The following is a 56424-nucleotide window of genomic DNA, read 5'->3' as shown; positions in this document are numbered from 1 at the left end:
TGGTTTTAGAAGTTTTACAATTAGACATTCTAACTAATTCTTCTCTACTTAAGTGTTTTAAAGAATTAAATTGACGAATTATACATTGCTCACATTTACTCATAATTAGGTTCGTTAATTCTAGTACAAATATAATTTACACTGAATTTTAAAAGCTGATAAATATCATATTTTTAAGTAGCTTCTTATTGCAAATTTGTAAAAGGCAAAAGAGTAAATATGAAATCTACACAATGTTATCACTGTGGTGATTTTTGTGATGATAAATTAATAGAATTTGATGATAAATATTTTTGTTGTAATGGTTGTAAAACTGTGTACGAAATTTTTTCTAAAAATGATTTAACTTGTTATTACGATTTTCAAGACAATCCTGGAGCAATTCCAACTGAAATTCAGGGAAAATACGATTTCTTGGATAATAATGAAATTACAGCAAAATTATTAGATTTTAATGATGGAAATACACAGGTTGTAACTTTGTTTATACCCCATATTCATTGTAGTTCATGTATATGGGTTTTAGAAAATTTGCATAAACTAAATTCTAAAGTATCATCATCTCAAGTAAATTTTCCTAAGAAAACAGTAAGAATAACTTTCAATTCTATTAAAACGTCTTTAAAAGAAATTGTGCTTTTAATGAGTTCTATAGGTTATGAACCTTATATAAGTTTAGAAGATTATGAAGGAGGAAAAAAAGTAGTTGATAGAAGCTTAATTTATAAATTAGGAATAGCAGGTTTTGCTTTTGGAAATGTAATGTTTCTTTCTTTTCCAGAATATTTTCAGGTAGATGGTTTTTGGATAGAAAACTATAAAGGTATATTTAGATGGTTAATGTTTTGTTTCTCGTTGCCAGTAGTTTTTTATGCAGGAAGCGATTATTTTATTTCTGCTTTTAAAGGTTTAAGGTCTAAAATATTAAATATTGATGTTCCAATAGCACTCGGTATTTCCGTTTTATTTATTAGAAGTTCTATAGAAATTATTTTTGATTTAGGAACCGGTTTTTTTGACAGTTTAACGGGTTTGGTTTTCTTTTTATTACTTGGAAAGTTTTTTCAACAAAAAACATATAATTTCTTATCATTTGAAAGAGATTATAAATCTTATTTCCCAATTGCTGTTACAAGAATAAGGCAAAATAAAGAAGAAAATGTACAGATTTATGATATAGAAAAAGGAGATAGATTATTAATTAGAAATCACGAATTAATTCCTGTAGATGGTATTTTAATAAATGGAAATGCAAATATTGATTACAGTTTTGTTACAGGAGAAGCAGCACCTGTTTCTAAAAAATCTGGAGACAAGATTTTTGCGGGAGGAAAACAACTTTCTGGCGTTGTTGAAATGGAGGTTTTAGCTTCAGTTTCTCAAAGTTATTTAACACAATTATGGAGTAATGATGTTTTTCAAAAAGATAAGAAATCATCTTTTAAAACCATCACAGATACTATTAGTAAAAACTTTACAATTGTTGTGTTGTTCATCGCTTTTGTATCTACTACATATTGGCTTTTTATTGATGTTGGTGTAGCCTTAAATGTTTTTACTTCTGTATTAATTATTGCTTGCCCTTGTGCCATTGCATTGGCAGCACCTTTTACTCTAGGTAACATGTTACGTATTTTTGGTAGAGAAAAATTCTATTTAAAAAATGCTACAGTTGTAGAGCAGTTAGCTGCAGTAGATTCTTTAATTTTTGATAAAACAGGTACCCTAACAACACATAAAGAAAATACAATAACTTATAATGGAATTGAGTTAAATGAACTAGAAAAAAGTATTTTAAAAAGTTCTTTAAGAGCTTCAAATCATCCTTTAAGTAGAATACTTTACAATTCTTTAGAACTAGTTAAAACAATAACCATTTCTAATTATAAAGAAGTTGTAGGAAAAGGAATAGAAGTAGAATATAATGGTATTAAGTTAAAATTAGGTTCTTCTTCTTATGTATTAAATGAGTATGATAAGTCTACTCTTAATACTGCTGTTTATGTAAGTATTGATAATGATTATAGAGGAAAATTTATATTTAAAAACTCTTATAGAAAAGGGGTGAAGCAAATGTTTAATTCATTAAAAAATGATTATGATTTATCTGTAGTTTCTGGAGATAATGAAGGTGAAAAAAAATATTTAGAAGAAAATTTACCAGAAGGAACTAATTTGTTGTTTAACCAAAAACCAGAAGATAAACTAGAAGTTATTGCTAGCCTTCAAAAAAACAATAAAATTGTTGCTATGATTGGTGATGGTTTAAATGATGCTGGTGCCTTAGCTCAAAGTGATGTAGGTATTGCGTTGTCAGAAAACATTAATGTGTTTTCTCCTGCTTGTGATGGTATTTTAGATGCATCAAAATTTAATAAAATAGAAACATATATAAGAGCTTCAAAAAAAGCATTACAAATTATAAGGTACTGCTTTATCTTATCTTTATGTTATAATCTAATAGGATTGTATTTTGCTGTTACAGGGCAATTAATGCCAGTAATTGCAGCAATTTTAATGCCCTTAAGTTCTATAAGCATAGTAATATTTACAACAATATCAACCAATTTATTGGGTAATAAAATAAAATAATTATGAGTGTTCACATTGAAGCAAAAAAAGGAGAAATAGCAGAAACAGTTTTACTACCAGGAGATCCAATGAGAGCAAAATGGATTGCAGATACATTTTTGCAAAACATTGTTCAATACAATGATGTTCGCGGAATGTTAGGTTTTACAGGAACTTATAAAGGAAAGAAAATTTCGGTTCAAGGAACAGGAATGGGAATTCCATCTACATTAATTTATGCTACAGAATTAATTACAGAATATGGAGTAAAAAACTTAATAAGAGTTGGTTCTGCAGGTTCTTATCAGAAAGAAGTTAAAATTAGAGATATTGTTTTAGCAATGGCTGCATCAACAAATTCTGGTTTAAACACCATTCGTTTTAATGGTGCAGATTATGCGCCAACAGCAAGTTTTAAATTATTACAAAAAGCTATAGAAGTTGCTAAAGACAAAAACATTCCTATTAAAGCTGGTGGAATTTTAAGTTCAGATGAATTTTATGCAGATGAGTTTGATAGTTATAAAAAATGGGCAGATTATGGTGTTTTATGCGTAGAAATGGAAACTTCTGGTTTGTATACAGTAGCAGCAAAACACAATGTAAATGCATTAGCTATTTTAACAATTTCAGATAGTTTAGTTACAAAAGAAAGAACAACTTCTGAAGAAAGAGAACAAACCTTTAAAGAAATGATTGAAATTGCTTTAGAGCTTTCTTAATAAAAAATAAATGACAAAATCATTAGTACAAAAATATAATATTCCAGGACCTAGATACACTAGTTATCCTACAGTTCCTTACTGGAATAAAGAAGGTATAGATAAACAAGTTTGGATTCAGTCTTTTCAAACATCCTTTAAAGAAAGTAATACTACAGAAGGAATTAGTATTTATATTCATTTGCCTTTTTGTGATAGCTTATGTACGTTTTGTGCGTGTCATAAGCATATTACAAAACGTCATGAAGTTGAAGAAGAATATATTGAAACTGTTTTAAAAGAATGGAAATTGTATGTTGCTTTGGTTGATGAAACTCCAATTATTAAAGAATTACATTTAGGAGGAGGAACTCCTACTTTTTTTTCAAAAGAAAACTTAGAGTATTTAATAGACGGTATTTTTGCGTTTTCAAATAAACATCCAGAAGCAGAATTTAGTTTTGAAGGGCATCCAAATAACACTACCAAAGAACAATTACAAACATTGTTTAATTGTGGTTTTACAAGAGTGAGTTTTGGTGTACAAGATTATAATGAAACTGTACAAAAAGCAATCCATAGAATTCAACCTTTTTCAGAAGTAGAAAAAGTAACAAAATGGGCTAGAGAAATAGGGTACAATTCTGTAAGTCACGATTTAATTTTTGGTTTACCATTTCAAACAAAAGAGAATGTAATTCATACAATTAATAAAACCAAAGAATTACAACCAGATAGAATTTCATTTTACAGTTACGCACATGTTCCTTGGGTAAAAGGAGTTGGTCAAAGAGGATTTAATGAAAATGATTTGCCAAAGAATGATGAAAAAAGAGAACTGTATGAAATAGGAAAAGAACTTTTTGCAGAATTAGGATATGTAGAAATTGGTATGGATCATTTTGCTATAAAAACAGATAGTTTGTATAAGGCAACTATCAACAAAACATTGCACAGAAATTTTATGGGTTATACAGCCAATAAAACGCAGTTAATGATAGGTTTAGGGATGTCTGCAATTTCAGATTCTTGGTATGCATTTGCACAAAATGTAAAAACTGTAAAAGAGTATCAAAAAAATGTGAATGCAGGAGAAATTCCAATATTTAGAGGGCATTTATTATCAAAAGAAGATAGAGTAATCAGAAAACATATTTTAAATATTATGTGTCATTTTTCCACTTCGTGGGAAGAAAAATCGATGAGAATAAATAATATCGAAATACATTTAGCTTTATTACAAGAAATGGAGCGAGATGGTTTAGTTCAAATCGATAGAAAATCAAAAAACTTAAAAATACCCCAAGAAGCAAGGCCTTACGTAAGAAATATTTGTATGGCTTTTGATATTCACCTTTTAGAGAATAAACCTAAAACACAATTGTTTTCAATGACAATTTAAGTAGAATCATTCTAGATTAGGTGAACATGACATTTATCATGTTTTAGAAAAGTGACCAATATTATTTTTGGATCAATTATCAGGCAAGATATGAGCGTAATATACCTACTACTAACTATTAGTATAATAGTAGCAATCTTATTTTTTATCGCATTTATTTATTCAGTTAAAACTGGGCAATTTGATGATTCATATACGCCATCAGTTCGTATGCTATTTGATGATGAATTAGTAAAAGATACAGAAGAAAAATCAACTAAAGACTAAATTTAATATTATGGAAATGCAACAATTTTATTACGATAATAAGATCGTAAAAAAATTCATCTATGCAACACTTCTTTGGGGAATTGTAGGATTCTCAGTAGGATTGTTACTAGCTTTTATGTTTTTATTCCCAAATCTTACAGATGGGATTTCATGGCTTAGTTTTGGGCGTTTAAGACCATTACATACCAATGCTGTGATTTTTGCCTTTGTTGGTAACGCAATTTATGCAGGGGTTTATTATTCGCTTCAGCGTTTGTTAAAAGCAAGAATGGCGAGTAACTTTTTAAGTAACTTCAATTTTTGGGGATGGCAATTAATTATTGTTGCAGCTGCCATAACATTACCTTTAGGTTACACATCTTCTAAAGAGTATGCAGAATTAGAATGGCCAATAGATATTGCAATTGCACTTGTTTGGGTTGCTTTTGGTGTAAATATGATTTGGACTATTTTACAAAGAAGACAACGTCACTTATATGTTGCTATTTGGTTCTATTTAGGAACTTTCGTTACTGTGGCTGTTCTTCATATTTTTAACAGTTTAGAATTACCAGTTACTTTCTTAAAATCTTATTCTGTTTATGCAGGTGTACAAGATGCACTTGTACAATGGTGGTATGGGCATAATGCAGTGGCATTTTTCTTAACAACACCATTTTTAGGGTTAATGTATTATTTTGTTCCAAAAGCAGCAAATAGACCTGTTTATTCATATAGATTGTCTATTGTTCACTTTTGGTCTTTAATATTTATTTATATCTGGGCAGGACCTCACCATTTACTTTATACAGCATTACCAGAATGGGCTCAAAACTTAGGTGTTGCATTTTCTGTAATGTTAATTGCTCCATCTTGGGGAGGTATGATTAATGGGTTATTAACTTTACGTGGAGCTTGGGATAAAGTAAGAACAGATCCTGTTTTAAAATTCATGGTAGTTGCAATTACTGGTTATGGTATGGCAACTTTTGAAGGCCCAATGTTATCATTAAAAAATGTAAATGCAATTGCTCATTTTTCTGATTGGATTATTGCACACGTTCACGTGGGTGCATTAGCGTGGAATGGTTTCTTAACATTTGGTATGTTGTACTGGTTAATTCCTAGAATGTTTAAAACAAAATTATACTCTACAGCATTAGCAAACTTTCATTTTTGGATTGGTACTTTAGGGATTATTATGTATACATTACCAATGTATGTAGCGGGTTTTGTTCAGGCTTCTATGTGGAAACAATTTAATCCTGATGGATCTTTAACTTATGGTAATTTCTTAGAAACTGTACATGAAATTATACCAATGTATTGGATGCGTGCAATTGGAGGGTCATTATTTATATTAGGTGCATTTGTAATGTTATATAATGTTGTTAGAACAGTTAGTTCAGGAACAGATGTTACAGATGAGCTAGCAGAAGCACCAGCTTTAGCAAAAGTACCAACTTATAGAACAAAAGGAGAAGGATACCACACTTGGTTAGAAAGAAAACCAATAAAATTAACTATTTATGCAACGATTGCAATTTTAATTGGTGGTGTTGTTCAAATTATACCAACATTATTAATAGACTCAAATATTCCAACAATTAGTAGTGTAAAACCTTATTCACCTTTAGAGTTAGAAGGACGTGATATTTATATTAGAGAAGGTTGTGTTGGATGTCATTCTCAAATGATTAGACCTTTTAGAAGTGAGGTTGAGCGTTATGGAGAATATTCTAAAGCAGGTGAGTATGTTTATGATCATCCATTTTTATGGGGATCAAAACGTACAGGACCAGACTTACATAGAATAGGTCAGAAATATAATGACAGCTGGCACTTAAACCATATGTACGATCCACAAAGTACATCACCAGGTTCTATTATGCCTTCTTACAAATGGTTAGTTAGAAATGAACTTGATAAATCTGATACAGAAGCTAAAATGGAAGCTATGGTTACTTTAGGAGTTCCTTATAGTGAAGAAGATATTGCAAATGCACAACTGCATATGTTAGAGCAAGGAACTTTAATTGAACAAAACTTATATTCTGACCCAGATTTTGCTAAAAATTATGAAGCAGATAAAAAGTATGCTCAAGAAAACGGAGAAACGTTTATAGAAATGAAAAATAGAGAAATTGTAGCGGTTATAGCATATATACAACGTTTAGGAACTGATATAAAAGTTAAAGACGAACAAAAAATTTCTAAAAAATAAAGACATGTTAAAATTTGTAAAAAACCATATGGAAAGTATTACTGGTATAGAAATATACCCAATGATATCATTAATTATATTCTTTACTTTTTTTGTAGCCTTATTTTGGTGGGTTCTTACAGCAAAAAAAGAATATATAAACAAGGTAAGTAATTTACCATTTGATCAATAAAAACGAAATAAAATGAAAAAATATTTTCAATCTACGATATATATAATCTTTGTAATTGTTACGTTTTTAGCGCTTGCAAAGTCGTTTATGGTGTACGAAAATCCATTTAATATTTATGAAAACCCATTAGTTTGGATAGCTCTTATTGGTTTTATTTTAGTTGTAGTTTTAAAAGAGATGGTAAACGTAATTGCTATTACTAAAGCTACAGAACTTCAAAATGAAAAACTAGGAATTGTTCCGCAAGAAAGTAATGCTTGGGTTAAAAAATTAATCCAATCTTGGACAAAAGCTAAAGATATAGATCATGAAGAAGAAATTGTTTTAGATCATAATTATGATGGAATTAAAGAATTAGACAATACTTTACCACCATGGTGGGTATATATGTTTTATGCAACAATTATTTTTGCAGTGGTTTATTTAGTAAGGTTTCATGTTTTAGATGGAGATAATCAGTTTATAGAGTATGATAAAGCTGTTGCAGAAGCAAAAGTTGCCTTAAAGAAATATAAATCTACAGCTCCAGATTTAATAACTGCAGAAAACGTTACGCTATTAACAGAGGCTAAAGATTTAAGTAGAGGTAAAGCTATATTTAAATTAAATTGTGCATCATGTCATTTAGCTGATGGAGGGGGTTCTATCGGTCCTAATTTAACAGATGAGTTTTGGATTTTAGGAGGAGGAATTAAAAATGTGTTTACTACTATTTCTAATGGAGGTAGAGATGGTAAAGGAATGATTGCTTGGAACAAAACCTTAAAAGCTGCAGATATGGCTAAAGTAGCGAGTTATGTAATTTCTTTACAAGGAACTACACCTGCAAATGGTAAAGCACCTCAAGGAGAAAAATGGGTGCAAGAAGTAGAAGGAGCTAAAGTAGAATAATAAGTTTAACAATGTAGTTTGTGATGGGAGCGCCTGAAAAAGAAACATTTAGAGATAGTATTGGTACAATTGATAAGTCTGGTAAGCGTTCTTGGGTTTTTCCCAAAAAACCAAGTGGTTTTTTTTATAAGTACAGAACTTATGTGAGTTATTTCTTATTATTAATTCTATTAGCTTCACCCTTTATAAAAATTAATGGAAATCAGTTTTTATTATTTAATGTATTAGAACGTAAGTTTAATATATTCGGATTTCCTTTTTGGCCTCAAGATTTTCACCTTTTAGTTATCTCAATGATTATTGGTGTGGTGTTTGTTATTCTTTTTACAGTTGTTTTTGGACGAATTTTCTGTGGATGGATTTGCCCTCAAACCATTTTTTTAGAAATGGTTTTTAGAAAAATAGAGTATTTGATTGATGGTGATAGAGGAAAGCAAATTAGGTTAAGTAAACAGCCTTGGAATGCAGAAAAGATTAGAAAAAGACTTCTAAAATGGTTTATTTTCTTTGTAATTTCTTTTATAATTGCCAATGTGTTTTTAGCTTATTTAATAGGTGGAGATACACTTATAAGTTATATTACAGGAAACCCTTTTGATAATATTAGTACATTAATTTCCCTATTAATTTTTACAGGTGTTTTCTATTTTATTTTTGCTTGGTTTAGAGAGCAAGTATGTATAATTGCTTGTCCTTATGGAAGACTACAAGGTGTTTTATTAGATAATAAAACTATTAATGTAGCTTATGATTATAAACGTGGAGAAGGAGAAAAAGGTAGAGCTAAATTCCGAAAAAATGAAGATAGAGCTTCTGTTGGTAAAGGAGATTGTATAGACTGTAAACAATGTATTGTTGTTTGTCCTACCAATATAGATATTAGAAATGGTACTCAATTAGAATGTGTTAACTGTACAGCTTGCATTGATGAATGTGATCATATGATGGAACAAGTAGGTTTGTCAACAGGATTAATTAGGTATGCAAGTGAAGATAATATAGCCAAAAAGAATCCATTTAAATTTACCGCAAGAATGAAAGGTTATTCTGCAGTACTATTTATATTAGTAGGTATTCTAATAGGGATGTTGTTTTTAAGAAATGATGTTGAAGCAACAATTTTAAGATTACCAGGTCAATTATATCAACATAAAGAAAACAATATTATTAGTAATGTTTATACTTTTAAAGTAATAAATAAAACAACTAAAGATATTAAAGATGTTAGTTATAAGATTTTATCTCATAAAGGAACTATTAAACTAGTTTCTAATCAGGATTTTGTGGTTCCAAAACAAGGCTTAGCAGAAGGAACATTATTTATAGAGATGAATGCTGCAGCTTTAAAACAAGATAAAATAAAATTAGAAATAGGAGTTTATAGTGGAGGTAAATTAATTGAAACTACAATAACTAATTTCTTAGGTCCTAGAAGTTATAAATAATTATTATTATTATTATTATTATGAAATTTAATTGGGGTACAGGTATTGTAATTGCTATTGTTAGCTTTATTGGGTTTATTATGTATTTCGTAGTTACTATGAGTACAGATAAGAGTTACAGTCATGATTTGGTTACAGATAAATATTATCAGAAAGAATTAGAGTATCAAAAACAAATAGATGCCACAAAAAATGCAGCTCAATTAAAAGAGAATCTTGTATTAATTAATACAAAAGAAGGTTTACAAATTAAATTTCCAGAAGAATTTGATACTAAAGAAATTAAAGGTAAAGTGTTCCTATACAGACCATCTAATAAACAATTAGATTTTGAAATGCCAATTTCAATTTCTAAAACATATTTGCTCGTGCCTGAGAAACGTTTGTTAGATGGTCGTTGGAACATTACAATTTCTTGGAACTATAAAAGTAAAGAATATTTATTTAAAAAAGAATTGAATCTTTAATGTTTCTTTCTGCAATTATATTTGGTTTATTAGGTAGTTTTCACTGTGTTGGTATGTGTGGGCCTATTGCATTTATGTTGCCTATTGATAGACAGAATACTACAAAAGGTTTTTTTCAAATTTTAAGTTACCATCTTGGAAGGTTATTTACCTATAGTCTGATAGGATTACTTTTTGGGTTGTTAGGAAAAGGTTTTTATTTCTTCGGATTTCAACAGCAATTATCTATAATAGTTGGTATTACTATGATTATGGTAATACTTTTCCCTAAATTTTTTTCGAAAATAAATTTTTCAAAAAATATAAGTAAACTTATTTATAAAGTTAAAAATGCATTAGGAAAAGAACTTAAAAAAAAACGTAATGATACTTTTTTTACAATAGGTTTTTTAAATGGCTTCTTACCTTGTGGACTAGTATATATGGCTATTTTTGGGGCCTTAGCTACAACAAATGCTTTTTCAGGTAGCTTTTATATGTTTTTATTTGGTTTAGGTACAATTCCTTTAATGACAGCAGTAGTTTTTCTGGGTAATTTTACAAAAGGTACTTTTAGAAAAAGAATTCAAAAAATCATTCCAATAGTAGTTATAATAATAGGTTTTTTATTTATCCTTAGAGGTTTAGGTTTGGGTATACCTTATATTTCACCAGCACCAGTTTTAGATATTGTAAGTAACAATACTACCTGTCATTAAGTATTTTTTATTTTTAAACTATTACTTTAAAGCTTGTTCAGTTAAAAGATTATAATAAAACTTAATTTTAACAGTTTTAGTACTGTGTTAAATGTTTAAGTAGAAAAGTATTTATTATAAGAAAATCGATATATTTGAAGACTTAAAAATAATCTTTATTTAATGAGTTCTAATTTTCTGCGATTCTGTTTTTTTTGTGTTTTGTTTTTTTCATTAAAAAATTACTCTCAAGAAACTTTACCTATTTATCAAGATTATTTATCTGATAATGTGTATTTAGTGCATTCTTCTGCAGCAGGTATTGGTAATTCTAGTAAATTAAGAATGACTGCTAGACAGCAATGGGCAGGCATACCAGATGCACCTGCATTGCAAACATTAAGTTTTCATACAAAATTTGGAGAAGAGTCTAAAGCAGGTTATGGTTTTGTTTTATTTAATGATAAAAACGGTTTTCATTCTCAAAAAGGACTTCAAGGTACTTATTCTTATCATTTGCCATTAAGTGCAGGTCGTTTTTTTGAGCAACTATCTTTTGGTTTATCATTTACTTTTGTACAAAACCAATCAGACCAAAGATCTTTTGGTAATACAGATGTTGCTGCCATTATAGCAAGTACAAGTTACTATAATGCTGATTTTAGTCTTGCATATCATAAACGTGGTTTTTCTTCATATTTTACAATTAAAAACTTATTACTTACAGCTAAAAATAATTTAAATGTTCAAGAATCATTAGATTTAAGAAACTATATTGTAAGTGCAGGTTACTATTTTGGAGAAGACAATATTATTCAATTAGAACCATCTATTATGGTTCAGTTTAGACAAAGTACTGGTCAAAAGATAGCAGATTTTAATTTAAAGGCGTACAAAAACATATCTAAAACTCAGCTTTGGGCTGCATTGTCTTATAGAAGAAGTTTTGATGCAAATGCAATAGATAATTCTCAATATTTTTCACCAATAGTAGGTTTAAATTTTAATAATTTAATGTTTTCTTACACCTATACTAAACAGACCAATGATATTGTTTTAACTAACACAGGGTTTCATCAAATCTCTGTAGGTATTAATTTGTGGACAAGAGAACAAAGGGCTGCTGCATGTCCTAATATCAATTCTAATATTGGAAGATTTTAGAAATCTCTTTCAAAAATTTTAATATTTTTATCATCTTTAGAAACTAACATTTCTAGTGTTTTTTTGCTTTTATTAATGTAAAAATGGTGAACACTATTTCTTTTTTCTATATTGATTATTTGATGTTTTACTAAAATATTTTTTGTTTGTTTTGCAACAGCTTCACCAGAATCTATAATTTTAATTTTATTACCTATAATTTTTCTAATTTGAGGTATTAAATATGGGTAATGTGTGCAGCCTAAAACTAAACTATCTACTTTTTTTTCAATTAATGGAAGAATATAAGAGGATAAAAGAGTTGTCATTTCATTAGAATATAGCTTTCCGTTTTCAATAAGCTCTACTAACCCTTTTCCAATAATTTCTACTCTTTCAATATTTTTGTTAATAGAATTAGATGTTTTTTCAAACAATTCGCTATTTAAAGTTCCTTTGGTGGCAAGAATACCAATAGTATTTGTTTTTGTTTGAAGCGCAGCAGGTTTTATTGCTGGCTCAATTCCTATAAAAGGAATGTTGTATTTTTCTCTTAACACTTTAATTGCATTCGTAGTTGCAGTATTACAAGCTACAACAATAATTTTACAATTTTGTTCTAACAAAAATTCTGTATTTTTTATAGATAAATCTATAATTGCATCTTTATTTTTATTTCCATAAGGAGCGTTTTTACTATCAGAGAGATAAATAATATTCTCAAAAGGTAAAAGTTGATGAATTTCCTTCCAAATTGATGTACCACCAACTCCAGAATCAAAAATGCCAATAGGGAATTTGCTGTTTTTTAACATGTTTTGTAAAAATAAAAAAACCTACTGAATTTCAGTAGGTTTTAGTTTTATTATTAATTAAGTGTTTTTTAGAAACCTAATTTAGCTTTTACAGCGTTAAATAAGTCTTCTCCTTTTTTAACTAGTAATCCTTTACCAACAGAAGAATCTAAAACATATAAAACCCCTTTGCTAGCAGCAACATCTTCAATTGCTTTTTGAGCTTTTTCAATAATAGGTTGTAATCCTTCATTTTGTCTCTTCTGCATATCTTGGTAAGCAAATCTTCTTGCTTGTTCTAATTTTGTTGCTTCACCTTGAAGTTCTTTTGCTCTAGTATCATTAGTTGTTTGAGTTTGAGTTTTAGACTCTGCAATATATTTTTTTTGTGTAGCTTCTATTTTCTTTTCCATACCTAGTATTTCATCTTGGTATGTTTTACTTAATTTCTCCATAGTAACTTTTAATGCTTTTGTTTGTGGCATTTCTGCAACTAACTTTTCAAAGTTTATATGACCTACTTTTTGTGCATTTGCAACACCAGCTACCCCTAAAGTAAATACAGCAATTAATAGTAACGTTTTAAAATTTTTCATTCTTGTTTTGATTTAATTATTATTCTTGTCTTGTTTTGCTTGTTCTTTTTTCAATCTCAAGGCTTCTTTTTTCTCACGTAAAAGTTTTCTTTTTTCTTCACGTTTTTTTAATAATGCTTCTCTCTTTTCTGCTATTAGTTTTTTTTTGGCTTCTGCTTCTGCAACTTTCTTTGCTTTTGCATCTTCTTTTTTACTGATAACGTTTTTTTGTTCTGTTGTTAATTCTTTTTTAGGAATTACTTTTTTCTCGTTTTTTAATTTAGTTTTTTTGTCTTTTAATCTTGTTCTATCAATGGTTGCTAAAACAAGGTCGCTAATATCGTATTTTTTATTTGAATAAAGCATGACTAATTCACTAGATTTATCAAAAACAAAATCATATTTTTTTCTTTTTGAAATACTTTGAATTGCATTATAGACCTGATCTTGAATTGGCTTTACTAATTGCTTTCTTACCAAAAACATATCTCCATTAGGACCAAAGTATAAAGATTCTAACCTTCTTAATTCAACTTGTTTTAAAGTAATTTCTTCTTCTTTTTCTTCGATTAAATCTTTAGTAAGAATTGCTTTTTCACCAGCTAAATCTGTTTTTAATACCTCTATATGTCTTGCTTGTTTATCTAATTTATTTCTCCATTTAGCAACTTTAGCATCAAGTGTGTTTTGCGCTTCTAAATATTCTGGAACATTTTCTAGAATATACTCCATATCTATATAGGCAATAATTTGATTTCTTTGAGACCAAGAAATAGTAACAGTAAATAAAAGAACGACTAATAAAAATATTTTTTTCATTTGTATAATGTATTTAGAAAAAACCGTGCCAAAAAAACTTTTTCCTTACAAAGTTACTGTTTTCTTAGAATTGTCTCCCAATAATAAAATGTGTTTGCCAACCAGATTTTACACTTTCTCCTGGTAAAGGATCGAAACCATGTGCAAAGTCTATTCCTAAAAGACCAAATGCAGGCATAAATATTCTTACGCCAAGTCCGGCTGAACGTTTTAAATCAAACGGATTATATTCGTTAAAATTGTCATAAGAATTACCAGCTTCTAAAAATCCTAATGTGTAAATAGAGGCGGAAGGTGCATCTGTAATAGAATACCTTAATTCTAATTGAAATTTATTATAAATAGAACCACCTTGTGAAGAAGAAAGTCTATTGTTTTCATATCCTCTAACACCAATAGTTTCTCTACCATCTAATTGAAATTGAGCTATTCCATCACCTCCAACATAATATCTTTCAAATGGAGATAAACCAACTTTAGAATTATAATATCCTAAGTAACCAAACTCTGCGTTGGTCATTAATACTAACTTATCAGTAAAAGAGGTGTACCATTTTCCTTTAGCGCTAAATTTATAATATTCTAGCCATTTGTATTTTTCTGCAAAAAAGTCGTTTTCTTCTGCATCTGTTAAACCACTTGGTTCAGTATAATCTTTACCATTTACTAAAGAATAAGGAAAAGTTGCTTTTATACCTAAAGAGAATTCAGATCCATAAGTTGGAAAAATTAAGCTTGGTCCTGCAGAATTTCTAGACAATGTTGCACTATAAGATAAGTTATTTAAACTTCCATTGTTTAAAACTGATTCACCAACTAAAAAACTATAATTATTTAAATTAAAGCTTTGATATGCAATTGATTGAGATAGTTGAAAATAATCATCTGGCCATTTTAAACGTTGTCCTAAACCAATAGAAGCACCTACAATTCCTAAACTTTGACTTTTATCTACATCATAAGTAGTGTAATTTAGTTGATATTGTGTAGAAGAATATATAGAAAATGATAATGATTTTGGTTTTTTACCACCTAACCATGGCTCTGTAAAAGAAAAACTATATGTACTATAAGTTCTACTTGTTTGAAGTCTTAATGCTAATGTTTGACCATCTCCCATTGGTAATGGCTTGTATGCTTCTTTATTAAAAATGTTTCTAATTGAAAAGTTGTTAAAAGATAAACCTAATGTACCTATAAAAGATCCTCCTCCATAACCACCTTGTAGTTCTATTTGACTACCACCTTTTTCTGCTACACTAAAGTCTATATCTGCAGTTTTGTTTTGATAATCTGGCACTACATCTGGTGTTACATTTGCATCAAAGAAACCTAACTGACCAATTTCTCTAATAGATCTAATAATTGCACTTCGGCTAAATAAATCTCCAGGTTTAACACGTAATTCTCTAAATAAAACATGGTCGTTAGTTTTGTCATTACCAGAAACCGTTACTTTTTTAATACGTGCTTTTTCATCTTCTCTTACTCTAATTTCTACAGTAATAGAATCATTTTTAACTCTTGTTTCAATAGCATCTACAGAAGAGAAAAGAAAACCATTATCTTGGTATAAGGTAGATATATCTTGAGATGTTGGGCTGCCATCACCTTTAACACGTTCTTTTAAAACTGCACCATTATAAACATCTCCTTTTTCAATTTTTAAATATTGATGTAGTTGTTCGTCTGTATATTCTCTATTTCCAACAAACAAAATTTCTGCAAATCTATATTGTCTTCCTTCTTCTAGTTCTATATTAATGTTAATAGTATTATTGTCATTCCAAGTAATTTTATCACTTAAAATACGAGCATCTCTATAACCTAATCTACTGTATTTATCTAAAATGCTTTCTAAATCTTCTTGAAATTCTTCTTCTATATACTTAGAACCTTTCCAAAAACGACCCATCAATTTTTCTTTGGTGTTTTTCATAGCTTTTCTAAGCTTATTAGCAGAAAGTGCTTTGTTACCAGTAAAGACAATATCTTTAATTTTTATCTTACTTCCCTTATCAATATGAATAGCCATATTAACAACATTTACATCAGCTGTGTCTTTTTTAACATCTAAGTTAACTTTTGTTTTTAAGAAACCTTTGTCTGTATATTTTTTTGTGAAGTAATTTTTTGTAGTTACAATTAGGTTATCTGTAACCATGGCACCGACTTTTAATTCGGCATCTTTTTTTAATTCTTTAGCTTTACTTTTTTTAATTCCAGAAATTTTTACTGAATTTAATTGAGGAAGTTCTTGCACATCAAATTGAAGATATACAGTATTTCCATCTAGTTTAGCAAGGTAAACATCTACATTGCTAAATTGTTTACTCTCATATAGTTTTTTAATTGCACTTGTAAGTTTGTCTCCAGGAAGTTTAATAGCTTGCCCGTTTCTTAAACCTGTAAAAACCCTAACAGTTTCTTCGCTAAACTTTTTTAAACCTGTTACTGTTATTCCACCTAAGTTATATTCTTTACCTCTTTCTAAAGATAGGTTTTTAATAGATGTGGTATCTTTCTTTACAATAGATAAACTATCTTTAGTTGTTTGTGCCTTAGTGTTAAAGGTAGAAAATAATGCCGTTAGCATTATTAATGCAGAAAATAGTTTCATAAAAAATCTATTCTGTAATTTGTTCGCTTGTTTTTCCAAATCTTCGTTCTCTATTCTGGTAATCAATAATAGCATCATAAAAATGCTCTTCTCTAAAATCTGGCCAAAGTATATCTGTAAAATATAATTCGGCATACGCCATTTGCCATAATAAGAAATTACTAATGCGTTGTTCTCCACTAGTTCTTATCATTAAATCAACGTCGGGCAAATTAAACGTATATAAATGGTTATTTATAGTATTTTCATCAATTTCTTCGATATTTAGTTCTTTATTAACAACTTTTTTAGATATGTTTTTAATAGTATTAACAATTTCTTCTCTAGAACCATAACTTAGAGCGAAGGTTAAAATGATATCTTTATTGTTTTGTGTTTCAGATATTACATCTTTTAATACTTTTTGTGCTTTTTTTGGTAAAGAATCTATTGATCCAATAGCATTTACTTTTACACCATTCTTCATGAAATCTGGTAGTTCTTTTTTTAATGAATTAATTAATAAACTCATTAAAGCATCTACTTCTAGTTTTGGACGATTCCAGTTTTCTGTAGAAAAAGCGTATAAAGTAATGGCTTCTACATTTATTTGAGATGCAGCTTTTACAGATTCTCTTACAGCAGTTAAAGCATTTCTGTGGCCGAAAATTCTATTCATCCCTTTACCTTTAGCCCAACGTCCATTTCCATCCATAATAATGGCAACATGTTTGGGAGATTTTTGTAAGTCGATTTGTAGTTTTTTATCCATGTTTTTATAATCCTTCTGTGTAACAAGCAGGTCTTCCAAAAGTGTAAATTAATGAAAATCCTGTAAACATATACCAATCATTTCCAGTTCCTTCTATATTAATATTAGGAGTGTTGTTAGAAACGAAATCTAAATCATCTTCAAAAGTATATCTAAATTTAGCTTCTATAGAAAATGCTAAAGCACCATATAATTTTGATTTATATCCTAAGCCGAAAGGAATTGCATATGATGTTTTATTACCATAAACAATTTGACCTGAAGTATTATAAGATTCCTCATTTGTATAATTAAAACCAACTAATTCTAAAATAATGTAAGGTGTCCAGGTTTTATCATCTGAAGATAAATCGTACTCATAGAAATTGTATTCTAAACCTAAAGCTAATTCATTGATAGTATTTGAAAAATTAATTCCTCTATCTTTTCGATATGCTGTGTCTGCATCTAAATCATTTCCAGAAATTGGTAAATAGCTATAAGTTGCTCTTAAAGCAACTCTTGGGTTCCAATTGTATTTATAAAGTAATGCGCCTGCTGGTTTGTTTGGGTAGATATAATAATTATTACCAATGTCACCAACATAGTTTGTGCCTCCAAAAGATACACCTGCTTCATAAACTTGACCAAGTAGTATTGAAGAAAAATTTACAAAAACAAAAAATAAGATTGTGTTTTTCATCTTAAAAAAATAGCGAGCAAATATAGGGATTTCAAATTGCTTTATAAAGTTAATAATCAGTCTTTTTTGAATAACAACTTTTTTAAGGTAATATTGTAAATAACTCGTTAAATATTAGTTTTGTTTCTAATGTCTTCTCCCCATAAAAGTTTACTTCTTAATGTCTTTAAAAAAGATTGGTTTTTGGGTAATATACTTTTAATGGTAAAGGCTGTTTTTTCAATAAAAATTTTAGTGTCTTTTGGTACTGTTGTTACTCTAGAATCTAATGAAATTAAATAACTTTTTTCTCTAGAATCTACTTCTAGCTGAATTTTAGTTTCATCAGAAATCACCATTGGTCTAGCATTTAAGTTATGAGGTGCAATTGGTGTAATAACAATGTTTTTAGAATCTGGTAAAATAACTGGGCCATTACAACTTAAAGAATATCCTGTAGAACCTGTAGGTGTAGATATAATTAAACCATCTGCCCAATAATTGGTAAGATATTCATTATTTAAATTGGTTTTAACACCAATCATAGAAGTGGTGTTTTTCTTTGCAATTGTAACTTCGTTTAAAGCAAAGTTAAGTTCAGAAAACTCAGGGGTTTCAGGTTCTGTTCTTACAGATAGAAGTGTTCTTTCTTGAATTTTATATTCACCATTTAATACTAATTCTAAACTTTCTTCTATTACGTCTTTTGGCACAATAGCTAAAAAACCTAATCTACCAGTATTAATTCCTAAAATAGGAATGTTTAAATCTCTAATATGGGTAGCAGAACGTAAAAAAGTTCCATCTCCACCAATGGTAAGCATTATGTCAAAAGAATTGTCTAAATCATTAAAACTTACAAAAGATTTATAAATATCTTCTAAAACTTTATTCTCTATAAGTAAATTATAAAATTCACTTTCTATATAAAAATCAATTTTATTTTTTTCTAAAACGTTTAATAGAATTTTTATTTCCTTTTCGGAAGTTATTGCGTAAGATTGACCGTAAATTGCTGCTTTATTCAAAATGTTGTTTTTAATTTAAAACCTTTTTAGGTTTACATTTCTAAGTATTTTTGTAAATAATCAGATCTGTTTTTTAAATCTTCTAGGTAAATATCATTTTCGTGCATAGATATAATTTTATAATCATATCTTCTAAAAGTTTGCATAATTTCGTTTATTTCATCAGAAATAACTTTAATTGTAATTTGGTTAACATCGGTGTTTTTTTCTGAAATATATAAACCTAATAATTTACCTCCACTAGATTCTATAATTTGAACAACTTCACTCATAGAATAATCTGCTCTCAATTTTTCTATAATTAGTGTTTCACTTTCTTCAATCATAAACGGACTTGTAGAAAATACGTCTAAAACATCTCGCAAGTCAAAATAGCCAATGTAATCTTTGTTTTCATTTAAAACAGGAATAATGTTTGTGTCATTATCTGCAAAAATTTTTAACAATTCTAAAACAGTGGCTTTTTCATCAGCAAAAAAAGAATTTAATAAGTGTGCGTATACAACCAACTCTTCTTCTTTGTTTTCTATCGTTTGTATATCATCTTCTGCAAAAGAACCTAATAATTTATTGTTTTCAATTACAGGAAAATGTGTTATAGGGTAGTTTTTAAATACCTTTTGCGCATTTTTTATTATGTCTTTTAAACGAAGTGGCTTAATTTCTTCTAATATATAATCGTTCATATTCATGCTTTACGAATATAGGATAAATGATTTAATAAATTATCTTTGTAGTCTAATTTTAGACAATGACAAAGTTAAGTGTAAATATTAATAAAATAGCAACTTTAAGAAATTCTAGAGGTGGAAATGTACCTAATTTGTTAAAAGTTGCAACCGATATTGAAGAATTTGGAGCAGAGGGGATTACAATTCACCCTAGACCAGATGAAAGACATATTCGTTATCAAGATGCAAGAGATTTAAAAAATATTGTTTCTACAGAATATAATATTGAAGGAAACCCTATTAAATCTTTTATGGATTTGGTGTTAGAAGTGAAACCAACGCAAGTTACTTTGGTGCCAGATGCTGTAGATGCAATTACTTCTAATTCTGGTTGGGACACAATTACAAATCAATCTTTTTTACAAGAAGTGATAAAAGAATTTCAACAAAACGGAATAAGAACTTCTATTTTTATTGATACGGATGCTAAATTAATTGAAGCAGCTGCAAAAACAGGAGCAGACAGAATAGAATTATACACAGAAGATTTTGCAACACAATTTGATATAGGAAATAAAAATGCTGTTAAACCTTACACTGAAGCTGCTATTTTAGCTCATGATTTGGGGTTAGGTATTAATGCAGGTCATGATTTAAGTTTAGATAATATTAAATTCTTTAAAGAGAATATTCCTAATTTGGCAGAAGTTTCTATAGGACATGCTCTAATTGCAGAAAGTTTATATCTAGGGTTAGAAAATGTTGTAAATATGTATTTACGTAAACTTCAATAAAATGGAGATTTTACATTCAACTATAAAAGGAGTAGGAAAACCATTGTTAATTTTGCATGGTTATTTTGGAATGTCTGATAATTGGAAAACTCTTGGGAATCAATTTTCTGAAAATTATCAAGTTCATTTAATAGATCAAAGAAATCACGGACGTAGTTTTCATGAGGATGAATTTAATTATGAAGTCTTAGTTGAAGATTTATATAATTATATTCAATTTCATAAATTAGAGAATGTTTATATAATTGGGCATTCTATGGGAGGTAAAACAGCCATGTTATTTGCTGTTACTTATTCTGATTTAATAGAAAAATTAATAGTAGTAGATATTTCTCCAAGACAATATCAGCCACATCATAATGCAATTTTAGCAGGATTAAATTCTGTTGATTTTTCTGTTGAAAATACTAGGGCTTTGGTTGATAGGAAAATATCAAAATTAATTCCTGATTTTGGTGTGCGTCAATTTTTATTAAAGAATGTGTATTGGAAAGAAAAAGGACAATTAGCTTACAGGTTTAATTTAGATTCTTTAACAGAAAATAATCCAGAAGTAGGTGAAGCATTGCCACCTTTTACGGTTTTTGAAAAACAAACCTTATTCTTAAAAGGTGATAAATCTGACTATATTACAGAAAGTGAAGCGCCAATTATAGAAGCACATTTTCCTAACTCTAAAATTGTAACCATTAAAAATGCAGGACATTGGTTACATGCAGAAAATCCGAAGCAATTTTATATAGAAGTTTCTGAGTTTTTAAAATAAATAAAAAAGAGTTTTAAATTAATTTAAAAACTCTTTTTTATTTGTAGTTATTTATTTTTTAAGGATTGGTAGACCATAAAGCGGCACTTTTAAGCATTGCTCTTCTTGGTAGTTTTAAGCCAGCAACAATTAATTCTGCAAAATCACCTGGTTGTAAAACACTATCTTCAGAATCTTTGTTTGCAATTCCAAGATCTATAGACATATCAGAGGCAATTGTACTTGGTGTTAGTGTACAAACTCTAATATTATTTTTTCTAACTTCTTTCATTAAAGATTCAGACATACCAATAACTGCAAATTTAGAAGCAGAATAAGCAGAGGTTGTTGCATTACCACTTAAACCAGCAGTAGAAGAAACATTAATAATATCACCTTCATTTTTATCTATTAAATAAGGTAAAACTTCTTTTGTTACATAATACATTCCCATTAAATTAGTTTGTATAATTTGGCTCCATTGTTCTACTTTCATGTCATTAAAAGTTCCAAAAGCAGCAATACCAGCATTATTTACTAAGATATCTACAGTTTCAAATACATCTAAAATACTTTTTATACCTTTTTTTACTTCTTCATAATTACCCACATCAAAAATTGCATAAGTAGCTTTAACTCCAATTGTTTCTAATTCTAAAACTGTATTTTTTAAAGTAGTTTCATTTCTACCAGTTATAGCAACATCTATTCCTTCTTTAGCAAATGCAATAGCAGTAGCTTTACCCAATCCTCTACCACCTCCAGTAATTATGGCTTTTTTGTTTTTTAAAGCGTTCATTTTAATATTATATTTAACAATTAGTATTATATTAATCTTATGTAAAGTTAAGAAGTTTATCTAAGTTTTTTTAGGTTTTAAGTTTAAGTTAACACAACTTTATCTTAAAAGAAACAAACCTAGTAAACCAATAAATTTTATCTTTGCTATCTCATTTTTTTAAATATGAAAAAGATAATATTGTTATTTGTTTTATTAATATCTGTATTTAACAGTTTTAGTCAAACTTCTAATTTTTCTTTTAAGCAAGATTCTGATAGAAATTTATGGCAAAAATTCACATACGATTTAGGAAGTATAGCTGGCGGAATGGGGTATGCTTACAGCAGACCTTTATACTGGAAAGGAAATCAGTTTAAAAATGCAGCTTTTGTTGCTGCTGGTACATCTGCAATGTATTTAATAGACGATAAAATTGATAATTGGGCAAATAATTGGCGTGGAGATGTACCTCGTTGGTTAACAGATTATGGAAATGAATATGGAGGGCCAAATACAAATTTTAGGTTAACAGGAGCTGTATATTTGGTGGGTTTATTTACTAAAAACCCTAAGTTAAGAAGAACAGGCGTTTTGTTAATTTCTTCAGCTTCAGCTTCTGGTTTGTTGCAACAAGTATCTAAAAGAATTATTGGTCGTGCAAGACCGAAAGCAAATGTTGGAAAAGGAACTTTTGATTCTTTACATTTTGATAGGGTTTATAATTACGATTCTTTTCCTTCTGGTCATGTAATGTTAGGATTTACAAATGCCTATGTTTTAGCAAAACATTTTGACAGTCCATGGATTAAAGCTGGCTTATATACAGTTGGTTCTATACCAGGTTTTGCTAGAATTGTAGATCGTTTTCATTGGTTGTCTGATGTTGTGTTTTCTACAGCATTAAGTATTTTTATTGTAGAAGCTATAGATAAATACTTAGACACTAAGTATGATAAGAAATATAATGATAAGCGAAAAACAAAAAAAGTAGCTTGGGACATACAGTTTACACCACAAAGTTTTGGTGTAGTTATGAATTTTTAATTCAATAATAAAGAAAAATGAACATACAAAACGCACAAAAACAAGTAGACGATTGGATTCAAAATCATGGCGTTCGTTATTTTAATGAACTTACAAATATGGCACAACTTACAGAAGAAGTAGGTGAGGTTGCACGTATTATTGCAAGACGTTATGGCGAACAAAGTGAAAAAGAATCTGATAAAAATAAAGATTTAGGAGAAGAATTAGCAGATGTACTATTTGTAGTTTTATGTTTAGCAAATCAAACAGAAATTAACTTGCAAGATGCTTTTGAAAAGAAATTAGATATTAAAACAAAACGCGATCACGATCGTCATCACAATAATAAAAAATTAAAATAATGGCATTTTTAGAAAAAATAAAACAACCTGAGTTTTGGTCTAACTTTTTAAAAGTTGCCATTCCTTTTTTTGTAATAGTTACAGTAATTTCTTTGCTGATAAATAGTTCTTCAGAAATATTTTCTGGAGATTTTGTAACTTTAAATAAAAATAATTTTTCTGATGGTAAATGGAAAAACTTTTTTGGTTTTAAGATTATTTTTAGTGTTTTTTATGGGTTGTATATAACCAATAAGAAAATGTAGTAAAGCAAGTTTAATGCTTTTTAAAAACTTTAATTCCTGCTTTTATTTCAACATTTAAATGATTTTTTCTTGGAGTTAAAGGACAAGAGTATTTGTCATTATAAGCACAGTATGGGTTATATGTGTTATTAAAATTTAATATCACAGTATTTTCTGTTATAATATCAGTCGTCATTATATCCATATAACGTCCACCACCATAAGATTCTTCACCAGAAGTATCATCTGTAAAAGGTAAAAACAAGTAATCTTTGTATTTTTCATCACGCAAATCATCTTGACTCTGATAAATGGTTAATTGGCATTCTTTTCCGTTGATTTTAAAGTTTACCAAACCAAATTCTTTATACAAAGGTTTTCTATCTGTAGTTGTTGCCATTTCAAAAGTAGGCGCATTTTCTATTTTGGTAAAATTTGCTTTTACAACAAATGAAGAGTCAATTTTAAAAAACTCTAAACCTTTAAAATTTTTTAAATCTCTCTTTTTTAAAGGTGATTTAGAGGCGTCTTTATAAAAAGAATTCAGTTCTTTTTGATACTCAGTTTCTCCCACAATTTTACGTTTTCCTTGAGAATTGCAAGATGTCATTATTAAAAGTGAAGCTAGAATAAAAAGTGTTTTTTTCATTTTTTAATTTGGATTAAAACCAGGGGTAATTGATTTTGGTTGATAATTTTGCATCAATTTAGTTGATAAATTTTCAAACTGATTAGTTTCAGAAAGTTGTTTTAATTTATTCGGATCTAAATTTCCTTTCAAGTAAAAAACAGATGTTTTTGCCAAAGTTGAATTAAAAATAATGGCTTGTGTTACAATATCTCCATCTTCTTTTACAGAAATTATTTTTGTTTTTTCAGTTGTGTTTTTTCTTAAAATATCTGTAAAATTTCTGGCAGTTACCAAATCCATTTCCTGAATTAAAGTTTGCTGTTTTACACTGCTAATATCATTAAAAGTTATAAATTTAAAGTCTTTTACATTACCAAAAAGGTTGTTTATCTCTGGCGAAATATTAGTCAATAATGCTCTCATAAAATTTGGAACCTGAAAAGCAGTTACTCCTAAATCGCTTTTATGATCATTAAAAAAACTTTGAAAAGATTTACTGCTTCCACAAGAAAATAGAAAAACAAAACTTAAAATAGCGATGATTTTTTTAGTCATAATAATTTATTTACAAACCAAAAATACAATATTCAAATATTTTATGTAGCTTTATCCCATCATAAAGAAAATAAAAATGTATAAAGTCTTAACATATATTACCAAGTTATCGTGTAAAACACGAGAATATCGGTCTGTAAATATGTTTTGATGATATCAATATAAAATCAAGCAATTTAAAAAGTCCGACTTCACAGTCGGACTTTTTTATTTTTATACAACAACTAAACCATGATAAAACTATATAACAATTACATAAATACTTTTAGAGGGCTCTCTAAAGAAGTTTGGTGGCTTTCACTAATTACATTTATAAATAGATCAGGAACCATGGTAATTCCTTTTTTATCTCTTTACCTTACTAAAAGTTTAAATTTTTCTTTAACTGATGTTGGCTGGATTATGTCTTTTTTTGGTTTAGGTTCTGTTTTAGGTACTTGGATTGGAGGAAAATTAACTGATAAAATTGGGTATTACAAAGTTATGTATGTAAGTCTTGTTTTTACAGGAATTTTCTTTGTTTTATTACAATATGCATCTACATTTTACGGTTTTTGTGTAGGTATATTTTTGGTGATGTTAGTAGCAGATTCTTTTAGACCAGCAATGTTTGTAGCTTTAAGTGCTTATAGTAAACCAGAAAACAAAACACGTTCTGTAACTTTAATTCGTTTGGCAATTAACCTAGGTTTTTCTGCAGGACCAGCAGTAGGAGGTTTAATAATAACAGGAGTTGGTTATGAAGGTTTATTTTGGACAGATGGAATTACATGTGTTTTAGCAGCCTTTTTATTACTGAAAGTTTTGCATCCCAAAAAAGCAAAAATACAAGATGAAGTTAAAGTAGATAACCCTGTGTCTGCTTATGAAGATAAAGCTTTTTGGATTTTTTTTATAGCAATGTTTATTTTCGGTTTTGTATTCTTACAATACTTTTCTACAATGCCATTGTATTATAAAGATGCTCATTTTTTATCTGAATTTGAAATTGGTTTATTAATGGGTTTTAACGGTTTTTTTATTTTCCTTTTTGAAATGCCCTTGATAAAATGGCTAGAAGATTCTAAAAAGAATAAAGTAAAATTAATTACCCTTGGTTTATTTTTGGTTGCACTAAGTTTTATTGTTTTAAATCTTACAGGTTGGGTAGGTATTTTAATAATAGGAATGTTATTAATGACTGTTGGAGAAATGATTGCTTTTCCGTTTTCGAATGCATTTGCTGTAGAAAGAGCTAAAAAAGGAAATCAAGGTGAGTACATGGCTTTGTATAGTATTTCATTTTCTTTATCTCATATTTTTAGTCATAATGTTGGTATGCAAATGGTAAACGAGTTTGGCTTTAAAACCACTTGGACAGCAATAACAATATTTGCTTTGATAGGTGTTTTAATTCTTATATACTTATTAAAAGTTCTAAAGAAAGAAATGATATAAAAAAAACCATCAAATTAATTTGATGGTTTTTTTAGACTTTTAAATTTGATTATTTCAACACAGAAAACTCAATACTAGAATCTGTAAAAACGGTATGCGTTTGTGTTTTAAAATCTTTCTCATCTGCTTTGTAGATATTATCTACATACGTTTGAGGATTTAAATCTATTAAAGGAAACCAAGTGCTTTGCACCTGAATTTGTACTTTATGACCTTTTTTAAAGGTATGAAAAACATCTTGTAATTTAATATTTACATTAGTCTTTTTATTAGGAATAAAAGGTTCTGGTTTTTCAAAACTATTTCTAAAACGTCCTCTTAAAACTTCACTTCTTACCATTAAATGATAATTACTCATCTTTAAATGATCTTGTAATTTATCGTTGTTTTCTTTTGTATCATTAGGATGAACATCTATCACTTTAACAATCCAATCTGCAGCAGAACCTGTTGTTGCAACTTTTAATTTAGCTAAAATATCTCCAGCTAACGTAAAATCTTCCGTTAAAACATCCGTTTCAAAAACCAAAACATCTGGTCTTCTTGCCGCAAAACGCTGATCGTCTGTCATGTATTTTCTTGGAGTGAAAACCGTCTTAATATCTTCAGAATACGGAACAGGTCTTTTAATATCACTAATAAATTTTACTCCTTTAGAAGATTTTTTTTCAGAAGTTAATTCTTGATTCACAGATAAAAACCAATTCTCTTTTACAACATTTTTAGGAGGCCAAGAATCAAAAGATTTCCATTCTTTTTTACCAGAATCATATACATAAGCTTCTGGCAAACCAGCGTTTTTATCTCCTTTTCCTTTTAAGAAATGGTTAAAGAATTTTGTTTCTATTTCAGATTGAAATTTTAAAGAAATAGAATCTCCAAAATAATAGTTACCAACAGAGTTCTTTACAGTATTTCTAGCCCATTTCCCATGATCCCAAGGGCCAAAAACAAGTGTGTTGTAGTTCTCTTTTCCGTGTTTTTCTATGGCTTTATAAGTTTCTAAAGGTCCATATAAATCTTCTGCATCAAACTCACCACCAACAATCATGGTTGCAACTGTAGATGGAACTTTATCTAAATGCTGAATAATGCCTTTACTTTTCCAGTTTTCATCATAATTAGGATGTTCAACAATTTCTTTCCAGAAAAAATCATCTATTTTATCTTTACTTTTTGTAGAATTTACATCTAATTTATCATACTGAAAAAAATCGTTTAAGTTAGATAATGGGCCTTTATCTAAGAAAAATTGATATTGATCTTGTGAGTCCATTTTCGGAAAAGAATACCAAGCAGAATCTGTAGGAGTATCTTTATAAGTCCCAAATAAAGAAATTGCTCTAAAATAACTTAATAAAAATGCACCATTATGATGAAAATCATCAAAGAAAAAATCGCCAATACAAGCCTGTGGAGAAGCCGCTTTTAAAGCAGGATGCGCATCAATTGCAGAAACTGTAGCATAATGACCAGGATAAGAAATTCCCCAAGTACCAACATTTCCATTGTTGTTTTCTACATTTTTCACCAACCAATCTATAGTATCATATGTGTCAGAAACTTCATCAGATTCGTTCTCTTTTTTATTAGGTATATATGCACGCATGTTGTCATAAACTCCTTCACTCATCCAACGACCACGAACATCTTGATACACCACAATGTTGCCTTCTTTCATTAAATGAATATTCGGACCAATTTTGGTTTTCATTTTACCTTCTCCGTAAGGTGCAGAACTATAAGGTGTTCTTTGTATTAAAATAGGATATTTTTTAGAAGTATCTTTTGGAGAATAAATAGTTGTATGGAGCTTAACATTATCTCTCATAACAATATCTACTTCAGTTTTTATGTAATTATTAGCTACATAATTTTCTTTTTTTTGTTCTTTTTTTGATGTAGGTTCACAAGAATAAAAAAGTGAAACACTAACAATTAATAGAATTAAAATTCTTTTCATTGTAAAGTTGGTTAAATTAGTGGCTAAATCTACAAAACAAATAAGAGTTAGTAAAACATCAGATGTTAAAAGAAATATAATGGTTTTAAGAAGCTATTTCCTGCTTTTCACTATATCTTTTTTTCGTTCCTCAAAAAAGGATGCCGTTTCAATCAGGGCTAAACCAATTTATAAAAGTTGTGCTTAACCTATAAATAAAAAGAATTTTTAAAAACGGATTGTTAAAATCATTTTAAATACTTTTAAACTTTAAAATATAGAAAAGATGAAAAAAGCATTTTTATTATTCATTGCAATAACATTAGTAGGCTGTAATTCAAAAAATGTTAGAGTAAACAAAGAAAATCAACAAGTAAAAATATTTCCAAAATTAGAAAAAGGTAGATATAATGTAGGTTTTTTAATTATGGACGGAACTTTTAATACAGAGTTAACTGCACCTTTCGATATTTTTCAGCACACTGTTTTTAGAAAAAATATAAAAGCAATGAATGTTTTTACAGTAGCAAATACAGATAAACCAATAACTACTTTTGAAGGAATGAGAATTTTATCAGATTATAATTATCTAAAAGATTCTTTACCAAAAATTGATGTTTTGGTAGTTCCTTCTGCAAAACATCATTTAGATTCTGATTTAGACGACACTGCAATGATAGATTTTGTAAAACAAGTTGATAAAGAAGCAAAATATGTAACTTCTCATTGCGATGGTGCATTTGTTTTGGCAAAAGCAGGTTTATTAAAAGATAAAGTTTCTACAACTTTTCCAAGTGATATTGATAAAATGAGAACAATGTTTCCAGATTTAGATATCAGAAAAAACCTGTTATTTGTGCACGATGGAAAATATATAACTTCTGCTGGAGGTGCAAAATCTTTTGAAGCGGCTTTGTATTTGTGTGAGTTTTTATATGGCAAAGATATTGCAAAATCTCTAGCAGGAGGTTTAGTTATTGATTGGAATGTTGATGAGGTTCCTCATTTAATTGTTGAGTAATTCCTGTTATCGCGAGTTTACGAAGCGATCTCTCGTTTTGTTCGAAATGACATTCTGCCTTTTCAATATTTTATTAGTTAGCAAACAAGTTTAGCCCTGATTGAAACGGCATCCTTTTTGTTTTTCACAAAAAGATATAGAGGAAAGCAGGAAATAGCTTCTTAAAAAAAAAGTATTTCATACAATTAAAATTGGTGTATTTTTGCAAAATATGGAAGGCACGAAAAAACATCAATTAACAGATTGGTTACCAACAACCAACAAGGAAGTAAAAATCCGTGGTTGGGAAGAATTAGACGTGATTTTATTTAGTGGAGACGCTTATGTAGATCACCCTTCTTTTGGACCTGCTGTAATTGGTAGAATCTTAGAAAGTTATGGTTTGCGTGTGGCAATTGTGCCACAACCAAGTGTAAATGATAATTTGCAAGATTTTGAAAAGTTAGGAAAACCTCGTTTATTTTTTGCGGTAACTGGTGGTTGTATGGATCCTATGGTTTCTAATTATACTGCTAGTAAAAGACGTAGAGATAAAGATGCATATACACCTAATGGTGATAAGGGTTTTAGACCTGATTATGCTACTTCTGTATATTCTAAAATATTAAAAGAAAAATTTCCTGATGTTCCTGTTTTAATTGGTGGTATTGAAGCTTCTTTAAGACGTGTAACGCATTATGATTATTGGTCTGACAAGTTATTACCTGGTATTTTAGAAACTTCTAAAGCAGACATGTTAGTGTATGGAATGGGTGAACAGCCATTGCGTGAAATTGTAGAATTATTACAAAAAGGAGTTCCGTTTTCTAGCTTAAAAAACATAAAACAAACGGCAATTTTTGTTAATGAAAAAGAAGAAAAATTACCTGTTGTAAATGGTTGGGAAGATGTTACAATCAATTCTCATGAAGCTTGTTTAAAGGATAAAAAAACGTTTGCTTCTAATTTTAAAGTGATTGAGCAAGAATCTAATAAATTAAAAGCAAGAAGAATTTTACAAGGAGTAGGAGAGAAAACAATGGTGATTAATCCACCTTTTCCTACTATGACAGAAAAGGAAATTGATGGTTCTTTTGATTTGCCTTTTACACGTTTACCGCATCCAAAATATAATAAACGTGGGCCAATTCCTGCGTTTGAAATGATAAAATTTTCGATTAACATTCATAGAGGATGTTTTGGTGGTTGTAGTTTTTGTACAATTTCTGCACATCAAGGAAAGTTTATTGCAAGTAGAAGTCAAGAGTCTGTTTTAAGAGAAGTTGACAAGGTAGCAAATATGCCAGATTTTAAAGGCTATTTATCTGATATTGGTGGACCTTCTGCGAATATGTATCAGATGAAAGGAAAAGTACAATCTATCTGTGACAAATGTGTTGCACCAAGTTGTATCTCGCCAGTAATTTGTTCTAATTTAGATACTTCTCATAAACCTTTAACGGAATTATATCAAGCGGTTGATAAACATCCGAAGATTAAAAAATCTTTTATTGGAAGTGGAATTAGACATGATATGTTGGTGCCAGAATTTAATAAAAATGCAGATCCAAAAGAATTAGATGCCTATACAGAAGAAGTAATGACAAAACATGTTTCTGGTAGATTAAAAGTAGCTCCAGAACATACTTCAGACCCGGTTTTAAAATTGATGCGTAAACCGTCTTTTAAATATTTTCATTTATTTAAAAAGCGTTTCGATAAGATAAATATGAAGAAAAGATTGAACCTTCAATTGATTCCGTATTTTATTTCTAGTCATCCAGCGAGTGAAGTAGAAGATATGGCAAATTTGGCAGCAGAAACTAAAGATATGGGTTTTCAGCTTGAGCAAGTGCAAGGTTTTACACCAACACCAATGACAGTTGCTACTGTTATTTATTATTCTGGTTATCATCCATACACATTAAAACCTACAAAAACTCCGAAAACTAAAAGAGAACGTGAAGATCAACACAAATTTTTCTTTTGGTACAAAAAAGAAAATAAAGATTGGATTAGAAATACATTGAACAAAGTTGGAAGACCAGATTTGTTAAAAGTATTACTGCCAGAAACGAATTCTTGGAAAAAGAATAAAAAAGCACAAGAAACTAAAAATACGTTTGATGATGCTATTCCTTTTAATAGAAGAAAGAAAAAAGTGAGTAGAACTTCTTCTAAGAAGAGGAGGAGGTAGGTTGTGACTAGTGTTTGTTTATAAGGGGTAAATTACTTGTTTAAGTGCTATATTTTGTAAATAATTACTAATTAAGAGAATCTGTAAGAGTTTTCGCAATTAAGTAGAAACCTAACATGCTTCTAAAGTTTTAATATTTTATAGTGTTTTCTTTAACCTTTTGATTGAAATCAAAAATAGTGTTCCTAAAGTAGTTAATATTATGCCAACTCTGCAATGTCTTCCTTCAAATTTTCCAATAATGTTTTCATAAATTGCAAATAATTCATTATAAATTCCAATTGCAAGTAAAATTATAAATACTATTATTGCAATCCGTTTTTTATCAGTGAAATTTTTTCTAATCGATAAAATGAAAATTACAAAAAATAAATATCCAATTATTTGAGTTGTAAGAAATTTATCTGAAGACGATTTTCTTGCAAAATCTATTAGAGAATGTTGAATTCTGATATTCAAAAATTCAAGCCCATTTTGCAAATCAAATTTTAACAGAAATATTGAAGTCAAAGCTCCTAAAATCAATAATATAATTTCTTTTTTCATCTTTCTAGCAATTATTTCGAGTTTTAATTTGCCATATCCAGTGTTAGCTAAGTTCTATTTTTTAAAATTTAGAAACAAACTAAATTATTTCTTTACAGCAATCATCATATGAGGGCTAAAAGGCAACAAATATTCATCGTTTTCTGTGAGTTTTTGCAAAGCTTTTAAAGTTTTCGATTTCTTCTTATCTAACATATTTGCAAAATATTCATTGTCTAACCAAATCATTCCTTCAACCGCAAAAATATCGATAAATTTTAATTCTTGTTCTAGAAATTCAGCTTTTAAATCTTGTGGTTTATGATAAAATGCATCTGCCAACAAAAAAGGAAAATCTTTAGGAGCATTATGTATTCCAGAAGTTAATTCTTTTTTACACATTTCAAAAAATGAATTTGCGTGAATCATTCCATTCATTAAACCAACAACTGTAGATGCTGTAGAATTTATTGCAAAACCTAAAATAATTCCGCCTTTTTTTAAAACTCGTTTTGCTTCATTTATGGTAGCAATTCGATCTTCTCTTTTTTGTAAATGATACAATGGTCCGTGTAAAATTACCAAATCTGCAGAGTCATTTTTATAAGGTAATTTCTGAGCAATACCTTTGGCAACAGAATACGGGTTTTTTAGTTTTTTTGCTCTTTTTTCGGCTAATTTTATGTGCTTTACAACAGGCTCTATTAAGTGTACTTTATGGTTTTGTTGTGCTAACCATTCAGAATATTTTCCTGTTCCTCCACCAACATCAATTATTGTAGAATTTGATTTAGAAATATGTTGTTCAATTAAATCTTTGATTCGTTCAAATTCAAAAATTCCCATTCCTTTTTCAAGACGAGTTTCTTCTGATGCTTTGTTGTAAAAATCTTCTAGCTCTTTATTGATAAGTGATTTGTTTTTCATTAAAAAAAAATTGAACTCAAATGTAAAATAATAATTTGAATGTTAAATAAAACAATTATTAGCAATTAATTATTATTTTAGTGCAACTAACCTTTTGCAGTATTATGAAATTTACAAAACACTTTTTTACCTTCCTTTTTACTTTAGTTTTAATACAAACTTTAGCAGCACAAGATTATTATTTTAAAGACAAAGTACCTTTTGATACTAAAATTCCAACTCCAGAAGAGTTTTTGGGTTATGGAATTGGAGAACATCATACAAGGCACGATTTAATTGTAGCTTATTTAACAAAATTGGCTGAGGTTTCAGACAGGGCATCCATAGAAATTTATGGAAAAACGCATGAAAAAAGAAAACTGGTAATGTTCGCAGTTTCATCACCTAAAAACTTACAAAATTTAGCGAACATTAAATCTGAGCATTTAAAATTTGTTGATACAGAAACAACTGCTAAAAATTATGATGATGTTCCAGTAATAATTCAATTAGGTTATAATGTTCACGGAAATGAACCTTCTGGAGCAGAAGCAGCTTTGTTAACGGCTTACACTTTGGTTGCTTCTAATAATGCAGAGGTTTTAAATTATTTAGAAAAGTCGGTTATTTTTATTGATCCTGCTATAAATCCTGATGGAAGAGATAGACACACACAATGGGCAAATCAATATCAAGCAAAAAATTTGGTTTCTGATAATGTAGATGCAGAACATACAGAAGGTTGGCCAAGAGGTAGAACAAATCATTATTGGTTCGATTTAAATAGAGATTGGTTGTTGGCTGTGCATCCTGAGAGCAAAGCAAAATTAAAATGGATACATTCTTGGTACCCAAATGTAGTGACTGATTTTCACGAAATGGGTACAAATAGTCATCACTTTTTTGAGCCAATGAAACCAATTGGTTCTTGGGATCCTATTATGCCAAAAGAAAATTATGAGGATTTAAACAATTTATTTGCGCCTTATTTTGCAAATGCTTTAGACAAAGTTGGTTCTTTATATTATACTAAAGAATCTTTTGATGGCACGTATCCTGGTTATGGATCTTCATACCCAGATTTACAAGGAGGTTTGGCTTTGTTATTTGAGCAAGCAAGTTCTAGAGGTCATATTCAAGATACAGATTATGGTACAATTACATTTCCTTTTACCATCAGAAATCAGTATATATCAACTTTTGCAACGATAAAAGCAGCTGTAGAAAACAAAGGTTTTTTAAGAAAATATCAGCAAGAATTTTTTAAATCTGCAGTTACTAAAAAAGTAAAATCGGGTTTAGCAGGTTATGAGTTTCAAGAGAAGTACGATAAAAACAGAGCAAAAGATTTTATTGAGCAATTGTTAACGCATAAAATTAAAGTGTACAAAAGTGGAGATACTTATACTGTACCTTTAAAACAACCACAACAAAGAATGGTGCAAACAATGTTCGAAACTTATAGCAAGTATAGAGATAGTGTTTTTTATGATGCATCAGCTTGGAGTTTAGCGAACTTTTACAACATTAAATATCAAGAGAAAAAAACGATAAATTTAGGAACAGAAATAACATCAACAGAAAATTTAATTCAGAATACTAAAATCAAAAAATCGAGTTATGCTTATATCATTGATTGGGATGATTACAACTCGCCAGCAGCATTATATTATATGCAAAGCAAAGGATTAACTGTTGCTGCTGCTTTTAAACCTTTTTCGATTAATACATCAGCAGGTGATAAAAATTTTAATTATGGTAGTTTGTTAATACCTGTTAGTAAACAAAAAAAATCGAGTGATGAAGTTTTTAAAATTATAACTGAAGCTCAAGAAAAATTTGAAATTCCTGTTTTTGGAACAAATAGCGGATTTAGTTTAAAAGGAATTGATTTAGGAAGTAATAATTTTAGAGCCTTAGAAAAACCAAAAGCGGCTATGTTAATTGGTGAAGGAACAAATTCTTATGAAGCTGGTGAAGTTTGGCATTTATTAGATACTAGAATTCATATGCCAATTACTAAAATTAGAATGTCTAATTACAGAAGAGCAAATTTAGATAAATACAACACTTTGGTAATGGTTTCTGGGAGCTATAGTGAGTTAGATTCCATCCAAAGAAATAAATTAAAAGATTGGGCTGCTAAAGGAAATACTTTAATAACAATTGCAGGTGGTTCTAAATGGTTGATTGATAAAAAAATGGTGAAAGAAAGTTTAACAAAAAAGCCAAAGTCTAAAGAAAAAGACAAAAAAGAAATTAAAAGAAAGCCTTATGTTGATGCTTCTGAAAATTATGGAAGGGAAAGAGTAGGAGGTGCAATTTTTGAGGTAGATTTAGATGTAACTCATCCTTTAGGATTTGGATATAGATCTTCTAAATTGCCAGTGTATAAAAATAATATGGTGTTTTTAGCACCAAGTAAAAGTGCGTATGCAACCGTTGCAAAATATACGGAAAACCCACATATAGATGGATTTGTATCTAAAAACAATTTAGACAATTTTATTAAACCATCAGCATCATTATTAGTAAGCCCTTTGGGTAGAGGTAGAGCAATATTATTTGCTGATAATCCTAATTTTAGAGGTGCTTGGTATGGAACAAATAAGTTGTTTTTAAATGCGTTATTTTTAGGTGGAGAGGTTAGAGTGCCAAGGTAAATACTAAATAGTTGTTATAAATAAAAAAGAGCGTTAACTTAGTTAACGCTCTTTTTTATATTTTATTTATGATTAAGATTTTAAATACTTATTAAAAAATTCAATAGTTCTTTCCCAAGATAAATCTGCAGCTGCTTTATCATATCTTGGTGTTGTATTATTGTGAAAACCATGATTTACATTTGGATAAAAATGTGCTGTGTGTGGTATATTGTTTGTTTTTAAAACTTTTTCATAAGCAGGCCAACCAGCATTTACTCTTTTGTCTAATTCTCCATACTGTAATAATAAAGGAGCTTTTACTTTAGCAGCAAGTTCATCACTAGGTTGTCTTCCATAATAAGGAACTGCAGCACCTAAATCTGGAACTTTTACTGCCATCATATTAGAAACCCATCCACCAAAACAAAAACCAACAACACCAATTTTACCATTACAATCTTTGTGGTTTTTAAGGTAATTGTAGGCAGCTATAAAATCTTCTAACATTTCAAATTTATCTCTTTTTTTCTGCATAATTCTTCCATCATCATCATTACCAGGATAACCACCTAAAGGTGATAAAGCATCTGGAGCTAAAGAAACAAAACCTTCTAATGCTGCTCTTCTTCCAACATCTTCTATATATGGGTTTAAACCACGATTTTCGTGAACAACAATAATTCCTGGTAGTTTCTTTGTTGTGTTTTTAGGAATAGAAAATAACCCTTTAATTACACCTCCACCTTTTGGAGAATCGAAATTGATAAACTCTGATTTTAACCTAGGGTCATCTGCAGGTACTATAATGGAATCTAAATAATTAGGTGAAATAAAACTTAATAAAGCAGGTAAAGTAATTGCACCAACAGCGTATAAAGATAGTTTTTGTAGAAACTCTTTTCTTGTTATTTTGTTGTGTGCATAATCATCATATAAATCAAATACTTCTTGATTAATGTCTTCTTTTTTAAGTGCATCCATAGTTGAGGGTATTAATTGGTTAAATTATATCCACTAATATACTTAAAAAATGAGTAAGAATTTATTGTTTATTTTTTTTGAATCCGTAAAGATTTTGATGAATAAAATCTTTCGGAAAATTTTCTTCTCCTTTAAACCCCAATTCGATAGTTCCACTTTCTTCAGGAATGTAATCAGTTTTAAAAATATAATCCCAAATGCTTAAGCTAATTCCATAATTCATGCCGTTTTTTCCTTCAGGCAAAACATAGGCATGATGGTATAAGTGCATTACAGGATTGTTTAGAATATATTTAAAAATACCATAAGTAATTTTAATATTCGAGTGGTTAAAATGTCCAATTGCAATGGTTATAAAATGAACAATATAAGCTTGTTCTGGTTCAAAACCACCAATAAGCATTACTCCAAAAGTTTTTAAAGGTTTGTAAAGAATGTTTTCCATCCAATGGTATCTTAAGTGTGCTGCAAACCCCATTTCTTTTACACTGTGATGTACTTTGTGGAATTTCCATAAAATTGGGTATTTATGTAAAAGTACATGTGTAAACCATTGTACAAAATCTAAAATTATAAAAAACACTAAGAGTTGTAGCCAAGGTTTCCATTTAGAAATATCGAATATTGCCAAACTATTTGAAGTAATATTAAACTCATTAAATAATAAACCTAGAACTTCATAAACTCCACTAATTACAATAGAAAAAATGAAGAAGTTAAAAAACATATAGAATGCATCTAACCAAAAATCTTTTCTAATTATTGCTTGATTTTTTCTCCAAGGAAAGGCTATTTCTAATCCCCAAACAATAAGGGATATTGTTATTAATCCCCAAAAATAATTAGTATACCAAGGCACATCAAAAATTATAGATTTCCATGTCCAATCTACAGTTCCATTAAAAGCATTTAAAAATGCATCTAGATATTTTTTCATTTTTAAATATAATTATAATCCTTTAATAGTTTGTCGAAATTATTTACAAACTTTGCAATCTTGTTTGTCTTTTATTTCGCCAATTAATTTTCCATTATTATTGAGTTCAAAACCACAACAATCTATGAATCCTTGAGCTATTAATTTTCTTGCACGTTGTATTTGCGATTTTGTTGTTGGTAAAGTTTGGTTTAATTGATTGGCAATTTCTTTTTGCTTTAAACCTTTTATATCTGATAAAAACAACGGATCTCTATATTTTTTAGGAAGTCCTTTTAAAATTCCACGTAAACAATCTTTTTCTGTATGAATGTTTTCTGAAATTTCTGTTTCATTCTCAAAATTTGCAATTTCATAAGTTTGATTTGTGGATTTCCAATAATCTAAAATAGAGTTTCTAGTAATGGTAAAACACCAAGATTTTAGTTTATTTAAATCTTTTAATGTGTGCAGTTTTGTATGAATTTTGATAAAAGTATCCTGCAAAATATCATCAGCAATGGTATTATTTTTTACTTTGCTGATGATAAATCGTTTTAAGTCTTCAGAATAAGAAGCCCAAACTTGTTTTGTTGTCATTTTTAACAATTACAATTAGAACATGTACAGTTTTGGCAAGTACAATTTTTGCAATTCTCAGTGTTACATTCTGCACAACTACAAGTACAATTATTATTTTTCATGATATTATTTTTTAAGATTCATATAATAGACTTAAAGTTATTGAAAAAGATGCATTTAAGTTAAAGTTTTTTTTGTAAAGTAGATTTTACCATTTTAATAAGTATAAACACCTGAATTTCAGGTTATTTTAAAATTATATTAATTCATTTTTATACATTTAGGTTATTATAAATTTAAAAATATTAAAAATGGCAGATACAGTAAATTCTCAAATTACAGATGCAGTAACACAATCTAATGTAAAAGTGGTGGCAGAAGCACCAGCAATGGCAATGGGTAATGTTTATCAATCATTAGCACATTCTATGGGGTTGTTAATGGAGAACTCAGTAAATCAACAACAACAAGCTAGTATATTATCTCAAGCTGTAACAACGCAATGTGTAACAACTATTTTAGCCACAAAAGATGCCGGAAACAAACAATAATTCAGAAAAAACAGTAAATAGCCAAATAATTGATGCTATTAAACAAGTTAACGGATTTTTAAAAGATAGTAGTTTTAGTTTAGATTCTATTTCTAACCAAATTACTGCACAAGCAGCAAGTATAGAAATGATGAATATTGTGCAACAACAACAACAATTACATACATTACAAAATGCGGTAACAGCAGCTGCTGCAAAAACGATGTTAAATTCAAGTCCGCAAGAAGCTATTCAGTTAATAAATGATGTTGTAAAAGAAAACAATGTTACAAATTCTTTAAAAGATTTAAAGGAATTGATAGATAGTTTGAATTCTTCTGAAAAAAAATAAAAGAATTAAATTATTTAACTTTCAGTAATTATTGAAAGTTAAGTAATTTGTTGTACATTTGTTGCATGGAATTAAATGAAGCAAAAAATAAATACATTCAGACTTGGGGTAGTTTAGCTACTTCTTGGGGAATTAACAAAACTATGGCGCAAGTACATGCTTTGTTATTAGTTTCTACAAAACCTCTTTCTGCAGAAGACATTATGGATACTTTAAAAATTTCTCGTGGAAATGTAAATATGAATGTTAGAGCATTAATTGATTGGGGAATTGTTTCAAAAGAATTTGTAGTAGGTGAGCGTAAAGAATTTTTTGTAGCTGATAAAGATATTTGGGAATTGTTTAAACAGATTACCAAAGAACGAAAGAAAAGAGAAATAGAACCTGTAATAAAAGTGTTAGACGAATTGAAAAAAATTGATGATTCTTCAGAAGAGGGAGAGCAGTTTAAAAAGGTTTTAGGAGATTTATCTTCTGTAACTACAAAGGTAAATTCTATATTAGAAAATGCAATAAAAGCAGATGAACATTGGTTGCTGTCTAACTTTACAAAAATGGTAAAAAAGTAAAAAAATTTGAACACAAACTTTCATAAATTTCTGAAAGTTTTAAAATAAATAAATTATGAATATTAATATCTCAATATTGACTTGGATTAATAGGATTTTTATGATTCCTTTTATAATCTCTCTTTTAATTTCAATTCTAGATTCAGGCTACTTATTCTATTCATTATATATAGCTTTTGCATTAGGTTGCTTCCAGGTTTCTTCTTCATTTATAACATTGTTTTACCATAAAAAAATAAAGAATTTTAAGTTCATACTTATATATTTATTATCTGTAGTATTGTATTTTTTGGGTGTTTTTTTATTCTTTGAGTTTGAAAGGCACATTCCAGTTAAAGATGTAGTTATTATAATTTTTTGGTTTGCCCCAATTCCTTTATCTATATTTTGGACATATATTATTGAATCCATAAAAAAAGAATTATGAACCAGTTAACCTATATATTATATATTCTATTATCAAGTTACATTGTAATTGTAGTTGGTAATTTATGTTACAAAAACGGAATAGTATACATCTTAAATTATTTTCCAAATGATATTAATTTTGGAAACGGAATCAATAAATTATTAAGAATAGCTTATTACTTATTAAACATTGGTTTAGCAATTTGGAGTTTACATTCTATGAGAGAAATTTATAATACAACCGAAATGATTGTTGAAGTTTCAGACAGACTAAGTTACATTTTACTAATAATTGCAGGTTTACATTTTATCAATATTTATTCAGTTTATTTAATTCACAAACATTTTAAAAATAAATAATTATGAACACTTCATTAGAATTAATCGCTTACATCATTTATTTACCAATAGCAATTGGTTTAACAACATTTGTATCGCAACATTTATTTAAAAATAGTAAAATTTTTATGTTAGATATTTTTAGTCAAAAAGTAGAAATTGCTATGGCAACCAACAAACTTTTTAAAATTGGTTTTTACTTGCTAAATATTGGTTTTGCTTTAAGAATTATTTCTATTTACAGTCTGTCAAGCTATAAAGATTTGGTTGAGGCTTTGAGTGTAAAAATTGGTGGATTTTCAATTTATCTAGGAATCGTAATGATCCTTTTTATTGTATTCTTTTTAAATGGCAGAAAAGTTAATAAAGAGAATAATTTAAGAATGAAAAAGAGGGAGAATTTATTAATAAAAGATAATTAATAAATATAAAACCCCACTCAATTTGAGTGGGGTTATTCTTTTGGAAGCAAGGAGTCTTTCAAAATATCATCTACATTCCCAAATTTGGCATTATAATTTTAAAATTTTTATTAGTTTCAGTATAAATAATAAATTTATCTATGAAATATTTACTTAATAAGAACTGCTAAAAAAATAAAAATATACATTTGTTTGAACTCTTAAATTAATCAAGAATTATATAATCTCTTCTTAATAATCTATTAATAACGATATTTTCAACTTCAGTAAGGTCTTCATCTTTTATATCTGTTAAACGGTCTAAAGCTTTTTTTCTATCTACATGGCCAACAATTTTCATAGCTCTATCTAAATTAGCACTTTCCTCATTAGGGTCTTCTGTAAGAAACATTAAACGTGCAACATTTAAATCGTCCGTAGACTTTAGTGCGAAACCTATTGAGATTATGGTGCTATCTACCTTTGTTGTGCAGTTGTTTAAAATTTTAGCCTCCTCTTTAGTGAGTACTTTATCATAATATTTTTCAATTTCTAATTGCCTTTGATATTCTGTTTCTGGGTTTTTAATATGTTCTTTATTCATACTTTAAAAATAATTATTAAATGCATTGCCTTCTACATATTCCTTCTATACTGCCCACCAACTTTAAATAAAGCATCAGTAATTTGACCTAAAGAACAAACTTTTGTGGCTTCCATTAACTTTTCAAATAAGTTTTCATTCTGAATGGCAGCTTCTTGTAAACTTGCAATTTGTTTTTTAACTTTAGTTGGATTTGCTTTATTAAGATTCTCTTTAGTTTTAATTTGATATTGTTTCTCTGCTTCAGTTGCACGAATTACTTCTGCTGGTTGTAGAGTTGGAGAACCTTTTGAACTTAAAAACGTGTTTACACCAATAATAGGGAAATCCCCATTATGTTTTAAAGTTTCATAGTACAAACTTTCTTCTTGTATTTTAGAGCGTTGATACATGGTTTCCATAGCACCTAAAACGCCTCCTCTTTCTGTAATTCTATCAAACTCTTCTAGAACAGCAGCTTCAACTAAATCAGTTAATTCTTCAATAATAAATGCACCTTGAATTGGGTTTTCATTCTTAGTTAAACCTAATTCTTTATTGATAATTAATTGAATTGCCATGGCTCTTCTTACAGATTCTTCTGTTGGAGTTGTAATAGCTTCATCATAGGCATTTGTGTGTAAAGAATTACAATTATCGTTAATGGCATACAAAGCTTGAAGTGTTGTTCTAATATCATTAAAATCTATTTCTTGAGCGTGTAAAGAACGTCCAGAAGTTTGAATATGATACTTTAACATTTGTGCTCTTGAGTTAGCTCCATATTTATTTTTCATAGCTTTTGCCCAAATTTTACGTGCAACTCTACCTATTACAGAATATTCTGGATCAATTCCGTTTGAGAAAAAGAATGATAAATTTGGTCCAAATTTATTAATATCCATTCCTCTTGATAAATAATATTCAACGTACGTAAATCCATTTGATAACGTCAATGCCAATTGTGTAATAGGATTTGCACCAGCTTCTGCAATATGATATCCAGAAATAGAAACCGAATAAAAGTTTCTTACTTGTTTTTCAATAAAATATTCTTGTACATCACCCATTAAACGCAGTGCAAATTCTGTAGAAAAAATACACGTATTTTGTGCTTGATCTTCTTTTAAAATATCTGCTTGTACAGTTCCTCTAACTTGTGCTAAAGTGTCTTTTTTTATTTGTTGATAAACTTCGGATGGTAAAACTAAATCACCAGTTAACCCCAACAATAGTAAACCTAAACCATTATTTCCTTCTGGTAATTCTCCTTGATATTTTGGTCTTTCTAAATCTTTTAAATCATAAATTTCTTTGAATTTTGCTTCAACTTCTTTTTCTAGTTGATGTTCTTTGATGTATTTTTCACAATTTTGATCTATGGCAGCATTCATAAAAAACCCTAACAGCATTGGTGCTGGTCCATTTATAGTCATAGAAACAGAAGTCATATGATGACTTAAATCGAAACCAGAATACAGTTTTTTAGCATCGTCTAAACAACAAATAGAAACTCCAGCATTACCAATTTTTCCATAAATGTCTGGTCTTAAATCAGGATCATTTCCATATAAAGTAACAGAATCAAAAGCAGTAGAAAGTCTTTTTGCATCCATTCCTAAACTTACATAATGAAAACGTCTGTTGGTTCTTTCTGGGCCACCTTCTCCAGCAAACATTCTTGTTGGGTCTTCACCTGTTCTTTTAAAAGGATATAAACCTGCTGTAAAAGGAAATTCTCCCGGCACATTTTCTTGTAAATTCCAACGTAATAAATCTCCCCAAGCTTTGTATTTAGGTAATGCTATTTTTGGTATTTGTGTATGTGAAAGTGATTCTGAATGTGTTTCAATATTTATTTCTTTATCTCGAACTTTAAATGTGTATAAAGGATTTTGGTACTTGTTTACTTTTTTTTGCCAGTTTAAAATGGTTTCCCAATTATGTGGATTTAAATTCATTTTTACTTTGTCAAATTGAGCTAGTAATAATTCTAAAAATATTTTTTGAGATTTCTCGTCAGTCGTTCCTCCTTCTTTCGAAATGACATACGCCTTGTCATTTTGAGCTTGTCGAAAAATCTCATTAATATTTAATCCAGATTTTGTTAATAGAGATTTCTCCATTTCAGTCGAAATGACATCAGTTAAAGATAGAATAGTTTGATAAATTCCATATAATTTTTGAGCGACAATAACTTGTTCGTCAACTTTTTGATTGTAATCTCTATTTTCATCAGCAATTTCAGATAAATAACGAACTCTTTTTGGTGGAATTACAAATATCTTTTCAGACATTTCTTTAGTAATTTCCATGTTAGATTTTAAATCTGCTCCAGTTTTTTGAACCAATTTATCCATTATACTTTTGTATAAAGTATTCATACCTGGGTCGTTAAATTGAGATGCAATTGTTCCAAAAACAGGTAAATCTTCTTGATTGATATGCCACAAATTATTGTTGCGCATATATTGTTTTTTTACATCTCTAACAGCATCTAAAGCCCCTCTTTTATCAAATTTATTGATAGCTACTAAATCAGCAAAATCTAACATGTCAATTTTTTCTAATTGAGTTGCTGCACCAAACTCAGGTGTCATTACATATAAAGAAGTATCAGAATGTTCTATAATTTCTGTGTCAGATTGTCCTATACCTGATGTTTCTAAAATGATTAAATCAAATTCAGCAGCTTTTAAAACTTCTATGGCTTCATTTACATGTTTAGATAATGCTAAATTAGATTGGCGCGTTGCTAAAGAACGCATATAAACTCTAGGGTTATTAATAGCATTCATTCTAATTCTATCACCTAAAAGCGCGCCACCAGTTTTTCTTTTTGATGGGTCAACAGAAATTAATCCTATTGTTTTATCTGGAAAGTCTATTAAAAAACGACGAACTAATTCATCAACTAAACTAGATTTTCCTGCACCACCAGTTCCTGTAATTCCTAAAACAGGCGTTTTAGAATTTTTGTTTTTGGTATAAATTTTTTCTAAAGTTTCTTTTGCAACCTCAGGGAAATTTTCTGCGGATGATATAATTCTAGCAATTTTGTCAGACTCTTTGTTAGGTAAATTTTCTACTTCAACATTTAATTTATCTCCAATTGTAAAATCAGCGGTTTTAACCAAATCATTTATCATTCCTTGTAAACCAAGTTCTCTTCCATCATCAGGAGAATAAATTCGTGTAATTCCATAATCCATTAAAACTTTAATTTCTTCAGGAAGAATTACACCACCACCACCACCAAAAATTTTGATATGAGAAGCATCTTTTTCTTTTAGTAAATCATACATGTATTTAAAATACTCATTATGTCCTCCTTGATAAGAGGTAATTGCAATAGCATTTACATCTTCTTGAATGGCACAATTAACAATTTCTTCAACAGATCTATCATGACCTAAATGAATAACTTCAACTCCAGTAGATTGAATAATTCTACGCATAATGTTAATTGCAGCATCATGTCCATCAAAAAGTGCAGCAGCAGTAATAATTCTTACTTTATGTTTAGGTTTATATGGTTTTGTTGTGTTCATTCGTAATTTATATTGGTTTTTTGAGGGTCAATTTAGTAAATTAATAAAATACTGGCTTGTTTGTTGATATTTTATAAATAATTTGTAAAATTAAAATACTTTCTGTTTTTTAAATAATTCTTGTTTTTTTCATTTTGATAAGCTTCTCTTTCAAAGCTTAAATTTAAATAAGTAAGATAACTATTTTTATAAATAAAGAATTTATAGATCCATTCTAATGCATAAAAAATATAGAATAAAATGACAAATAATTCTTGTTGTTGTTTTAAATGGATTTTTTCATGATTGATTAAAATTGTATCTTTTTTAAGGTTTTCTTTCTTTAAAAAGATAAAAGGGAAAAGTGTAATTGCTGAAAATCCTTTAGGGACAATAAATTTAGAAATATAAATCATAACTATCATAAAACAAATATCAGTCCAAAATAAATATATTATGTTAATACATACAAAAATCGTTTTTTAATATTAAAAAAAAAATGGCATGTTTATTGATGTGTTAATAGTCAGAGTTTTATCATAAAAAATAAAGAAATTATATTTCTATTTGGTTAATTCATTCATTAATTTAAAAACTAATTATTATGAAAAAAAGTATTCTTTTATTGTTAAGTATTGTTTTATTATCATCTTGTAGCACTATAAAAGTAGTTTCAGATTATGATTCTAAAGTAGATTTTACAAAATATAAAACCTATGCTTTTTATAAGCCAGAAATTGATAAAGCTAAAATTTCTGATTTAGATAAGAAACGAATTTTAAGAGCTATTGAAACAGAATTATTGGCTAAAGGATTTACAAAATCTAAAAAACCAGATATGTTGGTGGGTATTTTTACAAAATCTAGAGAAAAAGTAAATATTAATCAAAATAATGTAGGGTTTGGTTGGAATCCTTGGTGGGGAGGAATGAATAATAATAATATGAATATAAATCAATATACAGAAGGAACTCTATTTATTGACTTTATTGATAAAGAAAAGAAAGAATTGATTTGGCAAGGAGTAGGTACTGGAGCTTTAAAACTTCAAAATAGAGCTAAAAAAGTAGAAAGGATTAATTTATTTGTAAAAGAAATAATTGCTAAGTTTCCTCCAAGTGAAGATAAATAAAAATTAAAAGCGTTCTTAAGAACGCTTTTTTTATGGAATAAAAACTATTTTTGCAAAATGTATAATCAAAGAATTCCTTTAGAGGAAGGTGATTTTTATTTAAACGAAAAAGGCTATAAAGTTTTTACAGAAAAATTTCACTTAAAAAGAGGGTATTGTTGTAAAAGTGGTTGTAAACATTGTCCTTATGGTTATGATAAAAAAACAGATAGTTTTAAATAATAAGTGACTTTATAGAAAAAATAGTTTCATAAGAATATATAAATTTAAAATAATGATAAAAAGAATTTTAGTATTAGTTATTGCAATTCAGTTTGTAGGATGTGCAGAATTACAAAAAGTTGTAAACCAAGTAACAGAGAGTGGTGTTTTAAGTAATGAACAAATAGGTAATGGTTTAAAGCAAGCCTTAGATAACGGAATTAAAAATCAAGTTTCTAAATTAACATCTACAGATGGGTTTTATAAAAACGATTTGGTTAAAATTTTATTACCAGAAGAATTACAAGCTGTAGATAAAGGTTTGCGTAAAATTGGTTTAGGAAATCTTGCAGATGAAGGAATTAAGGTTTTAAATAGAGCAGCAGAAGATGCTGTTAAAACAGCAACTCCAATTTTTGTAGATGCTGTAAAAGATATGACTTTTACAGATGCAAAAAATATTTTATTAGGAGATCAAAATGCGGCAACAACTTATTTACAAGGTAAAACTACAGAAAACTTAACGGCAAGTTTTAGTCCAGTAATTAGTAATTCTTTTTCTAAAGTAGGAGCAGATAAAGTTTGGAATAATTTAATTAATAAATACAATTCTATTCCTTTTGTAAAGAAAGTAAATCCAGATTTAACTCAATATGTAACAAACCAAGCTTTAAAAGGTGTGTTTACTATGATTGAAGTTGAAGAAAAAGGAATTAGAGAAAAAGTTGGTTTAAGAGATACGGCCTTGTTAAAGCAAGTTTTTGCGTTGCAAGATTAAAACATAATTATAGCTGATTATTCGCTATTTTTTCAAAGAAGAGCTTTCTGTAGGTATTTCCTATTGGGAGCTCTTCTTTGTTTATAAAAAGAGAATCATTATCAATTTTATCAATGTGTTTTATAGATACAATATATGATTTGTGTATTTGAGTAAAATCTGATTTTGGTAAATTTTCTGCTACATGTTTTAAAGTACTATACGTTATAATCCGTTTGTCTTTTAAATAGATAGAAATATAGTTTTTTAAACCTTCTACATACAAAATATCTCTTGTAAATACTTTTGAAAACTTGTTTTTTCCATCTGTTTTAAAAAAGAGATATTCATCATTTTTAGAAGTAGTTTCTACAACTGTTTCTTTTTGATTTACTTTTAAGGCAGCTTTATAAAATTTTTCAAACTCAATTGGTTTTAAAAGGTAATCTACAGCAGAAACATCATAACTTTCCAATGCAAATTGTGGATACGCTGTTGTAAAAATAATTTTTGTTTTTTGATTGATAATTTTCGATAATTGAATTCCAGTTATTTCTGGCATTTGGATATCTAAAAAAACCAAATCAATATGTTCTTTTTCAATGCTTTGAAGTGCTTCTAGCGGATTTGTATATGTACCTTTTAATTCTAAAAAAGAAATTTTAGCTACATATTTTTCTAATAACCTAATTGCTGGCGGTTCATCATCTACAATTACGCAAGTTAGTTGTTTGCTCATAATGGAAACTTTAAATAAGCTTTAAATTTAGTATCTGTTTTTTGAGCCTCTAAAATATAACTATCTTTAAAAATAACAGCTAACCTTTGTTTAATGTTTTCTGTTCCAATACCAGAATCCATATATTTTTCTGAATTATTAATATGATTTTCTGTGCTAATTTCTATTTCTTTATTACTGATGTTAATCTTAATTTTTGCTGGACGATTTTTGTCATTTATAATTCCGTGTTTGCAAACATTTTCAATAAAATGAATCAAAATTAAAGATGGAATCTGTTGGTTTTCTATAGTTCCGTTAATCTCTAAATGAATTTGAAAGTTATCTTCATATCTTCTTTTAAAAAAATAAATATAATCTTCAATAAAGTCTATTTCTTTCTTAATTGGCATAAAATCTTCTGAAGCTTCATAAGTAACATACCTTAATAATTGAGATAGTTTTAAAATAGCCTTGGCAGTTTCTGGTTTTTCGTCATATAATTCTGAATAGAAATTATTTAATGTATTAAATAGAAAATGCGGACTAATTTGAGCTTTTAAAGTTGTTAATTGAGCTTGTTTATGTTCTATATTTAATTGATGTAGTTTGCTTTTGTTTTCATTATACTTAAATAATAAATACACTATTGTACTATATAAACAGGCTTTAAAAGCATAAATAAAACTATCTGTTAAATAAATAAAAATAATATTATCTTGTTTAAGATTGTAATTATGAATGTCTAAAAAGTATAGTAAAATAACTTCTTCTAATAGAAAACGAATACCTGCGAAGGTAAAAATCATTAAAACTATTGATAACGCAAATAGTATATACTTTTTTTTATCTAATAATTTTGGTAAAAAATAATAATAGTTTAAAAGGTAGGTAATAAAAAAGATAAGACTAAATGTTAACGTAAAAATGAAAACATAAAATAGTATCAGTTCCTTACTTGAAACAAAAAAATGCCAACCAAAATCTAAGATAATTAGTGTGATAATTACTAGTATGTTGTATTTTAATTCTTTATTAACTTTCATAAGTCAAAGATATAATTTTGTTTTCTTCAAAATAAAAAACAGGACAAACCTTACTTTTCTTTATATAAACAGATGTTTTTGTAAAACTAAAATTTTATCACATTAAATATAATAGTTCGTGTAATGAATAAGTATATAGGTGTAATAAAAATAAAGTAGTTGTATTTGTAATGTACTATTGTGGTGTAATTAAAAAAACGATACAATGAAAAAATCTTTAATAATACTTGTAACTTTATTAATCTGTTCATGTCAAAAACAGAAGGCTATAAAAAATGTTAATGTCACTATTAAAGAAATTGACACAGCTTATATACATAGTAAGTTGGCTTATTTTACTATTGATAATTATAAAATTGAAGGAGAAGGAAAAAATATACTTCAGGAAATGATTGATGAATCTCAATTTATAGTTTTTGGAGAGAGTCATTATTCTAAGCAAACGTCTATTTTAACGAAAGCATTAATACCATTATTAAGTAAAGCTAATTTTAGTAACTTTTTAGCTGAAGTTGGACCTAACAGCGCACAAAAATTGATAGAGTTGTCTTCGCCATTCTCAAAAACGGAAGAAAACATGAATGCTTTTATGAAAAAATATAAGCATAAAGAATTAGGAGAAACAGCAGACCCTATTCCGTTTTTTGCAGGAATAGAAGATGCTAGTTTTTTAAAAACAATAAGAGAATATAAAATGAATCTTTGGGGAATTGACCAAGAATATATGTATTCAATATTATTTTTTACTGACGAATTATTAAAAGAAGCAGCGCATAAAGAAAACTATAAAGAAATTCATGAATTAAAAGAGAAAGTAGACGAAATCATCTTTAAATATTTAAAAGAGGACGAAGAAAGGAAAATAGAAAGTGCTTTGGCATTAATTGAAAAAGAGAAAAGTGTAATTGATTTTTTTAATCAATTTGATAAAAACGATGTTAAAGCAATAACTATAATTAATGATTTAAAGTTTAGCTGGGATATTTATTTAAGGTGGAGAAAAGGGTCACATGCAGACAGAATAAGTTACATGAGAAATAATTTATTAAAGATTTATAACAAGAATAAAAATGCTAAAATGTTTGTTAAAATAGGAAGTTTACACGCGTCAGAAATTATCTCAAATTCAGCTTTTGATATTGGAAATTTAACCGAAGAATTAGCAAAAGGAAATAGTACGATTAGTTCTAGTATAAATTCTTGGAGACCATTTTATGTAGAAGATGGTAAGCAAATAGATAATTTAAAAAAGTATAGTAACTATTATCAAAAATATAATCTTTTTACTGTTTTTGCTAAAGAGAATAAATGGATTATAATTAACTTAAAGTCTATTAGAGAAGATATAAAATCAAATAAAATTAAGTTGCCAAATGATGGAACTTATCATGGCTTAAGAAAAATAATTGATGGTTATGATTATCAATTAATATTACCTGAAGATGAATCAATTACATATAATTTAAAATAAAAATAATTACCTGTAAATCAAGTATTTGTATTGTGTTTAAGGGGCAAAATTCTTAAATGTGTCACGACTAAATCAACTTAAAAGATATCGAAAACAATTAGAAGAACGCTATAATAGATTGGTAGAAAGAGCTAATGATTATAAATATGTTGATGAAAGTAAAAGTGATAGATCTGCTTTTAAGGCTATGAAAGTTTTAGAAAAACGAAACAGAGTTAAGTATTTAGATAAAGAAACTTCAAATGCTATTTCTTAGCGTTTTAAAATAAGTAAAAGCTTTTAAAAGTCTACTTCCGTACCAAGAAAACATTTCTCCATCAACAAGCATAACTTTTACATTAGGTAATATATTTTCTAATTCAAAAATGTGCTTTTCTTTAAAAGGATAAGGCTCAGATGACAATAAAATAGCATCAACAGAAGGTAGTTTGGTAATGTCAACTTCTGGATAGCGTTCTTTGTTTCTAAAAACATTTTCAAAATTATTTAATTCCAATAAATGATTGATGAAAGTAGTGTTTCCAGCAACCATCCATGGGCTTTTCAAAATAAAATAAGCAATTTTTTTAGACTTTTTTGTTTTTATAAATTTTTGAAAATTGGTTAGTTTTATGGTTAATTCATTTAGAATTTTAGAAGATTTAGAAACACAATCAAAAATTTTTCCATACTGATTGATTAGGTTTATGACATCATCAATAGTAAAAATATCAGAAACATGAGTTGGTGCAATTTTAAGACAAGTTTCAACAATTTCTTTGGTGTTTTCTTCTTTGTTGCAAAGAATAATATCGGGTTTTAAAGCCTTTATTTTTTCAATGTTAATAGTTTTAGTGCCGCCAACAATAGCCTTCTCTTTTCTTAATGTTGAAGGATATATGCAAAATTTTGTAATACCAATAATTGAATTTTCTAAACCTAAATCAACCAATAACTCGGTCTGACTAGGCACTAAAGAAACAATTCTTAGAGGAGTTTTTTTTAACTCCAAAATATTTCCAATTTGATCTTGGAACTTTTTCAAATTATTGATTTAAAATTTCAGCCATTTGAGTTTGTAGTTCCTTAGCTTTTTCAGCAGCAGAACTTGCAAAGTTTTCATCTTTAGAAGCATAAATAATTCCTCTAGATGAGTTTATTAAAAGTCCAATATTATCAGCTAAACCATATTTACAAACATTTTGTAAATTACCACCTTGGGCACCAACACCAGGAACTAATAAAAAAGAAGTAGGAACTATTTTTCTAATTTCTTTAAAATATTCTGCTTTTGTAGCACCAACAACATACATTAAGTTTTCAGCGTTTTTCCATCCTTTAGAAGTTTCTAAAACTTGTTTGTATAATTCTTTTCCATCCACTTCTTTAGTTTGAAAATCAAAAGCACCTTCGTTAGAAGTTAAAGCTAACATAATGGTGTGTTTGTTTTCAAAAGCTAAAAAAGGTTCTACAGAATCTTTTCCCATGTATGGTGCAACAGTTACAGAATCAAAAGCTAAATCTTCAAAAAATGCTTTTGCATACATGGTAGAAGTATTTCCAATATCTCCACGTTTTGCATCGGCAATTGTGTAAATTTCAGGGTGATTTTCATTCAAGTAATTAATCGTTTTTTCTAAAGATTGCCAACCTTTTAAACCATAAGCTTCATAAAAAGCGGTATTTGGTTTATAGGCAACACATAAATGATGAGTAGCATCAATAATTGCTTTGTTAAATTCGAAAATTGGATCTTCTTCTTTTAAAAGATAAGGTGGAATTTTATTTAAATCCACATCTAATCCAATACATAAAAATGATTTTTTCTTTTTAATTTGAGCAATAAGTTCTTGTGTTGTCATTTGTTTTCTAAAAGTTATGCAAAAGTAGGTATTTTTGTTTTTAAAATAAGAGTCAAATTGTAAGTAATAGATATATTTGATGACAAAAAACAAAAACAAAATATGTTTAAAAAATTATCAATAGTAGTTTTATTACTTTTTTTTGTAAGTTGTAATTTTGAAAAACCAACAGAATTCTCGGAAAAAGCATTAAATGAAAATGTATATAATTTAAATGATGTTCCATCAACATTTAAAGAAGTTTTAAACCAACATAAAGGAAAAAATATTTTAATTGATGTTTGGGCTTCATGGTGTAGAGATTGTTTAAAAGGATTGCCAAAAGTAAAAATTTTACAAAAAGAATATCCAGAAGTAGTGTTTTTATTTTTATCCGTTGATGAAAGAGTAGCTTCTTGGAAAAGAGGTGTAAAAAAATATAATATTAAAGGAGAACATTACAACTTACCAAAAGGGATGAAAAAAGGAGATTTGGTAGATTTTTTAAATTTAAGTTGGATTCCTAGATATATTGTCGTTAATGAAAGCGGAAATATTTCTTTGTTTAAAGCTATAAATGCTTCTGATAATGCTATAATAACTGCGCTAAAAAAATCTATATAAAACGTTTTAGTAACTATTTGTTTTTCTCTACGTTTTTTGTTTTTCCATTTCTTAAATTTACATCAAAATAAAAAATAGATAAACTCCTATTCTTTAGGAATAAAATTATAATTATGAGATCTAAAATAGTAGCAGGAAACTGGAAAATGAATAATGATAAGAAAGAAAGTAAAAAACTTATCAAAGATTTAAAAAAAGCAATTAAAAAAGAGAAATTAAAAAATACTCGTGTAATTGTAGCTCCTACTTTTGTTAATTTATCAGCTTCTGTAAAAGCTGCAAAAGATTCTAAAATAGAAGTTGTTGCGCAAAACATGCACCAAGCTAAAAACGGAGCATATACAGGTGAGATTTCTGCAGATATGTTAAAAGCAATCGGAATAGAAACTGTAATTTTAGGTCACTCAGAAAGAAGAACTTATTTTAATGAAACAGATGCTTCTTTAGCAGAGAAAGTTGATGCAATTATTGAAAATGATTTAGAAACAATTTTTTGTTTTGGCGAATTGTTAGAGGATAGAAAATCTGACAATCATTTTGCAGTGGTAGAAAGCCAATTATCTAATGCATTATTTCATTTAGAAGCAGATGCTTGGAAAAGTATCATTTTAGCTTATGAGCCAGTTTGGGCAATTGGAACAGGAGAAACTGCAAGTGCAGAACAGGCACAAGAAATGCATGCTTTTATTAGAAGTATCATAGAGAAAAAATACAATAAAGAAGTGGCAGATGCTGTTTCTATTTTATATGGAGGAAGTGTAAAGCCTGCAAATGCAGAAGAAATTTTCTCTAAACCAGATGTAGATGGAGGTTTAATTGGTGGAGCAGCTTTAAAAGTCGACGATTTTACAGGAATTATTAAAGCTATTTAATATCGTATTTAAAGAATTTTACAATAAATTTGCATCGAGATTTTAAAATCTTGATGCATTTTTTTTACAAATAATTTATGGATAATATTTATATAGAATACAATTTTACAGTAGCTCCTAAAGAACCTGCAACAGAGATTCTTATTGCAGAGTTAGGTTCTGTAGGTTTCGAAAGTTTTGTTGAAACTGAAACCGGAGTTACAGCTTATATTCAGAAAGAAGAATGGAGTAAAAATATTCTTGAAACTATTTTTGTTTTAAATTCGGATGAATTTTCTATAAAATATAATCTAAATGAAGTTGAACAAACAAATTGGAATGCAGAATGGGAAAAGAATTTTACACCTATTCAAGTTGATGATTTAGTGAGTATTCGTGCGCCGTTTCATAAAAACCCTAATTTAAAATATGATATTATAATTGAGCCTAAAATGAGTTTTGGTACTGGTCATCATGAAACTACACACATGATGGTACAGCATTTATTAAATTTAGATTTAGAGAATAAAAAAGTATTAGATATGGGTTGTGGAACAGGAATTTTAGCAATTTTTGCTGAAATGAAAGGCGCAAATCCTACAGATGCAATAGATATTGATAATTGGTGTTATGAAAACTCTTTAGAAAATGTAGAGAGAAATAATTGTAAGAATATTTCTGTGTATGAAGGAGATTCATCTCTTTTAATCAATAAAAAATATGATGTTATTATTGCCAATATCAACAGAAATATCTTGTTAATGGATATGAAAGTATATGCAAATTCGTTAAATGAAAATGGAGTATTACTTTTAAGTGGTTTTTATCTAGAAGACATCCCTATAATAGATGCTGAGGTTTCTAAATACAATTTAAAGTTAGAAACCTATATCGAAAGAAATAATTGGGTTGCGTTAAAATATAACAAAGAGTAAAAAATATTTTATATTTTTATAGTATGAGTACAAAAGAAAAAATTCAAGAAGAAGTAGATTTATTAGAGCAAGAAGTATTTCAACATGAAATAGTATTGCATAATGATGATGTAAACACATTCGATCATGTTATAGAATCTTTAATTGATGTTTGTGATCATACATATGAGCAAGCAGAACAATGTGCAACTTTGGTTCATTATAAAGGGAAATGTACTGTAAAATCTGGTGAATTTAAAGATTTAGAACCTAGGTGCTCTAAGTTGTTACAGTTAGGTTTGTCTGCAGAATTAATTTAATTATGGAAAATGTTTTTAAATATTACGAGTTTTCTGATTTCTTTTTAGACGAATCAGATGCTTTTTCTGGAAACGAAATTAGTTTTACAGAGTTAAATGAAACACATTTTTTAATTTTCGAAAAGAGATATAATTCTTATAATTTGTATGTCTCTAGATATCAATCTAAAAAAGAAATCGGCACAAAACCTCCACAGATTTTAGAATTGTTGGTCGAAAACTACGATAAAAGTATTCCAGAACATAGAATTGCAATAAAACAGTATTTAGATTAAACTTTTCTTAAAGACATTTTATTGTTTTTAATAAGCAATAACAATTTTATATAGTTTTGTGCTTAATAATTGTAAAATAAAATAGCATTTTTTTTACAGAATATTATCTTTCATTCATCCTACATTTTTTAGTTACTCCTTAATAAAGAAACTCCCTTGTTCATTTAATTATTTGGTTGATGTAGAAAACTAAGTAGCATTTTGTAAAACTCAAAGAAGCTAGATAGGAATAGATGAAGTGAAAGAGAGATTTTTAATAATAATTGATTTTTTTAGTTTAAAAAGTGTGTTTAAAAAAATACGTTTCCAAATATCGTTAAAAAGAAGAGGTAAATCTTCAAAAGTATACCATTCATCGAAAATCTTTATTTAGTAACCCATTATGTTATTTATTTGTAGTGACTTTTATAGGGGATAAGAGTCTAACACATTAAAATAATAAAGTTGGGTAAGCGAATCTTAATATTATTTATAATATTTCTACTTCCTTTTATAGGAATAGCACAAGTTGTGCCAGCACCAGCACCACCACCACCACCACCTGGTTTACCTGTGGATGGTTTTATGGTTGCTCTGTTTTTAATAGCAATAATATATGGGTCTGTAAAGATTTTTAAAGATAGTAGTAGTTAGTATTTATACTAAGTTTGGTTAGATAAAAAGGTTTTAAGCATTTGCTTAAGGCCTTTTTTGTATTAAGCATTTAGAAGTAAGTTAAAAATTAAATATAATTTGATATTGTTATAAATGCATAAAATACATTTCCAGAAAAAAAACCAGCATTTACAAAAATATGTAAATTACTGGTTTTATTGGTGACCATGCTAGGATTCAAACCTAGAACCTCTTGAGCCGTAATCAAGTGCGCTATTCAGTTGCGCCACATGGCCGTAAGCGGGTGCAAATATAATAGCATTTTTTTAAAACAGAAAGACTATTGTAACTTTTTATGAATTTATTTCTATTTTATATTTATCTACAATAGATTTTGCTTTGTCTTTGTCTATACCTAAAACATGAATTTCTACAGAGTTCATTTGTTCGCCAAAACCAGCTAATCTTGCAGATTCAAATTGATCTTTGACTAAATAAGTAATTTTGTTTTCATCTAACAGGTTTTGCAAACCTCTAACTATAATTGATGAACCAGAAAATATTTTAATGTGTTCTGTTAACATAATATTGTTTTTTAATCTAGTGAATTTAAGGTTACATAAGCTCTCCATCCAACTAAAGCAAGTTGAGCTTTTGATGCTTTAGAAATGTCCAATCCTTTTTTTGTAAAAGAAGGTAAAATTAATTTGTTAATTTTTGCAAGAGTTTTAAAAACTTTTTTCTTCATTTGTTGTAAATCAAGATACAAATTTACTGAAAATAAATAACTCAACTTTTAATAGTTGAGTTGCTTTTAAAGAAGTTCTATTCTTTTCTAGTTAGTTTTTAAAATAAAATTTGAAGAATAATTTCTGATAA

General features: G+C 28.3%; 64 protein-coding genes and 1 tRNA gene (1 of these 65 only partly in view). 36 read left to right on the top strand and 29 right to left on the bottom strand.

Annotation, left to right across the window (positions count from 1 at the left end; all coding sequences use genetic code 11):
• On the bottom strand, nt 1–103 hold the beginning of the coding sequence (locus ABJG40_RS06545; protein WP_348023777.1) for a Crp/Fnr family transcriptional regulator. The gene continues 584 nt to the left of window position 1, outside the view; 103 of the gene's 687 nt are visible here — the first part of the coding sequence; the start codon lies at nt 101–103; its stop codon lies off the left edge, out of view.
• Nucleotides 104–219: 116 nt separating this feature from the next.
• Between ABJG40_RS06545 and ABJG40_RS06540 the strand changes: the two genes are divergently transcribed.
• From ABJG40_RS06540 to ABJG40_RS06490, 11 genes are all read left to right on the top strand, one after another.
• A complete protein-coding gene (locus tag ABJG40_RS06540) occupies nt 220–2592 on the top strand; it encodes a heavy metal translocating P-type ATPase metal-binding domain-containing protein (RefSeq protein WP_348023776.1) in 2373 nt (790 codons plus the stop codon).
• Nucleotides 2593–2594: 2 nt separating this feature from the next.
• Entirely contained in the window at nt 2595–3293 is a 699-nt protein-coding gene (deoD, locus tag ABJG40_RS06535) for a purine-nucleoside phosphorylase (protein WP_348023775.1), read from the top strand.
• Between the two features lie 10 nt (nt 3294–3303).
• Entirely contained in the window at nt 3304–4674 is a 1371-nt protein-coding gene (hemN, locus tag ABJG40_RS06530; RefSeq protein WP_348023774.1) for an oxygen-independent coproporphyrinogen III oxidase, read from the top strand.
• A 90-nt stretch (nt 4675–4764) separates the two neighbouring features.
• On the top strand, nt 4765–4941 hold the full coding sequence (ccoS, locus tag ABJG40_RS06525) for a cbb3-type cytochrome oxidase assembly protein CcoS (protein WP_348023773.1): 177 nt from the start codon (nt 4765–4767) through the stop codon (nt 4939–4941).
• Between the two features lie 10 nt (nt 4942–4951).
• A complete protein-coding gene (ccoN, locus tag ABJG40_RS06520) occupies nt 4952–7147 on the top strand; it encodes a cytochrome-c oxidase, cbb3-type subunit I (protein ID WP_348023772.1) in 2196 nt (731 codons plus the stop codon).
• A 4-nt stretch (nt 7148–7151) separates the two neighbouring features.
• Nucleotides 7152–7319: a CcoQ/FixQ family Cbb3-type cytochrome c oxidase assembly chaperone gene (locus ABJG40_RS06515; protein WP_348023771.1), complete on the top strand. Its 168-nt coding sequence runs from the start codon at nt 7152–7154 to the stop codon at nt 7317–7319.
• 12 nt (nt 7320–7331) lie between these two features.
• A complete protein-coding gene (locus ABJG40_RS06510) occupies nt 7332–8210 on the top strand; it encodes a cbb3-type cytochrome c oxidase N-terminal domain-containing protein (protein WP_348023770.1) in 879 nt (292 codons plus the stop codon).
• A 23-nt stretch (nt 8211–8233) separates the two neighbouring features.
• A complete protein-coding gene (ccoG, locus tag ABJG40_RS06505) occupies nt 8234–9655 on the top strand; it encodes a cytochrome c oxidase accessory protein CcoG (protein WP_348023769.1) in 1422 nt (473 codons plus the stop codon).
• A 20-nt stretch (nt 9656–9675) separates the two neighbouring features.
• Complete coding sequence (locus tag ABJG40_RS06500; protein ID WP_348023768.1) at nt 9676–10122, top strand: FixH family protein; 447 nt, start codon at nt 9676–9678, stop codon at nt 10120–10122.
• On the top strand, nt 10122–10820 hold the full coding sequence (locus ABJG40_RS06495) for a sulfite exporter TauE/SafE family protein (protein WP_348023767.1): 699 nt from the start codon (nt 10122–10124) through the stop codon (nt 10818–10820). Before ABJG40_RS06500 ends, ABJG40_RS06495 begins: the two co-directional genes overlap by 1 nt.
• A gap of 162 nt (nt 10821–10982) precedes the next feature.
• Nucleotides 10983–11963 carry a type IX secretion system membrane protein PorP/SprF gene (locus ABJG40_RS06490; RefSeq protein WP_348023766.1) on the top strand — a complete coding sequence of 327 codons (981 nt, stop codon included), beginning with the start codon at nt 10983–10985 and terminating at the stop codon, nt 11961–11963.
• Here the strand turns inward: ABJG40_RS06490 and murI are convergent.
• From murI to ABJG40_RS06450, 8 genes are all read right to left on the bottom strand, one after another.
• Nucleotides 11960–12757 (bottom strand): glutamate racemase, encoded by a 798-nt coding sequence (murI, locus tag ABJG40_RS06485; RefSeq protein WP_348023765.1) that lies wholly within the window; start codon nt 12755–12757, stop codon nt 11960–11962. The genes ABJG40_RS06490 and murI overlap by 4 nt on opposite strands.
• Before the next feature lie 68 nt (nt 12758–12825).
• On the bottom strand, nt 12826–13332 hold the full coding sequence (locus tag ABJG40_RS06480) for an OmpH family outer membrane protein (RefSeq protein WP_348023764.1): 507 nt from the start codon (nt 13330–13332) through the stop codon (nt 12826–12828).
• Between the two features lie 12 nt (nt 13333–13344).
• Nucleotides 13345–14130, bottom strand: a complete 786-nt coding sequence (locus ABJG40_RS06475; protein WP_348023763.1) for an OmpH family outer membrane protein — start codon at nt 14128–14130, stop codon at nt 13345–13347.
• Nucleotides 14131–14194: 64 nt separating this feature from the next.
• Nucleotides 14195–16750: an outer membrane protein assembly factor BamA gene (gene bamA, locus ABJG40_RS06470; protein WP_348023762.1), complete on the bottom strand. Its 2556-nt coding sequence runs from the start codon at nt 16748–16750 to the stop codon at nt 14195–14197.
• Nucleotides 16751–16757: 7 nt separating this feature from the next.
• Nucleotides 16758–17501 carry an isoprenyl transferase gene (locus ABJG40_RS06465; protein WP_348023761.1) on the bottom strand — a complete coding sequence of 248 codons (744 nt, stop codon included), beginning with the start codon at nt 17499–17501 and terminating at the stop codon, nt 16758–16760.
• 4 nt (nt 17502–17505) lie between these two features.
• Entirely contained in the window at nt 17506–18183 is a 678-nt protein-coding gene (locus tag ABJG40_RS06460) for a DUF6089 family protein (RefSeq protein WP_348023760.1), read from the bottom strand.
• A gap of 107 nt (nt 18184–18290) precedes the next feature.
• Entirely contained in the window at nt 18291–19190 is a 900-nt protein-coding gene (locus ABJG40_RS06455; RefSeq protein WP_348023759.1) for an NAD kinase, read from the bottom strand.
• 32 nt (nt 19191–19222) lie between these two features.
• Nucleotides 19223–19876, bottom strand: coding sequence for a CBS domain-containing protein (locus ABJG40_RS06450; RefSeq protein WP_348023758.1), 654 nt, complete (start codon nt 19874–19876; stop codon nt 19223–19225).
• Nucleotides 19877–19941: 65 nt separating this feature from the next.
• On the opposite strand from ABJG40_RS06450, the gene ABJG40_RS06445 reads away from it, so the two are divergent.
• Together ABJG40_RS06445 and ABJG40_RS06440 are read left to right on the top strand one after the other, a co-directional pair.
• A complete protein-coding gene (locus tag ABJG40_RS06445) occupies nt 19942–20655 on the top strand; it encodes a pyridoxine 5'-phosphate synthase (protein WP_348023757.1) in 714 nt (237 codons plus the stop codon).
• A gap of 1 nt (nt 20656) precedes the next feature.
• On the top strand, nt 20657–21421 hold the full coding sequence (locus tag ABJG40_RS06440) for an alpha/beta fold hydrolase (protein WP_348023756.1): 765 nt from the start codon (nt 20657–20659) through the stop codon (nt 21419–21421).
• A gap of 58 nt (nt 21422–21479) precedes the next feature.
• Here the strand turns inward: ABJG40_RS06440 and ABJG40_RS06435 are convergent, their stop codons facing one another.
• On the bottom strand, nt 21480–22199 hold the full coding sequence (locus tag ABJG40_RS06435) for a 3-ketoacyl-ACP reductase (protein ID WP_348023755.1): 720 nt from the start codon (nt 22197–22199) through the stop codon (nt 21480–21482).
• 165 nt (nt 22200–22364) lie between these two features.
• Here ABJG40_RS06435 and ABJG40_RS06430 point away from each other — a divergent pair, with 165 nt between their 5' ends.
• The 3 genes from ABJG40_RS06430 to ABJG40_RS06420 are packed head-to-tail and all read left to right on the top strand — an operon-like array spanning nt 22365 to nt 23814.
• Nucleotides 22365–23225 (top strand): phosphatase PAP2 family protein, encoded by an 861-nt coding sequence (locus ABJG40_RS06430; protein WP_348023754.1) that lies wholly within the window; start codon nt 22365–22367, stop codon nt 23223–23225.
• 17 nt (nt 23226–23242) lie between these two features.
• Nucleotides 23243–23569: a nucleotide pyrophosphohydrolase gene (locus ABJG40_RS06425; RefSeq protein WP_348023753.1), complete on the top strand. Its 327-nt coding sequence runs from the start codon at nt 23243–23245 to the stop codon at nt 23567–23569.
• A complete protein-coding gene (locus ABJG40_RS06420) occupies nt 23569–23814 on the top strand; it encodes a hypothetical protein (RefSeq protein WP_348023752.1) in 246 nt (81 codons plus the stop codon). Before ABJG40_RS06425 ends, ABJG40_RS06420 begins: the two co-directional genes overlap by 1 nt.
• Before the next feature lie 10 nt (nt 23815–23824).
• On the opposite strand, the gene ABJG40_RS06415 is transcribed toward ABJG40_RS06420, so the two are convergent.
• Nucleotides 23825–24442: a DUF1684 domain-containing protein gene (locus ABJG40_RS06415; protein WP_348023751.1), complete on the bottom strand. Its 618-nt coding sequence runs from the start codon at nt 24440–24442 to the stop codon at nt 23825–23827.
• Between the two features lie 3 nt (nt 24443–24445).
• A complete protein-coding gene (locus tag ABJG40_RS06410) occupies nt 24446–24979 on the bottom strand; it encodes a DUF4252 domain-containing protein (RefSeq protein WP_348023750.1) in 534 nt (177 codons plus the stop codon).
• A 231-nt stretch (nt 24980–25210) separates the two neighbouring features.
• On the opposite strand from ABJG40_RS06410, the gene ABJG40_RS06405 reads away from it, so the two are divergent.
• Nucleotides 25211–26416 carry an MFS transporter gene (locus ABJG40_RS06405; RefSeq protein ID WP_348023749.1) on the top strand — a complete coding sequence of 402 codons (1206 nt, stop codon included), beginning with the start codon at nt 25211–25213 and terminating at the stop codon, nt 26414–26416.
• 49 nt (nt 26417–26465) lie between these two features.
• Here the strand turns inward: ABJG40_RS06405 and ABJG40_RS06400 are convergent, their stop codons facing one another.
• The gene (locus ABJG40_RS06400) at nt 26466–28379 is read right to left on the bottom strand and encodes a CocE/NonD family hydrolase (RefSeq protein WP_348023748.1); all 1914 of its coding nucleotides are present in this window, start codon (nt 28377–28379) and stop codon (nt 26466–26468) included.
• A gap of 265 nt (nt 28380–28644) precedes the next feature.
• On the opposite strand from ABJG40_RS06400, the gene ABJG40_RS06395 reads away from it, so the two are divergent.
• Complete coding sequence (locus ABJG40_RS06395) at nt 28645–29379, top strand: DJ-1/PfpI family protein (RefSeq protein ID WP_348023747.1); 735 nt, start codon at nt 28645–28647, stop codon at nt 29377–29379.
• 211 nt (nt 29380–29590) lie between these two features.
• Nucleotides 29591–31555 (top strand): YgiQ family radical SAM protein, encoded by a 1965-nt coding sequence (locus tag ABJG40_RS06390; protein ID WP_348023746.1) that lies wholly within the window; start codon nt 29591–29593, stop codon nt 31553–31555.
• A 138-nt stretch (nt 31556–31693) separates the two neighbouring features.
• Here the strand turns inward: ABJG40_RS06390 and ABJG40_RS06385 are convergent, their stop codons facing one another.
• Together ABJG40_RS06385 and ABJG40_RS06380 are read right to left on the bottom strand one after the other, a co-directional pair.
• Complete coding sequence (locus tag ABJG40_RS06385) at nt 31694–32101, bottom strand: hypothetical protein (RefSeq protein WP_348023745.1); 408 nt, start codon at nt 32099–32101, stop codon at nt 31694–31696.
• A gap of 84 nt (nt 32102–32185) precedes the next feature.
• On the bottom strand, nt 32186–33007 hold the full coding sequence (locus ABJG40_RS06380) for a class I SAM-dependent methyltransferase (RefSeq protein WP_348023744.1): 822 nt from the start codon (nt 33005–33007) through the stop codon (nt 32186–32188).
• A 104-nt stretch (nt 33008–33111) separates the two neighbouring features.
• On the opposite strand from ABJG40_RS06380, the gene ABJG40_RS06375 reads away from it, so the two are divergent.
• Entirely contained in the window at nt 33112–35649 is a 2538-nt protein-coding gene (locus ABJG40_RS06375; protein ID WP_348023743.1) for a M14 family zinc carboxypeptidase, read from the top strand.
• A gap of 72 nt (nt 35650–35721) precedes the next feature.
• Here ABJG40_RS06375 and ABJG40_RS06370 read toward each other — a convergent pair whose 3' ends face one another.
• The 3 genes from ABJG40_RS06370 to ABJG40_RS06360 all read right to left on the bottom strand — a co-directional run bounded on the left by ABJG40_RS06370 (nt 35722) and on the right by ABJG40_RS06360 (nt 38128).
• Nucleotides 35722–36612 carry a dienelactone hydrolase family protein gene (locus tag ABJG40_RS06370; protein WP_348023742.1) on the bottom strand — a complete coding sequence of 297 codons (891 nt, stop codon included), beginning with the start codon at nt 36610–36612 and terminating at the stop codon, nt 35722–35724.
• 61 nt (nt 36613–36673) lie between these two features.
• Nucleotides 36674–37549, bottom strand: a complete 876-nt coding sequence (locus ABJG40_RS06365) for a sterol desaturase family protein (protein WP_348023741.1) — start codon at nt 37547–37549, stop codon at nt 36674–36676.
• 39 nt (nt 37550–37588) lie between these two features.
• Complete coding sequence (locus ABJG40_RS06360; RefSeq protein WP_348023740.1) at nt 37589–38128, bottom strand: sigma-70 family RNA polymerase sigma factor; 540 nt, start codon at nt 38126–38128, stop codon at nt 37589–37591.
• A gap of 293 nt (nt 38129–38421) precedes the next feature.
• Between ABJG40_RS06360 and ABJG40_RS06355 the strand changes: the two genes are divergently transcribed.
• From ABJG40_RS06355 to ABJG40_RS06345, 3 genes are all read left to right on the top strand, one after another.
• Complete coding sequence (locus tag ABJG40_RS06355; protein WP_348023739.1) at nt 38422–38661, top strand: RebB family R body protein; 240 nt, start codon at nt 38422–38424, stop codon at nt 38659–38661.
• Nucleotides 38642–38992, top strand: a complete 351-nt coding sequence (locus ABJG40_RS06350) for a hypothetical protein (protein WP_348023738.1) — start codon at nt 38642–38644, stop codon at nt 38990–38992. Before ABJG40_RS06355 ends, ABJG40_RS06350 begins: the two co-directional genes overlap by 20 nt.
• A 65-nt stretch (nt 38993–39057) precedes the next feature.
• Complete coding sequence (locus ABJG40_RS06345) at nt 39058–39561, top strand: MarR family transcriptional regulator (protein WP_348023737.1); 504 nt, start codon at nt 39058–39060, stop codon at nt 39559–39561.
• Nucleotides 39562–39783: 222 nt separating this feature from the next.
• Here the strand turns inward: ABJG40_RS06345 and ABJG40_RS06340 are convergent, their stop codons facing one another.
• Nucleotides 39784–39972, bottom strand: a complete 189-nt coding sequence (locus tag ABJG40_RS06340) for a hypothetical protein (protein WP_348023736.1) — start codon at nt 39970–39972, stop codon at nt 39784–39786.
• 12 nt (nt 39973–39984) lie between these two features.
• Here ABJG40_RS06340 and ABJG40_RS06335 point away from each other — a divergent pair, with 12 nt between their 5' ends.
• Complete coding sequence (locus tag ABJG40_RS06335) at nt 39985–40329, top strand: hypothetical protein (RefSeq protein ID WP_348023735.1); 345 nt, start codon at nt 39985–39987, stop codon at nt 40327–40329.
• Between the two features lie 2 nt (nt 40330–40331).
• Nucleotides 40332–40730: a hypothetical protein gene (locus tag ABJG40_RS06330; RefSeq protein ID WP_348023734.1), complete on the top strand. Its 399-nt coding sequence runs from the start codon at nt 40332–40334 to the stop codon at nt 40728–40730.
• A gap of 205 nt (nt 40731–40935) precedes the next feature.
• On the opposite strand, the gene ABJG40_RS06325 is transcribed toward ABJG40_RS06330, so the two are convergent.
• From ABJG40_RS06325 to ABJG40_RS06315, 3 genes are all read right to left on the bottom strand, one after another.
• Entirely contained in the window at nt 40936–41313 is a 378-nt protein-coding gene (locus ABJG40_RS06325) for a hypothetical protein (RefSeq protein WP_348023733.1), read from the bottom strand.
• Nucleotides 41314–41345: 32 nt separating this feature from the next.
• A complete protein-coding gene (locus ABJG40_RS06320; protein WP_348023732.1) occupies nt 41346–44843 on the bottom strand; it encodes a methylmalonyl-CoA mutase family protein in 3498 nt (1165 codons plus the stop codon).
• Between the two features lie 71 nt (nt 44844–44914).
• The gene (locus ABJG40_RS06315) at nt 44915–45247 is read right to left on the bottom strand and encodes a hypothetical protein (protein ID WP_348023731.1); all 333 of its coding nucleotides are present in this window, start codon (nt 45245–45247) and stop codon (nt 44915–44917) included.
• 179 nt (nt 45248–45426) lie between these two features.
• On the opposite strand from ABJG40_RS06315, the gene ABJG40_RS06310 reads away from it, so the two are divergent.
• The 3 genes from ABJG40_RS06310 to ABJG40_RS06300 are packed head-to-tail and all read left to right on the top strand — an operon-like array spanning nt 45427 to nt 46933.
• Nucleotides 45427–45954, top strand: a complete 528-nt coding sequence (locus tag ABJG40_RS06310) for a DUF4136 domain-containing protein (RefSeq protein WP_348023730.1) — start codon at nt 45427–45429, stop codon at nt 45952–45954.
• Between the two features lie 57 nt (nt 45955–46011).
• Nucleotides 46012–46176 (top strand): DUF5522 domain-containing protein, encoded by a 165-nt coding sequence (locus ABJG40_RS06305; protein ID WP_348023729.1) that lies wholly within the window; start codon nt 46012–46014, stop codon nt 46174–46176.
• A gap of 52 nt (nt 46177–46228) precedes the next feature.
• Nucleotides 46229–46933 carry a DUF4197 domain-containing protein gene (locus tag ABJG40_RS06300; RefSeq protein ID WP_348023728.1) on the top strand — a complete coding sequence of 235 codons (705 nt, stop codon included), beginning with the start codon at nt 46229–46231 and terminating at the stop codon, nt 46931–46933.
• Nucleotides 46934–46940: 7 nt separating this feature from the next.
• Here ABJG40_RS06300 and ABJG40_RS06295 read toward each other — a convergent pair whose 3' ends face one another.
• Both ABJG40_RS06295 and ABJG40_RS06290 read right to left on the bottom strand, forming a co-directional pair.
• Entirely contained in the window at nt 46941–47651 is a 711-nt protein-coding gene (locus tag ABJG40_RS06295) for a LytTR family DNA-binding domain-containing protein (protein ID WP_348023727.1), read from the bottom strand.
• Entirely contained in the window at nt 47648–48439 is a 792-nt protein-coding gene (locus ABJG40_RS06290) for a histidine kinase (RefSeq protein ID WP_348023726.1), read from the bottom strand. Before ABJG40_RS06290 ends, ABJG40_RS06295 begins: the two co-directional genes overlap by 4 nt.
• A 442-nt stretch (nt 48440–48881) precedes the next feature.
• On the opposite strand from ABJG40_RS06290, the gene ABJG40_RS06285 reads away from it, so the two are divergent.
• Together ABJG40_RS06285 and ABJG40_RS06280 are read left to right on the top strand one after the other, a co-directional pair.
• Nucleotides 48882–50147, top strand: coding sequence for a hypothetical protein (locus ABJG40_RS06285; protein WP_348023725.1), 1266 nt, complete (start codon nt 48882–48884; stop codon nt 50145–50147).
• A gap of 58 nt (nt 50148–50205) precedes the next feature.
• On the top strand, nt 50206–50403 hold the full coding sequence (locus ABJG40_RS06280) for a hypothetical protein (RefSeq protein WP_348023724.1): 198 nt from the start codon (nt 50206–50208) through the stop codon (nt 50401–50403).
• Here ABJG40_RS06280 and ABJG40_RS06275 read toward each other — a convergent pair.
• Both ABJG40_RS06275 and pyrF read right to left on the bottom strand, forming a co-directional pair.
• Nucleotides 50386–51171 carry a helical backbone metal receptor gene (locus tag ABJG40_RS06275; RefSeq protein ID WP_348023723.1) on the bottom strand — a complete coding sequence of 262 codons (786 nt, stop codon included), beginning with the start codon at nt 51169–51171 and terminating at the stop codon, nt 50386–50388. The genes ABJG40_RS06280 and ABJG40_RS06275 overlap by 18 nt on opposite strands.
• 1 nt (nt 51172) lies before the next feature.
• Nucleotides 51173–51988 (bottom strand): orotidine-5'-phosphate decarboxylase, encoded by an 816-nt coding sequence (pyrF, locus tag ABJG40_RS06270; RefSeq protein ID WP_348023722.1) that lies wholly within the window; start codon nt 51986–51988, stop codon nt 51173–51175.
• A gap of 102 nt (nt 51989–52090) precedes the next feature.
• Between pyrF and ABJG40_RS06265 the strand changes: the two genes are divergently transcribed.
• From ABJG40_RS06265 to ABJG40_RS06240, 6 genes are all read left to right on the top strand, one after another.
• Nucleotides 52091–52591, top strand: a complete 501-nt coding sequence (locus ABJG40_RS06265) for a TlpA disulfide reductase family protein (protein ID WP_348023721.1) — start codon at nt 52091–52093, stop codon at nt 52589–52591.
• 113 nt (nt 52592–52704) lie between these two features.
• A complete protein-coding gene (gene tpiA / locus ABJG40_RS06260; RefSeq protein ID WP_348023720.1) occupies nt 52705–53463 on the top strand; it encodes a triose-phosphate isomerase in 759 nt (252 codons plus the stop codon).
• Between the two features lie 77 nt (nt 53464–53540).
• Complete coding sequence (gene prmA, locus ABJG40_RS06255) at nt 53541–54377, top strand: 50S ribosomal protein L11 methyltransferase (protein ID WP_348023719.1); 837 nt, start codon at nt 53541–53543, stop codon at nt 54375–54377.
• Between the two features lie 23 nt (nt 54378–54400).
• Nucleotides 54401–54676 (top strand): ATP-dependent Clp protease adaptor ClpS, encoded by a 276-nt coding sequence (locus ABJG40_RS06250; RefSeq protein WP_348023718.1) that lies wholly within the window; start codon nt 54401–54403, stop codon nt 54674–54676.
• 2 nt (nt 54677–54678) lie between these two features.
• Nucleotides 54679–54951 carry a hypothetical protein gene (locus tag ABJG40_RS06245; RefSeq protein ID WP_348023717.1) on the top strand — a complete coding sequence of 91 codons (273 nt, stop codon included), beginning with the start codon at nt 54679–54681 and terminating at the stop codon, nt 54949–54951.
• A gap of 444 nt (nt 54952–55395) precedes the next feature.
• Nucleotides 55396–55584: a hypothetical protein gene (locus ABJG40_RS06240; RefSeq protein ID WP_348023716.1), complete on the top strand. Its 189-nt coding sequence runs from the start codon at nt 55396–55398 to the stop codon at nt 55582–55584.
• 180 nt (nt 55585–55764) lie between these two features.
• Here the strand turns inward: ABJG40_RS06240 and ABJG40_RS06235 are convergent.
• From ABJG40_RS06235 to ABJG40_RS06225, 3 genes are all read right to left on the bottom strand, one after another.
• A tRNA-Arg gene (locus tag ABJG40_RS06235) sits at nt 55765–55841 on the bottom strand.
• 57 nt (nt 55842–55898) lie between these two features.
• Nucleotides 55899–56129 carry a DUF2007 domain-containing protein gene (locus ABJG40_RS06230; protein WP_348023715.1) on the bottom strand — a complete coding sequence of 77 codons (231 nt, stop codon included), beginning with the start codon at nt 56127–56129 and terminating at the stop codon, nt 55899–55901.
• A gap of 11 nt (nt 56130–56140) precedes the next feature.
• Nucleotides 56141–56293: an SsrA-binding protein gene (locus tag ABJG40_RS06225; protein WP_348023714.1), complete on the bottom strand. Its 153-nt coding sequence runs from the start codon at nt 56291–56293 to the stop codon at nt 56141–56143.
• Nucleotides 56294–56424 lie beyond the last annotated feature (131 nt).

Source organism: Polaribacter sp. (assembly GCF_039939415.1).
GTDB lineage: Bacteria > Bacteroidota > Bacteroidia > Flavobacteriales > Flavobacteriaceae > Polaribacter.
The sequence above is the reverse complement of the archived record's forward strand: the minus strand, read 5'-3'. Positions and strand labels throughout refer to the sequence as shown.

Coding starts and splice junctions, on each gene's coding strand:
- ABJG40_RS06410 (WP_348023750.1), bottom strand. CDS start 24,979: ATGACTAAAAAAATCATCGCTATTTTAAGTTTTGTTTTTCTATTTTCT.
- ccoG (WP_348023769.1), top strand. CDS start 8,234: ATGGGAGCGCCTGAAAAAGAAACATTTAGAGATAGTATTGGTACAATT.
- hemN (WP_348023774.1), top strand. CDS start 3,304: ATGACAAAATCATTAGTACAAAAATATAATATTCCAGGACCTAGATAC.
- ABJG40_RS06385 (WP_348023745.1), bottom strand. CDS start 32,101: ATGAAAAAAGAAATTATATTATTGATTTTAGGAGCTTTGACTTCAATA.
- ABJG40_RS06415 (WP_348023751.1), bottom strand. CDS start 24,442: ATGAAAAAAACACTTTTTATTCTAGCTTCACTTTTAATAATGACATCT.
- ABJG40_RS06390 (WP_348023746.1), top strand. CDS start 29,591: ATGGAAGGCACGAAAAAACATCAATTAACAGATTGGTTACCAACAACC.
- ABJG40_RS06245 (WP_348023717.1), top strand. CDS start 54,679: ATGGAAAATGTTTTTAAATATTACGAGTTTTCTGATTTCTTTTTAGAC.
- ABJG40_RS06310 (WP_348023730.1), top strand. CDS start 45,427: ATGAAAAAAAGTATTCTTTTATTGTTAAGTATTGTTTTATTATCATCT.
- ABJG40_RS06515 (WP_348023771.1), top strand. CDS start 7,152: ATGTTAAAATTTGTAAAAAACCATATGGAAAGTATTACTGGTATAGAA.
- ABJG40_RS06345 (WP_348023737.1), top strand. CDS start 39,058: ATGGAATTAAATGAAGCAAAAAATAAATACATTCAGACTTGGGGTAGT.
- ccoS (WP_348023773.1), top strand. CDS start 4,765: ATGAGCGTAATATACCTACTACTAACTATTAGTATAATAGTAGCAATC.
- ABJG40_RS06290 (WP_348023726.1), bottom strand. CDS start 48,439: ATGATTTTTACCTTCGCAGGTATTCGTTTTCTATTAGAAGAAGTTATT.
- deoD (WP_348023775.1), top strand. CDS start 2,595: ATGAGTGTTCACATTGAAGCAAAAAAAGGAGAAATAGCAGAAACAGTT.
- ABJG40_RS06360 (WP_348023740.1), bottom strand. CDS start 38,128: ATGACAACAAAACAAGTTTGGGCTTCTTATTCTGAAGACTTAAAACGA.
- ABJG40_RS06305 (WP_348023729.1), top strand. CDS start 46,012: ATGTATAATCAAAGAATTCCTTTAGAGGAAGGTGATTTTTATTTAAAC.
- ABJG40_RS06500 (WP_348023768.1), top strand. CDS start 9,676: ATGAAATTTAATTGGGGTACAGGTATTGTAATTGCTATTGTTAGCTTT.
- ABJG40_RS06315 (WP_348023731.1), bottom strand. CDS start 45,247: ATGATAGTTATGATTTATATTTCTAAATTTATTGTCCCTAAAGGATTT.
- ABJG40_RS06295 (WP_348023727.1), bottom strand. CDS start 47,651: ATGAGCAAACAACTAACTTGCGTAATTGTAGATGATGAACCGCCAGCA.
- ABJG40_RS06405 (WP_348023749.1), top strand. CDS start 25,211: ATGATAAAACTATATAACAATTACATAAATACTTTTAGAGGGCTCTCT.
- ABJG40_RS06480 (WP_348023764.1), bottom strand. CDS start 13,332: ATGAAAAATTTTAAAACGTTACTATTAATTGCTGTATTTACTTTAGGG.
- ABJG40_RS06395 (WP_348023747.1), top strand. CDS start 28,645: ATGAAAAAAGCATTTTTATTATTCATTGCAATAACATTAGTAGGCTGT.
- ABJG40_RS06540 (WP_348023776.1), top strand. CDS start 220: ATGAAATCTACACAATGTTATCACTGTGGTGATTTTTGTGATGATAAA.
- ABJG40_RS06425 (WP_348023753.1), top strand. CDS start 23,243: ATGAACATACAAAACGCACAAAAACAAGTAGACGATTGGATTCAAAAT.
- ABJG40_RS06475 (WP_348023763.1), bottom strand. CDS start 14,130: ATGAAAAAAATATTTTTATTAGTCGTTCTTTTATTTACTGTTACTATT.
- ABJG40_RS06445 (WP_348023757.1), top strand. CDS start 19,942: ATGACAAAGTTAAGTGTAAATATTAATAAAATAGCAACTTTAAGAAAT.
- ABJG40_RS06285 (WP_348023725.1), top strand. CDS start 48,882: ATGAAAAAATCTTTAATAATACTTGTAACTTTATTAATCTGTTCATGT.
- ABJG40_RS06330 (WP_348023734.1), top strand. CDS start 40,332: ATGAACACTTCATTAGAATTAATCGCTTACATCATTTATTTACCAATA.
- ABJG40_RS06460 (WP_348023760.1), bottom strand. CDS start 18,183: ATGAAAAACACAATCTTATTTTTTGTTTTTGTAAATTTTTCTTCAATA.
- ABJG40_RS06510 (WP_348023770.1), top strand. CDS start 7,332: ATGAAAAAATATTTTCAATCTACGATATATATAATCTTTGTAATTGTT.
- ABJG40_RS06325 (WP_348023733.1), bottom strand. CDS start 41,313: ATGAATAAAGAACATATTAAAAACCCAGAAACAGAATATCAAAGGCAA.
- prmA (WP_348023719.1), top strand. CDS start 53,541: ATGGATAATATTTATATAGAATACAATTTTACAGTAGCTCCTAAAGAA.
- ABJG40_RS06450 (WP_348023758.1), bottom strand. CDS start 19,876: ATGAACGATTATATATTAGAAGAAATTAAGCCACTTCGTTTAAAAGAC.
- ABJG40_RS06370 (WP_348023742.1), bottom strand. CDS start 36,612: ATGGATGCACTTAAAAAAGAAGACATTAATCAAGAAGTATTTGATTTA.
- ABJG40_RS06225 (WP_348023714.1), bottom strand. CDS start 56,293: ATGAAGAAAAAAGTTTTTAAAACTCTTGCAAAAATTAACAAATTAATT.
- ABJG40_RS06335 (WP_348023735.1), top strand. CDS start 39,985: ATGAACCAGTTAACCTATATATTATATATTCTATTATCAAGTTACATT.
- ABJG40_RS06250 (WP_348023718.1), top strand. CDS start 54,401: ATGAGTACAAAAGAAAAAATTCAAGAAGAAGTAGATTTATTAGAGCAA.
- ABJG40_RS06380 (WP_348023744.1), bottom strand. CDS start 33,007: ATGAAAAACAAATCACTTATCAATAAAGAGCTAGAAGATTTTTACAAC.
- ABJG40_RS06465 (WP_348023761.1), bottom strand. CDS start 17,501: ATGGATAAAAAACTACAAATCGACTTACAAAAATCTCCCAAACATGTT.
- ABJG40_RS06420 (WP_348023752.1), top strand. CDS start 23,569: ATGGCATTTTTAGAAAAAATAAAACAACCTGAGTTTTGGTCTAACTTT.
- pyrF (WP_348023722.1), bottom strand. CDS start 51,988: ATGACAACACAAGAACTTATTGCTCAAATTAAAAAGAAAAAATCATTT.
- bamA (WP_348023762.1), bottom strand. CDS start 16,750: ATGAAACTATTTTCTGCATTAATAATGCTAACGGCATTATTTTCTACC.
- ABJG40_RS06375 (WP_348023743.1), top strand. CDS start 33,112: ATGAAATTTACAAAACACTTTTTTACCTTCCTTTTTACTTTAGTTTTA.
- ABJG40_RS06320 (WP_348023732.1), bottom strand. CDS start 44,843: ATGAACACAACAAAACCATATAAACCTAAACATAAAGTAAGAATTATT.
- ccoN (WP_348023772.1), top strand. CDS start 4,952: ATGGAAATGCAACAATTTTATTACGATAATAAGATCGTAAAAAAATTC.
- ABJG40_RS06340 (WP_348023736.1), bottom strand. CDS start 39,972: ATGGATTCAATAATATATGTCCAAAATATAGATAAAGGAATTGGGGCA.
- murI (WP_348023765.1), bottom strand. CDS start 12,757: ATGTTAAAAAACAGCAAATTCCCTATTGGCATTTTTGATTCTGGAGTT.
- ABJG40_RS06435 (WP_348023755.1), bottom strand. CDS start 22,199: ATGAACGCTTTAAAAAACAAAAAAGCCATAATTACTGGAGGTGGTAGA.
- tpiA (WP_348023720.1), top strand. CDS start 52,705: ATGAGATCTAAAATAGTAGCAGGAAACTGGAAAATGAATAATGATAAG.
- ABJG40_RS06440 (WP_348023756.1), top strand. CDS start 20,657: ATGGAGATTTTACATTCAACTATAAAAGGAGTAGGAAAACCATTGTTA.
- ABJG40_RS06400 (WP_348023748.1), bottom strand. CDS start 28,379: ATGAAAAGAATTTTAATTCTATTAATTGTTAGTGTTTCACTTTTTTAT.
- ABJG40_RS06230 (WP_348023715.1), bottom strand. CDS start 56,129: ATGTTAACAGAACACATTAAAATATTTTCTGGTTCATCAATTATAGTT.
- ABJG40_RS06490 (WP_348023766.1), top strand. CDS start 10,983: ATGAGTTCTAATTTTCTGCGATTCTGTTTTTTTTGTGTTTTGTTTTTT.
- ABJG40_RS06265 (WP_348023721.1), top strand. CDS start 52,091: ATGTTTAAAAAATTATCAATAGTAGTTTTATTACTTTTTTTTGTAAGT.
- ABJG40_RS06355 (WP_348023739.1), top strand. CDS start 38,422: ATGGCAGATACAGTAAATTCTCAAATTACAGATGCAGTAACACAATCT.
- ABJG40_RS06365 (WP_348023741.1), bottom strand. CDS start 37,549: ATGAAAAAATATCTAGATGCATTTTTAAATGCTTTTAATGGAACTGTA.
- ABJG40_RS06430 (WP_348023754.1), top strand. CDS start 22,365: ATGAAAAAGATAATATTGTTATTTGTTTTATTAATATCTGTATTTAAC.
- ABJG40_RS06495 (WP_348023767.1), top strand. CDS start 10,122: ATGTTTCTTTCTGCAATTATATTTGGTTTATTAGGTAGTTTTCACTGT.
- ABJG40_RS06300 (WP_348023728.1), top strand. CDS start 46,229: ATGATAAAAAGAATTTTAGTATTAGTTATTGCAATTCAGTTTGTAGGA.
- ABJG40_RS06350 (WP_348023738.1), top strand. CDS start 38,642: ATGCCGGAAACAAACAATAATTCAGAAAAAACAGTAAATAGCCAAATA.